Genomic DNA, 57,671 nt, shown 5'->3' with positions numbered 1-57,671 from the left:
ACGTTGGCGTCGACATTGACCCTCTTGGAGACCATGGCCGCGCCTTCGTTGACCTCGAACAGACCCATATCGGATCCGCCCGCGAAGCTGAGCAGCAAACCGGTGGCACCGTCGATGGTCGATTCCAGAAGCGGGGAATTGATGGCTTTTTCCACCGCGTCAGCCACCCGGTTGTCCCCGGAGGCTGTCCCCACACCCATCAGCGCGGAACCAGCTTCCGCCATCACGGAACGCACATCGGCGAAGTCGACGTTGATCAGGCCCGGGGTGACGATCAGGTCGGTGATCCCCTGCACACCGGAGTAGAGCACATCGTCGGCGCGGCGGAAAGCCTCCACCATGGTGATTGACTGATCGCCGAGTTCCAGCAGCCGGTCGTTGGGGATGACGATCAGCGTGTCACAGCAGTCCTGCAGGGTTTTGATGCCTTCCAGGGCCTGGCTCATGCGGCGTTTGCCCTCGAACATGAACGGCTTGGTGACCACACCGACAGTCAGGGCACCGGCCTTGTGGGCGATACCGGCGACCACCGGGGCAGCGCCGGTACCGGTGCCACCACCTTCCCCGGCTGTGACGAACACCATATCGGCGCCGCGCAGCGCCTCCTCGATGGCGTCTTTGGAATCCTCGGCCGATTTTTTACCGACCTCCGGGTCCGCGCCGGCGCCCAGGCCGCGGGTTTTTTCGTGCCCGATGTTCAGGCTGACATCGGCGTCGGTCATAAACAGTGCCTGTGAGTCGGTGTTGACGGCGATGAACTCCACGCCCTGCAGGCCGGCGTCAATCATGCGGTTGATGGCGTTGACACCGCCGCCGCCGACACCGACGACCTTAATGACGGCCATCTGCTGGTCACTGTCGATGCAGCTGCCGGAGTCCGGGAGCTCGTGATCGTTGGTCATAGCGAAAATTTGTCTTTCTTCAGCGGCTTGTACAGGTGGTGCACCCCGGGTTTGTTCCCTGTCCGGACCCGGGGGGCGAGGGGCATAAAGCGGGGGCGGGGATGTTTTTTCCGCGGCCTTTGGTGGAAAAAACTGCAAGGCCGGGAAAAACAGCGCCCGCCCGGCGCCACGGTTGTGCGGCCGGCATATAAAAATTCGGGGCCAGCGGTGTATCACCAATCATGCGGCATGAAGCAAACAAAACGGCGGACATTCGCGCGGCGTGTCGGCACCCTCAACCACAGGTTCAAGGTTTCTGACGTGGTCTTTTCCCGCCCCGCGACAGCCCGGCGCGGACCGTCTCAACAGCAGTGATCAACCCGCTGCTCCCCCGGCCGGGTGCGGGCTGGCCGGGGGCGGGGAGTCCGCGCCGGCGGGTGCCCCCGCCGGCGGTGGCGGGGCGGGGAATCCGCGGCGCCGGGTGTGGGGGATGTGTCTTAGTCGCGCACCGCCATCTGCGACGGGTCGGAGATATTGATCACTGTGCCTTCCTGGTCGACGGCAATACCCAGGGCCACGGCTTTGGCGGCGGCGTTGTCGGTGCTGCCCCAGACAATTGTTTTCCCGTCGGTGGTTGCAAGGGTGATGCTGAACCGGTCCGGGGCGTCAATGGAGGCGATACGCGGGCGCAGATGCTCCGGGACACGCTCGATCACCCCGGCGACGGCGGCAAGGACTTTCCCGTCCCCGTCAGGTGTTCCGGTCACCGGCACCAGGCCCGGCCCGGGTTCGGCGATGATGAACGGGACACCGTCCTGGTCGACCAGATGCGGGCCGTCGGGACGGTCAACAACCATCACCGGCACCCGCTCGGTGACCTCAACAATGATCGTCGACGGCAGCCGCCGTTTGACGGTGGCCTGTTTGATCCACGGCAGTCCGGCCACCGCCGCCGAAGCCGACTTCAGATCGGCGCGGGCGATATTGTCCCCGTCGGTGATACCGGTGGCGGTGCGGATCTCCGCGGCGGGGGTGTGCTGGTTGCCGGTGATCTGCCAGTCGGACACGGTCATTACCGGTGCCGCCCAAACGACACCGACGGCAACGGCCAGCACACCGGCCAGCAGCGCAAGGGTGAGGGTGATTTTCTTTTTCACGGTTTTCTTCCCGACGGGTGGTGCATTCTATGGTCGTTTGGCATAACCCTTTCCCCACGACCCCGCCCCCCGCCGGGTGGCGCGGAGCGGAAAAAAAGGGGCGGTGGCCTGCCGGGGCGGTCAGATCCCGCTGCGGCGGCTTAACGCGGTGATGATTTCCTCACCCAGCATGGTCACCGTACCCGCCCCGATGGTGAGAATCAGTGAGTTTTTCCCGGCAATGGCGGCCACTTCCTGCGGCACCCGGGAAAAATCGTCGACATAGTGCACGGGTTTGGTGACTTTGTCGGCGATGATCCGGCCGTCGACACCTTCCACGGGTGCTTCCCGGGCGGGGAATATATCGAGGACCACCACTTCGTCGGCCAGCGACAGCGCCGCGGCGAATTCGTGGGCGAAATTGATGGTGCGGGAGTAAAGATGCGGCTGGAACACGGCGATCAGCGGGCCGGGGCTGTCCCCGCGGTCAAGTTCCCCGCAGGCGCCGACCACGGCCGCGACCTCTGTGGGATGGTGGGCGTAGTCGTCGAAGACCCGGGTGCCGTCGTAGCGCCCGCCGGTGACCGTTCCTTTCAGCTCGAAGCGCCGCCGCACCCCGGTGAAACCGGAGATACCCTCAATCAGTTTGTCCGGGTCGGCCCCCACCTGGCAGCCGGCGGTGATTGCCGCGGCCGCATTGTGCACCATGTGGTCGCCGGGGATGGCCACCACCAGTTCCCTGCGCTGCCCGTCGGGCAGTGTCACCACCGCCCGGGAACGGAAATCGGTGTGGTCGATTGTTTCGATGACCACCGCCGCCTCAATCGACGGGTGGGCCGCGGCCGCCCGCCGGGTGCCGTAGCCGATGACCCGGATCCCGCGCCCGGCCGCCCGCAGCCCCACCTGTGCCGCCGCATCATCGTCCAGGCACACCACCAGCACCCCGTCGTCGGTGACGGTGTCGGCGAAGGAGTCGAACACTTCGCGGTATTTCTCCGGGGTTTTGAAATAATCCAGGTGGTCGGGTTCCACATTGGTGATCACCGCCACCGTCGGCCGGTAGCGCAGCAGGGAGGCATCCGATTCGTCGGCTTCGGCGACAAAGCAGTCCCCGGTGCCGTGGTGGGCGTTGGTGCCCGCTTTGTTCAACTGTCCGCCGATGGCGAACGACGGATCACATCCAGCGGTTTGCAGCGCCGCCACGGTCATCGACGTGGTGGAGGTTTTTCCGTGGGTTCCGGCGATGAGCACCTGGGTGTCATCGCGCATCAGCTCGGCGAGAAGATCACTGCGCCTGATCACCGGAATGTTGTTGTCCCTGGCGGCGGCGAGCTCCGGGTTGCTCTCGGGGATCGCCGCGAAGCTGGTCACCACCACGCTGGGGGCGTGACCGGCAAGGAAAAGATTGTCTTTGTCATGTCCGACGGCGACATGGGCGCCGGCGGAACGCAGCGCCAGAAGAATCCGGGAATCACGCATGTCCGATCCGGTTACGGTACTGCCCCGGGCCAGAAGAATCCGGGCCAGTCCGCTCATCCCGGAGCCGCCGATACCGACCATGTGCACCCGGGAAATGTCGTGTGTTGTCTCGCCTGTCACTTCGCTTGTCACTCCAGCAGTTGTCGTTGTTTTTTATCCGAAAAAAGTGTGTTGGCTTCCCGTAGTGTCCCCGCCCCCGGGGCAGGGCACCACAGACGTGCACCCGGCCGGGTGTCCTAGGACCTGCTGCCGGTGGCCACCATCCGGGCGATGTCCTCGGCGGCCGATCCCGCCGCACAGCCTCCGGCTGCCCTGGACATCGCCGCCAGACCGGCGGGATTACGCAGATGCCCGATGACGGTATCGGCCAGCACCCCGCCGTTCATGGAGGCATTGTCGATGATCTCCGCGGCACCGGCGGCAATAACCGCGGCCGCGTTTTGGGCCTGTTCCCCGTTGCCGTGCGGCAGCGGCACATACACCGCCGGTGTCGCCGAGGCGGTCACCTCCGCCACCGTCATCGCCCCGGAGCGGCACACCACCAGATCGGCTGCCGCATACGCCATGTCCATCCGGTCGATGAACGGCAGCGCCACCCAGCCGCCGATGGTGGCCGGGGCCGGGTTTTTCTTGCCGTAGGCGTGCAGAATCTGGAACCCGGCGTCCACCACCGCCGGGGCAGCGCCGGCCACCGCCTCGTTGAGTGTGGCCGCCCCCTGCGATCCACCGGTGACCAGCACCGTTTTTTTGTCCGGGTCGAGCCCGAACATCTCGATTGCCTCGCTGCGCCGGAGGGCCGCCGCGGGGCTGTCCGGCGGGACCGCCGACAGTTCAGGGCGCACCGGCATGCCGACGAACTGTCCTTTCAGCCCGCAGTCGGGGTAGGCGACCAGACCGGTTCCGCCCAGCCAGGTGCCCAACTTGTTGGCCAGACCGGCCCGGGCATTGGCTTCATGAACGAAAAACGGTGTGCGGGTCACCGCCGCCGCCAGATACGCCGGGGCCGCCACATAGCCGCCGAATCCGATGACCCGGTCCAGGTTGTTGTTTCTGATCACCCGCACTGTCTGGGCCACCGCCTTGACCACGCGGAAGGGAAGTTTGACCAGATCCATCGACAGTGTGCGGGGCACCGGCACCGGGTCGATCAGTTCAAGAACATGGCCGCGGGCGGGAACCAGATCGGTTTCCAGTCCCCGGGCGGTTCCCAGGCAGATGACCTGCGCGCCGAAATGACCGGTCAACGCATCGGCGACGGCCAGGGCCGGTTCAATATGCCCGGCGGTGCCGCCCCCGGCCACAAGAACCCGAATCTGTGTTGTGCGGTTGCTGGTGGACATGATGGTGGAAAAACCGGCCTTTCACAAAGACGTGTGGATAAATGGTGCAGGATCAACGCCGGGGCCCGGGGGCAACGGGACAGCCGACAACAGTGGACGAAGCCGCGGGTGCCACACCCGGCTCAGCTGGAGCGCCGGCCGCGGCCACGGTGCCCGGAACCACCGGCCGCCGCGCCGCCGGGATGTGCCCGCGAGGTGGTGGTTTCCCTGACCCGCCGCGGGGTGTCGGCTGCCGACCGGTTTTTCGTGGCCTGCCGGCGCTGGCGGGGTGTCGGCCCCAGGCTGCTGACTTTCTGCCGGGGCGACGAAGTGGTGTCTCCGCTGCGCCGCGGCGCCCCGGCGAGCGGCTCGGCGGTGCGTTCGCCGCGGCTGCGCCGGGCACGGCCCACCGGCGGGGCGGCCCACGGTTCGGGCAGCAGCAGGACACGGTCCAGCGCCGGGCGTCCACCCGACTGCATGGCGGCAATGGCTTCCGGTTCGTGGCGTGCACAGTTGGCCAACAGCCCCATCGCCCCGAGGGTGATCACCGTCGAGGATCCGCCGGAGGAAATCAACGGCAGCTGCAGACCGGTCACCGGCAGCAGACCAACCACATAGGCCATGTTGATGTAGGCCTGGCTGACCACCCCAAGGGTCAACGCCCCGGCCAGCAGGGCTTTGTAGCGGTCATTTTGCCGCAGCGCGCAGCGCAGCCCGAAGATGAGCAGCAGGGTGTAGACCACCGCCACCACCCCGGCGCCGACCAGCCCGGTTTCTTCCCCGATGATGGCGAAGATGAAGTCGTTCTGGGCTTCCGGCAGATAGAACCATTTCGCCCGGGACTGGCCGATGCCGACCCCGGTCACCCCGCCTTCGGCCAGGGAAAGATATCCCTGGTAGGACTGGAAGGCCGTGGAGCGGGTTTCCGAGAAGTTGCCCGACAACGCCTGCACGTAGACGGTCAGGCGATCCGAACGAAACCCCCCGGAGATGGTGTAGGCGGCCACCACGGCCACCACCATGCCCCCCAGACCGATGATCCACCGCCAGCCAATACCGGCCAGAAGCAGCACGAACACCACCATGGTGATGAACACCACCGCCATACCGACGTCTTTTTGGGCGATGATGAGCACAAACACCAGCAAGGAGGCGAAAGCGAAACGCAGATAGCGCTGCGCGGCGGAATGCTCATCCGGTTGTTTTTTCGCCAAATAGCTCGCCCCCCACACGGCGATGGCGATTTTCGCCACCTCCGAGGCCTGCAGCCGAAACGGCCCGAAAGTCAGCCACGACTGGGAGCCGACTTCCTGCCCGCCGATGCCTTTGACCAGGGTGGCAAGCAGCAGCGCCACGGCAATGAGCAGGAACGGAAGCGACATGCGCCGGATAAATCCCGGGCGCAGTTTCAGGCCGATCCACATCACCACCAGCCCCAGCCCCACCAGGGCGGCCTGTTTGAGGGCCAGGGACCACACGCTGCCCTGCGCCCCGGCGCGGGCGATGGTGGCCGCGGCCACCATCACCAAACCGAAGAAGGTCAAAAACATCACGCAGGTCAGGATCATGAAATAGTCGGTCAGCGGGCGCGACAGAATATCTCCGGCACGCTGGCCGGGTCCGCGTGATGTGGGCGGCGCGGGACGGGGACTGGGGGCGGTCCTGGTGGTCATGGGCTCCTCGGATGGCCTCTTCCGACGCAACACAATCTGCGACAGCTGTTAACGACTGTGACTGAAGCGGCGGAATTTACTTGTGCGTACCGCAAGTATAGGCACGCGCGTGGGCCGCGAAGAGATCGCCGCGCTGACCCATGCCCTCATACATGTCCAGACTTGCCGCCGCCGGGGCCAGCATGACCGTGTCACCGGCGCGGGCGTAGCCGATCGCGGCAGCAACGCACTGCCGCATCGCCTCATCCGGGTCGGTGGAATCAATCACCGTCACCGGCACATCGGGGGCCAGCCTGCCCAGGCAGTCGGCGATGATCATCCGGTCCACCCCCAGCAGCACCGCCGCGGTGATGTGGTGGGCGTGCGCTTTGACCAACGCATCGATGTCGGCGCCCTTGAGCTGGCCGCCGGCAATCCAGATAAACGGGTCGGCCCCGGCCATCGCCGCGTCGGCCGCATGCGGGTTGGTGGCTTTGGAGTTGTCGATGAAACGGATATCCCCCGTGTTGTCGACGACCTGCCCGCGGTGGGCGGAGACGGTGAAGGTGGCCAGTGCTTTTTTCACCGCTGCCGGCTCCACCCCCTGGCTGCGGGCCAGCGCAGCAGCGGCCAGGGCATCGAGCCGGCCTGCGGCACCGGCCGGGGAAATACCGTCGGCTGCGGCAAGCACCACCCCGTCGGGGTTGCCGTCACCGCCGCAGGCCCGGTCGAGCAGGTATCCGTCGTGGATTCCCAGTTCACCGTCGGTCGGTTCGTTGAGGGTGAATCCGATCAGCCGGGTTGACGCCAGCACCCCGTCGCTTTCGAGCTGTTTGACCTGCTCGGCCACGTGCGGGTCGTCGGCGCCGATCACCGCGACCGGGCCGGTCAGTGCCCGGGCTTTGGCTGCCGCATAGGCGGCGAAACTTCCGTGCCAGTCGAGATGGTCATCGGCCAGGTTCAGCAGTGCCCCGGCGTCGGGCCGGAACCGGCTGGTCCAGTGCAGCTGGAAGCTGGACAATTCGGCGACCAGGATGTCGATGCGGGTCGCCGCCGTCAGCGCATCGCCGACAGCGACCCCGATATTGCCGACCGCGGCGGCTTTTTTCCCGCCCGCAACCAGCATGGCCGCACACATGGCGGTGGTGGTTGTTTTCCCGTTGGTTCCGGTGATGACCACCCAGGTGTGGGGGGCACCGAATGCCCCCGCCATATCCAGCCGCCAGGCCAGTTCGATGTCACCGATGACCTCACAGCCGGCGTCGGCGGCAGCGGTGAGAAGCGCGGTGTCCGGCCGCCACCCGGGAGAGGTGACAACCAGCGCAAACTCGGCCAGACGCGTCATGGCGCAGGCCACAGAGATATCGGTCGCGCCGGTCAGCTCGTGCACTTTCTGCCGGGCGATCTCATTGTCGTCGGCCACCACGACCGGCACCCCCAGGTCGCAGAGCATGCGCACGCATCCGGCACCGGATACCCCGGCACCGGCAACCAGAACGGGACCCTGGATGTCGCATCCATCCGGAAGTGGCCGACGCTGGCCGGTGTCGCTGACAGTCACGAAAGGCTCTTTTCTTGCTGGGTGAAATAATCTGCCGGACCCGCGGCGGCCCGCTGTGGGTAAAAGATTACCCGCCCTGCTCCCGCACCGGAACCGGGGCACGGCGGGGCGGAGGGAAAAGCACGGCGGGCGGCACCCGGTGCGGCGCGGCGGCCGCCGGCTAGGACACGGTCAGCCATTCCGAGTAAAACAGCGCCAGTCCGGCAATACACGCCATGGCCGACAGCAGCCAGAAACGGATGACCACCGTCGTTTCCGCCCAGCCGCCATTTTCGAAGTGGTGGTGGAAGGGGGCCATGCGGAAAAACCGCTTGCGCCGGGTTTTGAACACCGCCACCTGGATGACCACCGAGGCGGCCTCGATGACAAACAGCGAACCGATGACGATCATCAACAGCTCGGTGCGCGAGCACACCGACACCCCGGCGATCAGCCCGCCGAGCGCCAGGGAGCCGGTATCGCCCATGAATATTTTCGCCGGGGCGCAGTTCCACCACAGAAATCCCAGGCAGGCGCCCAGTCCGGCGGCGCAGATAATCGCCAGTGACAGCGGGTCACGGACCTCGTAGCAGGCCGGACCGGTGTTGGTGGTGCAGGAGTTGCGGAACTGCCAGAAAGTCATCACCGTGTAGGTGCCCAGCACCATCGACACTGACCCGGCGGCCAGGCCGTCCAGTCCGTCGGTGAGGTTGACCGCATTGGTCCAGGCCGAGACCAGAATGTACATGAACAGCAAAAACAGCCCCATCCCGAGGATGCCGCCGCCCAGCGACAGGTCATAGATCGTGATGTCGCGGATAAAGCTCAGGTGCGCCGAACCGGGGGTGAGTCCGGCATGGTTTTTGAACTGCAGGATCCCCCAGGCGAAAATCAGGGCGGCGACCAGCTGGCCGACGAGTTTGCCGGTTTTGTTCAACCCCAGGTTCCGGCCCTTGGCCAGTTTGATGTAGTCGTCGGCAAACCCGAGCGCCCCCATCGCCAGGGTCAAAAACATCACCAGCATCCCGGAGGCGGTGAAACCGCCTTTCCCGGAGAACAGTCCCGCCAGGTTTCCCACCAGATAACCGGCGATGATTCCGGCGATGATCGCGATCCCGCCCATTGTCGGGGTGCCGCGTTTTCTCAAGTGACTGGCCGGGCCGTCGGAACGGATTTCCTGGCCCAGCCCTTCGGCGGAGAAACGCCGGATGAGTACCGGGGTGAAAAAGATGGCGACCAGGAAGCCGACCGCACCACTCAAGATGATCTGTGCCATGGGGTTTTAACTCACGCTCTTTCGATGTCCATGTGGGGTTAGCTTAACGGTTGCTTCCGCCGGCGCGGCCCGGGGGCTTACAGCACCCGGCGGCTGCGGTCCCGTTCGATCAGCAGTTCCGCGACTTCCCACAGGCGTTCCACTTGGGAGGCTTTGACCAGCACCACATCTCCTTTGGTCAGGTGCTGGTCGACGATGTTGGCTGCCGCGCCGGTCGACTGGGCCCGGTCGACGGCCAGGCCCAACTCACCGGCCCGGTTGGCCATCGCCCGGGTGGCGACATCGTTTCCGACAGCCACCACACGGTCGATGTGGTGCTCGGCGAGATAGTCGGCGATCGCCTCGTGCTGGGCCACCGCATCATCACCCAGCTCCCCCATCTGGCCGATGACCGCCCAGCTGGTGGCGTTGCCGCGGGCGGCCGCCATCGACGCCAACGCATCGATGCCCGCTTTCATCGAGTCGGGGTTGGCGTTGTAGGAATCGTTGATGATGGTCACCCGGTCACGCCGGGTGGTGACATCCATCCGGTTGGCCGATGCCGCCACATGCTCCGACAGTGCCGCAGCCACCTGCGCCACATCCATCCCGGCTTCCAGGCCGACAGCTGCCGCGGCCAGGGCATTGGGCACCTGGTGCGCGCCGAAAACCTTCAGCGACACCGGGGCGCTGTCGCCTGAGGCGTGGAGGACAAACCGTGCCCTGGACAATTCATCGAGTTCAATGCCGGTGGCGGTGACGTCAGCACCGGTGTCACGGGTGGAAAAGGTGATCACTGTGGCCCGGGTGCGCTGCGCCATGGCGGCCACCCGCGGATCATCGGCGTTGAGCACCGCCACACCGGTGGGCGGCAGGGCCTCCACCAGTTCCCCTTTGGCTTCGGCGATGGTGTCCACGCTTCCGAATTCACCCAGGTGCGCGGTACCGACGTTGAGAACCACCCCGATATCCGGTGGGGTGATCTCGGTCAGCTGCCGGATGTGGTCGACCCCGCGGGCTGACATTTCCGCCACCAGCCACCGGGTGCCGGCAGTGGCTTTCAGCGCCGTGTAGGGCAGCCCGATTTCATTGTTGAAGCTTCCCGGGGGAGCCACCACCGCCGCCGGATCATCACTTCCCGCCGCAGCTGTGAGCACGGTGGCGATCATGTCTTTGGTGGAGGTTTTTCCCGCCGACCCGGTGACCGCGGCAACCTTCATTCCTCCGGCGGCCAGCCGGTCAACGACACTGCGGGCCAGCAGCGACAGGGCTTTGACCACACTGACCCCGTCACCGCCGGGATCATTGTCGTAGATGTAGGCGTTGGTCATCGGTTTGTCGGTGTGCGGGACAATCACCCCCGGCACCCCGGTGTCGCGGGCACACAGCACCCCGGCGGCGCCGTTGCCGATGACTTCGGCGGCGAAATCATGGCCGTCCACCCGGGCACCGGGCAGGCAGATAAACAGCGATCCGGCGCCCACGGCACGGGAATCGAATTCCACTGTGCCGGCCACCGGGGTGTCCCCGTCGGTGTGCGGCGCAAGCTTCCCGCCGGTAATCTGCGCGATCTCAGCGAGAGTCATCTCGATCATGGGTGCTCCTGGAAAAAACCGATAACGGACAAACCGGTAAGACACACCAGCATGGTTGTCCCCGGGGCGAATTGTAGCCGCTTGCCCGCCGGGAAAAACACACTGCCGGATCCGGCGTGGCCGACGACGGGAAACGGCCGACCCCACCGGCCGTTTACCCGGCCACAGGGCCGTCGACGCCGTCGGGTGTGTCGCTCGCCGCAGCAGACAGGCGCCGCCGGATGCACCGCTCGAGCACTTCGCGGTCGTCGAAGGGATGGATTTCGCCGCCGATTTTCTGGCCGGTTTCGTGTCCTTTGCCGGCCACCACAATCGCGTCGCCTTCGTCGGCCCAGTCGACGGCCGCCTGAATGGCCTGCGCCCGGTCACCGATCTCCCGGTACTCGGCCACCCGGGTGATTTTGGTTTTCTTGCCTTTTTGTTTTTTGGCGGCGGCCTGTTTCTCCTTGGTGATCTCGGTGATCCCGGCAATGATCTGCGCCCGGATGGCCGCCGGATCCTCATCCCGCGGATTGTCATCGGTGACAATCACCAGATCGGCCCGTTGGCAGGCGTTTTTACCCATCAGGGGGCGCTTGCCGGTGTCCCGGTTTCCCCCGGCCCCGACAACCACCGCGGTGCGGCCGGTCCGCTGCTGGTTCAAGGTGTCCAACACCGCGGCCAGGGCGGCCGGTTTGTGGGCGTAGTCGACCACGGCGGTGAAATTCTGTCCCACGTCAATGGACTGCATGCGCCCGGGGACCACGGCATCTTTCATACCTGCGGCGGCAGTGGCCCCGTCAACACCGGCGGCCACCGCCAACGACAGCGCCAGCGCCGCGTTGGTGATGTTGAACTGGCCGGGCATGGAAATCGAGACCGGATACTTGCATCCGGCCAGGTGAACGGTGAAGTTTTTGTGCCCGTCGTCGCCGTCGGCGATATCGGTGACGGTGATCGTCGCCGGTGCGCCCTCCACCGACAGGGTGTCGGCGGACGGCCCCGCCACCACCGCCATCTTTTTGCCCCAGTCACCGTCGACACAGATGACCTGCCGGGCCGCCCTGACCGGTGAACCGGGGCGGAAGAAGGCGGCTTTCGCCTCGAAATACTCCTCCATTGTGTGGTGGAAGTCGAGATGGTCCTGGGAGAGGTTGGTAAACCCGCCGACAGCAAAACGGGTACCGTTGACCCGCCCGAGCACCAGCGCGTGGGAGGAGACCTCCATCACGACATGGGTGACCCCCTCATCGTTCATCTGCCGGTAGAGTTCCTGCAGAACCGGCGCCTCCGGGGTGGTCAGCTCCGTTTCCACGGCCTGCCCGTTGATCCGGGTGCCGTTGGTGCCGATCATGCCGACTTTGTACCCGGCCGATAGCAGCGACTGCTCGATCAGGTGCGCAACAGTGGTTTTACCGCTGGTGCCGGTCACCCCGATGACGGTCAGTTTCTCCGACGGGTGCCCGTAGACGTCGGCTGCGACTTCGCCCAGCACCGCCCGCACATCATCGACGACGATGATCGGCCGGATCTCGCCCGACTCCTGCAGTATTTTCTGCCCCTCAGGGTCGGTGAGGATCGCCGGACCGGCCGATTTCGCGGCGAACTGCGCGCCGTGCGCCCGGGTTCCGGGAACCGCGGCAAAAAGACCCAGTTTGCCGACCGACTGGGCGTTGATGCCGACGGAGTCGACACGCAATTTCTCGGCGTGCTCATGACTGCCGCCGATCAGTTTACCCCCGGAGATCCGGGTCAGGTTTGCAAGTGAACTGCCCATGGCGTTCCACCTTCACATCGGTTGTTGTTCAGCGCATGTCTTGTCACACACATGCTGCGGCAGCCTTTTTCCGCCGCCGGTCACATGGCCTGTCAGCCAACGATACGCCCCGCGGGAATGATTTTTTCCACTATGCGTGCGAAACCACAGGCAGATCATGCCCGCACGGAAAAAAGGCCACTCACCGCCGCTGCGCCGCGGCGTGCCGGGAAACTAACACCCTAACCGCCCGCCGGTGTCCCCCGCACACCGGGGCTCACCGCCAACGCACAGCCGCCGCCACAGCGGACTGCCCAACCCCGGTGCCCGGACTTTTTTGCCGCCTTACCGCGCAGCATCGCACTCCCCGGATCATCCGGTCGGCGCGGTGAAGGCCCCACCCGGGCTCCGCCGCGCCACAACGCAGCACAGCCCCTGTGCTTTTCACGGAAGGCACACCGGCGGGCATGGCGTGTGCCCGCCGGTTGCCGGAGCCGGCGGTGCCCGGGGCACGATTGTCGACGATTGTCAGGGAATATGCAGTGTCAGCTGCTCCGGGCCTTCCCGCGGCGGGGACAGTGCAACGTTGTAGTGGTTGAGCAGCCAGGCGGCGATGTCGTGGAACAGCGGGGCGGCGGACTGCCCTCCCTCCCCGTGGGGGCCGCGCTGCGGCTTATCCATCATGATGGCGATCACGAACCGCGGATCATCGGCCGGGGCGATGCCGGCGAACGTGATCCAGTACATCGAATTCGAGTAGCAGTTGCAGTTCGGGTCAACCTGTTGGGCGGTGCCGGTTTTACCGGCGATCTGGTAGCCGTCGACGGCTGCCGCCGGACCGGTGCCCCGGTTGATGCCGGTGGGATCATTTTGGGTGACCGCCTGGAAGATGGTGCGCACCGTCTGTGCGGTCTGCCCGGATACCACCCGGGTCTGCGGGGCGGGATCGGCGGGGATCACCGTCCCGTCGGGGGTGGTGATTTTTTCCACGATCCGCGGTTCTATGCGTACCCCGTCATTGGCGATGGCCTGGTAGACACCGGCCATCTGCAGCAGGGTCAACGACATGCCCTGGCCGATCGGCAGGTTGGCGAAGGTGCCGCCGGACCATTGGGAGCGGTCGGGAAGAAGACCCTGGGATTCACCGGGCAGTTCAATGTGGGTGGGTTGCCCGATGCCGAAACGGGTGAGCATGTCGGCGAATCGGTCCTCGCCGACCCGCTGGGCCAGAAGAAGTGTTCCCACGTTGGAGGATTTACCGAACACCCCGGTGGTGGTGTAGTTGACCAGCCCGTGGTTCCAGGCATCATGCACGGTCACCCCGGCCATGCGGATACTTCCCGGGACCTCCAGCACCTCGTCGGGGGTGGTTTTGCCGTCTTCGATGGCGGCTGCGGCGGTAATGATTTTCGCCACTGACCCGGGTTCGAAAGGATCGCTGATCGCCGGGTTGCCGAAGGATTTGCCCCGTTTGCGCTGCGCGATGATATCGCCGGTCGGATCGATGGTGCCGGTGTTGGCCATGGCCACGACTTTGGCTGTTTTCGCATCCAGCACCACCGCCGAGACATGCTCGGCACCGGAGTTGGCTTTGGCCTGCTCAATCTGCTGCTGGACGAAGGTCTGCACATCCAGGTCGATGGTCAAAGTCGCATCCGAGCCGTTGATCACCGGGATGCGGTCGCGCAGCGTACCGGGAATGGTCTGCCCGTCGGCGGACACTTCTTCGGTCACCGACCCATCAGAGCCGGACAGGGTTGAGTCAGCCCACGCCTCGTAGCCGAACTGGCCGTCACCGTCGGCGGAGGTTTTGCCGATGATGTTCTCCCCGATCGCGCCGTTGGGGTAGACGCGCACATCCTGCCGGTCGGCGGCAATGCCTTGGAATTGGGCGGCGATCGCCGCGGCAATATCCGGGTCGACATTGCGCACCAGCACCTCGTAGCCGGAGTCTTTGTTCAGTTTGTCCAGAATTTCCTCCGGATCAACATCCCGGGCCGACGCCCCGGAGCCGGCGATTTTCTCGCTGATGGTGTGGGCGATGGTTGAGAGGTACTCCTCGGGTGGCGGATTGACTTTCGGATTCCACGTATGCCGCTCGGCGGCTTCCGCCCGCAGCACATTGGGTGAGGTGGTCAACGACCGGGAGCGCATGGTGTAGGCCAGAACCCGGCCGTCGGTGTCCTCGATTGATCCGCGGCGGGCGAACTCATCGTAGACCCGGGTGCGCTGCTGCTGCGCCAGAGCGGCAAGCTCCGGGCCTTTCACCGTCTGCAGCCAGGCCAACCGGGAGACAAGCACCACCACAAAGACGACCGACAGGGCGACGATCGCCCGGGAGCGGGTTCCCAGCTTTCCGGATCCGGCCTGCCCGGACGGGCCGATGATACTGGTACCGGGGATACGGAAACGTCCCCGGTCACCGGCGTATTTTCCACCCGCCGACGGTGTCGGCCGGGTGGGTTTCGGTTCCCGCTTCGCCCGTCCGGCGCGCGAATAGTCCTTCGAGGCCGAAGACTCACCGCGGCGCCGTCGGCCACGGTAATGTCCGGTCACTGGCCGTTACCGCCCGCGCCCGCGGAGCGGATGTTCGGGCTGTAGGGGGCGACAGCGGGAATGGCGGCGGCACCGGGAGTGGCGTTACCGGGGATGGCCTGCAGATTATCAATCAAGGCGGCGGTCTCTTCGGGATCGGAAGTGGCGGGCAGCGGACGGACACGATTGCCGTTGACATCAATAATAGGGCGTGTTTTCGACGCGTCAGGTTGCCGCACCGTGACCGGTTGGTCATCGACGCCGACAGCAATGATGCCGGGCTGGTCGGCCACCACCATGCCCATGTCCGAGGCCCGCCGGGCCATGTCGGCGGCGGACCGGGCCGCCTCATGGTCGCGGTGGAGGGTTTCCAGCTGGTTGTCCAGCTGTGCGTCAAGCCCCTGCAGGTGGGCGATCTGATAGGACTGATGGGTGGTCACCCCCGCCAGGCTGAGGGTGCCGACGATCCCGCCGATGAGCACGCCGATGACCAACACCGTGAAACGGATGTAGCGCGGATCGGCTTTCGGCGCCACCACCCGGCGGCCCCTGATGGAGGTCACCTGCTTGGAACCGGTACGCCTGGGCAGCGGCTGATGGCCGGGAAGATAACCGGTGCCGCGTTTAAGCCCGGTGGGTGCCCCGGCGCCTCTGGTGGCCCGGGTGGGGCTGGTGGCGCGGGTGAGCGAAGCCTTCGGGCGGCTGGTCCGGGTCTGGGTGCTGGTCATGAACGTCGGCCTCACGGTGGGAATCGGTGCAACTGCTGGCGCGGTGGGAGGAAAAATTCTGTTGTTCGGGGGTAAAACACGTGTCGTGGCCGCTTTTCAACGAAGCCACGGCTTCCGGCGGCAAGCAACAACCGGTGCGGTGGAAAACGAGCGGCGGTGTCCACCTTGGCGTTTGCGGGCCGGAATGAAGTTGTGGTTGTCGTGCCGGGGACAGTCGGCTCGCCGTCACGTGTCGGGAAGTTTCTCAATGGCCCTCACCCGGGCGGGTTTCGCCCGCGGATTGGCCGCTATTTCTTTCTCGGTGGCGGTGTCCGCACCGCGGGTCAGCAGCCGGAATTCCGGGGCCAGGCCGGGCAGGTCGACCGGCAGTCCGGCCGGCTGCCGACTGGCGGTGGCCTGGCGGAACAGCTTTTTGACCAGACGATCCTCGTGGGACTGGTAGCTCATCACCACAATGCGGCCGCCGGGGGCGAGCATGTCCATTGCGGCGGGCAGCGCCCGGGCGATGCTGTCGAGTTCACTGTTGACCGCCACCCGCAGAGCCTGGAATGTGCGTTTGGCGGGATGCCCGCCGGTGCGCCGGGCCGGGGCGGGAATCGCCCGGTAGATGATCTCCACCAGAGTTTCGGTGTCCCGGATCGGCTCCTGTGTCCGCTGCTGGACAATCAGTGAGGCAATTTTCCCGGCGAAACGCTCATCCCCGTAATCTTTCAGGATTTTCGCGATTTCCCCGTGAGAGAACGTGTTAACGATATCGGCCGCGGTGAACTCCTGGGTGGTGTCCATGCGCATATCCAACGGGGCGTTGACCGCATAGGAAAACCCCCGTTCCGGCTGGTCCAGCTGCATGGAGGACACACCCAGATCAAACAGGAATGCACTCACTCCGCAGCTGTCGGCCAAGCGGACGGGTTCCGGGATATCGCCCCCGTCGGCGAGCAGCGCGGCAAGGCAGTCGCCGACTTCATCGAAGCGGGTGGCCACGCCGGTGAAGCGGGAACCGAAACCAGTGAGCCTGGCGCGTGCGGCATCCAGGGCGCGGGTATCCCGGTCGACCCCGATGAGTCTGGTTTCCGGGAAAACGGAGAGGAAGTGTTCACTGTGCCCCCCGGCCCCGAGGGTGCAGTCGACGATGACCGCTTTGTCGCCCCGCGATTCCACAGCCGGGCGGAGCAGCTCGGTGACGCGGTCCATCATCACCGGCTGATGGCCGAAGCGGCCGTGCTGGTCGGTGCCGGTTATTGTCACCCTCGCCCCCCTTTCGGTGTGAGAATCGTTCGGTTTTTTCTGTGCGGGAATTTTTCCCTTCCCGGCCACACCCGCCCCAACTGCCGCAGAAAGCATGTGAGCTGGGCAAATTCTTTTTCCGGGCGGTAAAAGATGTGCTGTGTTTGTCGTCCCGGAACACGAAATCCCACCGTGTGGCGGTGGGAACGTGCCGTGTGGGCGACCCCACCGTGTCGGTAAACCGTGGTCTTTTTACCGCTCCCGGCACCGGTTGGGCCCTGCCCGGCGGGAAACAGTTCTGATGTTGGGGAAGTACACCAGAAGCCGTTTGCCATCCGCCGGACAGAGTCCAAGCCGGTACCCGGTTGTCCAAGCCTTTGAAAAACACCGCGGCCGATCGGATGGAAGGGCCGAATAGTCGATTCAGTTGTTTTCTTCAGTCAACCCGCACTAGAGCAGGTCACCCAGAATGTCGTTTTCGGCGACGGAGAAAACTTCCTCCGTCTCCTGTTGGTAGTTGGCCCAGGACTGCGCATCCCAGATCTCCAGAAAATCCATGGAACCGATGACGACGCATTCTTTTGTCAGCCCCGCATAGTCGCGGTGCTGCGCCGATAAGGTGATCCGGCCTGAACCATCCGGACGCTGCTCATCGGCACTCGCTGCGAGATGCCGGATAAAAGCCCGCGCCTCAGCGTTGGTTCTCGACACTGCCGCCGCCTTCCGGGCGCGTTCGGTGAACACGTCTTTCGGGTAGACGGCCAGTGAATGATCCTGGCCTTTGGTGACCATGAGGCCTCCCGCGAGTTCATCGCGGAATTTGGCCGGCAGGGTCAGCCGTCCCTTGTCGTCGAGTTTCGGGGTGTAGGTACCGAGGAACAACTCCGGCACCTCCTTGTCCCGAATGCACGTCGATCGGTCGTTGTCGCTTATTCGGTTGTTCGTGGAGGTTGGGCCGACAAGTACCGGTGTGCCACATAGTCACTGGATACCTCTCGTCAACCGCTGCGCCCCACTTTACCCCACTTTCCCCCACAAAAACCATAAGCCACCCCGAACACCATTAATGTAATTTATATTTTCGCAGTTCAAAGCAGATAAACCACGGTGGGGCGCGACACGCCGACAATCCCCCTCACCAGTCACTGGCGTCTGTTTCCACACCATTTTCACCATGAGGCAAGCCGGCGGCGACATCTGCGGCGATCACCGCCGCCCACCTTTCACCGTCACCGGACACACGTCTTCTACCTGCTTTTTCACCTACTTTCCCCGGAGGGTTGAACCGGCCGCGGCAGGCCGGCGCCCCACCGTCATCCTCGCCAGGTGGGGGAAAGTGGGGCATCACAGTGGGACACAGTGGGGTGCCGGGTGGACTCCCCTCCCGGGCCGGGTTGCCGCCGACAGAAAAAGTGGAAAGGGGGCGCCGCAGAAAAAAGAAATGAAGACGGCCCCCGGGCGGGATGGACAGAATGTGTCCGCTCATCCCGGCCCCGGGGGCCTGAAAGTGCATATTCTTTTTTTACCTGCCCGCCGGCAAGACGCGGCTACCTAGTACTGCGGTCCGTCGAAGCGGCGGCGGAAGCTGTCTTCCATACGATCACCGAGGCCGCCGGCTTTCTTGTTTTTCCCGTCGGCACCGCCGGTGGATTCCCCGAACCCCCCGAGAGTCTTGCTGGGGGGAGTTGATGATGCCGGGGAGCTGTCGCTTCCCTTGAGCATCCAGATACCGGCGCCGAACATCACCAAAAAGCCCACCACACTCAGTGCGACGAACCAGATGTTGTTTTGGCTCAGGGCCACGCCACCGACAAGCATGCACAGACCGACAACAGCAACGGCAATGCCGCGCAAGCTGATGGACGGACGAGCGCCGGAGCTGACGAAACCGGATCCGAAATCCGGATCGTCGGCGATCAGTGCCTTTTCCATCTCTTCGAGCGCCTTTTGTTCGTGCTCGGATAAAGCCACGGTACCTCCCTGTGACTGCGAATGCGGTGGTCAGATATCACGGTGAACGATCACGCCGACTGGTGGACGGATGTTTTTGTTGCTCACCGTCATGTGCACATCCCCGCGGGTGAACGGGGGTGGCGGAGTGGTCCGACCGGGTCGCCCCAGTGTTCCATGCCACAGGTTGCGTCCGCCACTTACCGCCGAATGGGTCACACCCGCCGGAAAGCCACCGGTTGGCAACCTCTGTACACGTCCAACGTCCAGGGTATTCCAATTGTTCCCGGCGGTAGGGAAAACCGGGGCAAGGGGTGGGCCGGCAACCCTAGGCCGCCGCCGGCAGCCACGCGGCCTCACGCTCGACCTCGGTGATGAAAAGCTCGACCTGCGCCATCAGCTCCTCGGCCAGATCCCGGTCGACGGAGGCGAGTCCGGTGATCACTTTTTCGCGCACCGGCATCCAGCGGCTGAATTCCGCGGCCTGCCGCCGCCCCTCGGCATCCACCCGGGCCAATTTCTCCCAGGCGCAGCTCGGCTGCCGTCTTTTCAGGGCCACATCACTTGATGCAACCCGCGCCCCGGCGGTGCGCAGCCCGGCCCGGTAGGCGCTTTCGAAGGCATCATCAACATCCCCGGAACGCAACTGCCTGCGAGACAAAGCCAGCAGAGCGTTGGCTTTGGCGAGAAACTCGCCCCTGGCATCAAGCATTGCCGAGCGCACTGATGCTGTCCCTACCGTCATGGCCGCCGCCTTCCTTATCCTGCACCGGTTGTCGCCGATAGTCCCGGCGGACAATCCGCCGTTCGGGAAAAAATCGGAACCGGATGATTTTTCCCGGTTGATGCCCCAACTGTAGAAAACGCCCCCGAGAACAACTCCGCGCCCAGCATCCCAATTGTTCAAACATTCTTTCTACTAAACTTCACCCCTGTCCCGCCCCGGCGCCACCGCACCCCTCCCCCGCCTGCGGTGGCCGGCAACACACTCCCGACTATCCGCACATTTGCAGCCAGTTGGGCGTGGTTTGCTGTTCTACGTGTTGTATTCCATTCACCGGGTTACTCCGGCAACCTACCGCAGTCTTGTGCCGCGGCTTGTCGACATTTATCTGGCGGCCATGGAATACAACCCGGCCATCCGCCCGGCCCGCATTGCCGCCTGGCGGCTCATGGCCGATGAAGCGGGGTTTTGCTGCATGGTCGCCCGGTCCAACACCTCGGGACAACCGATTGGTCTGGCGTTCGGACGCCCCGGACGCCCCCACCACTGGTGGTGGCAGCAGGTCCGGCAGGGACTGGATGATGCCGTTGCACCACGTTGCGACCGCACTGTCCTCGACGACTATTTCGAAATCGCCGAAGTCCATGTGGCCCCCTCCTGGCAGGGCCACGGTATCGGCCGCAGGCTTGTCACGAACCTGCTCGATGGGGTTGACTGCCCCCGGGCGCTGCTGTCCACTCCGGAGGTCGACCGGGAAGCCAACCTGGCATTCGGCCTATACCGGTCGCTGGGTTTTTCCGATGTGCTGCGCAACTTCCACTTTCCCGGCGACCACCGCGCATTCGCGGTGCTGTGCCGCCAGCTGCCGCTTACGGCATCGGGAACACGCTGAAGCACCCCGGCCTGCCGGGGTTCAGTTGGGCGGGCGTTTAGCCGACCACGTCCGCAGCCGGAGCCGGAGCCAGCCCGAGATTGTGCAGCACCTCATGGACGGAGCGTTCCCGGTTCAGTGTCATAAAGTGCAGGCCGGGAACCCCTTCGGCAATGAGCCTTTCGGCAATCGAGGTCGATATCTCGATCCCCGCCTCCCTGACGGCGGCAGCGTTGGCCTTCTCATCCCCGCCGGCGGCGGCGGTGAGTTTATCCATGACATGGTCTGGCACATGGGCACCCGACAGCTCCACCTGGCGGGTGATCGACCGCAGGGAGGTCACCGGCATAATCCCGGGAATGATCGGTTTGGCGCCCTGCTCCGGGTCGGCCTCGACCAGCCGGTCGCGCAGCCGCAGATAGTACTCGGGGTCGAAAAACATCTGGGTGATTGAATAGTCGGCACCGGCCCGCAGTTTCGCCAGGGTCCACAAAGTGTCGTCGTCGACCGAGGCAGCACGGATGTGCCCTTCCGGAAACGAGGCGATACCGATTTCGAAATGGGAGGTTTCCGGAAGCCTGCGCACCAGTTTGATCAGGTCCAGGGCATAATTCAGCCCACCTTCGGTCGGCTGCCAGCGGCCCCGGGGATTACCCGGCGGATCACCCCTCAGGGCCAGCAGGTTGGTCAACCCCAGCCCGGCGTAAATCCACAAAATGTCCTCCAGCTCCTCGACCGTGTGATTGACCAGGGTCAGGTGCACCAGGGTCGGGATCGGGCGGCGGGCGAACTCGCGGGCAATACGGCTGGTGCGTCCCCGGGTTGAGCCACCGGCGCCGTAGGTCACCGACGCAAATGCCGCCCCCAGATCGTGGAAAGCATCGACGGCCTCCCACATCTGCTGTTCAGCAGCTTCCGTGCGCGGGGGCATGAATTCAACCGAGAACGGCACCCGTCCGGGGTGCGGACGGGCAATGGCTTCGGTGATGGGAAGCTGATTGATCGCTTGATGTTCGGGCGGTGCCATGAGCGTCATCATAGGCGGGCCATACCGGAGGTTTTCAAGACGAAAAACAAGAAAATGAACAAAGCGGTCTATTTTGCCTAGACGCACCCACCCCCTTTCCCCACCCCCGCTCCCGGCCCCGGATGGGCTGCCGGGCGACGGGTAAGGTTTCTGATGCACGTGCCCACCGGTGGCCGCGGCTGCGCCGTCGGCCGGTGGTGGGTCCGCTGACGATGAGACCCGCCCACCGATAGTTCAGGTACCCCGCCATGACTTCCCACCCCCTTGATCCGGCCACCGTCAAAGCCATGGTCGACGAGCATTTGGCCGGATTTTTCCGGTCCACACGCGCCGAGCTTGATCCGATTGATCCTTTTATCGCTGAACTGAATGCCGAGATCGAGGATTTTGTTCTCGGCGGGGGGAAACGGGTCCGCCCGTTGTTTGCCTGGGCCGGTTATGTCGGTGCCGTCACCTCCCCCGGCGCGGATCCGGCCGGGGCCGAGGAAGATCCGTCGGCGGTCATCGAGGCGGTCAGTGCCCTGGAGCTGATCCAGGCTTGTGCCCTGATTCACGACGACATCATTGACTTCTCCGACACCCGGCGCGGTTACCCGACCATGCACCGCCGCATCGAATCCGCCCACCGCGCGCGCGGCTGGTCCGGCGACGGGGAACGTTTCGGCACTTCAGTGGCGATTTTGGCCGGGGATCTGGCGCTGGCGTGGGCCGACGATATTCTCGCCCGCTCATCAATCAGTCCCGCCGCCCTGTCGCGGGCGTGGACGGCCTGGGCGCCGATGCGCTCCGAGGTCATCGCGGGACAGATTCTGGATATCTCCATTGAGGCGGCCCGCGATGAGCGTCCCGAGTCGGCGCGCAGGACGATCCTGCTCAAAACCGCCGCCTACACCATTGAGCGGCCGCTGCATTTCGGGGCGGCCATCGGCGGCGCCGATGACCGGCTGATCGCCGCCTACCGGCGTTTCGGACAATTGGTGGGCACCGCCTTCCAGTTGCGTGATGATCTGCTCGGGGTGTTCGGCGACCCGCAGGTCACCGGTAAACCGGCCGGTGATGATCTCCGGGAGGGAAAACGCACCGAGCTGCTGGCCCATGCGCTGGTGCACCTGGATGCCACCGACCCGGCGGCCGCCGCGCGGCTGCGCCGCGGTATCGGATCGGCCACCTCGGACGACGAGATCGCCGAACTATCCGGAATCATTGCCGCCACCCCGGCGGTGGCGGAAACCGAACAGGCCATCGCAGAGCTGACCCGCAGCGGAATCGAGGTGCTGTCCGCAGCCGAGCTGTCCCCCGCCGTCACCGGGGTGCTTGTTGATCTGGCGCATGCCGCCACCGACCGGCGGCACTGATCTTTTTTGCCCCGTCGACTGTTTTTTCCGCCCCCGGCCGCACCAGCTGCCGCACACGGTGCAAGCGCATTACCCCGGGTCGCAGGGTGTGTTTAAGATTGAGCAGTCCCCGCCCCCTGACAAACCCACGGTTTTTTGACACGAAAGCGACGGTGCACCAGCCATGCGCGTAGCCGGCCGAGAACTCCCCGCGGCATCGATTGTGGGGTTGTCAGCCACCGTGCTTTTGACCCTGTCGTCGTTCGGCGGGGGGGCGGTGCGGCAGCGGGGCGGACTGCTCGAAAAACTCGGGGCGGGTTTTCTCACCTACGGCCACGGGGCTGTGTTTTCCAATGTGGGCATGGCCGCAGGTCTGGTGGTGCTGCCCATGGCGTGGGTACTGCTCGGGGCGGAGGCTTTCCGGGCGCTGCGCACCGGCAGCCCGGTCGAGGTGGTCAACCGGGCGATGATCCGCACCATCGCGTTGTGGATCGCCCCGCTGATTCTTGCCGCACCGATGCTGTCGCGGGATGTCTATTCCTATCTCATCCAGGGCAAACTCATGGCAGAAGGCCTGGACCCCTATACGGTGGGGGCGGCCGCGGCACCGGGTCCGATCCTTCTGGAGGTCTCCCCCGACTGGCGGAACACCACCACCCCCTACGGCCCGGTGCATCTGTGGCTGGCCGAAGGTGTTGTCGGTATCACCGGCGACAGCATCACCGCCGGATGTCTGCTGTTGAAACTGATCAGCATTGCCGGCTACATCGCCATTGTGGCTTCTGTGGTGGGCATCGCCGGCCGCCTGGGGGGCAATACGGTGCTGGCTTTGTGGCTGGGTCCGGCCAACCCGGTGATGCTGCTGCATCTGGTGGCGGGCATGCACAACGAATCGGTGATGGTCGGGCTGGTCGGTATCGCGGTGTGGCTGGCACTGTGCCGGCGGTTCATCCCGGCGGCCCTTGTCATCGGACTTGCTGTCGCCATGAAAGCCACCGCTGTGATCGCCCTGCCGTTTATGGTGTGGATGTACGGCGCCCGGCTGACCAAAAGCGCCGCTGCGCGCGGCATCAGGAAAGCACAACAGCGGCGCGATCAAGAACTTGCCGACTGTGGGGTTGCATCCGACAATTCCCACGAACCGGCCCGGGCGATCAAACAACGCTACAAGCGGCGGAAGAAAGTACTGAAAAAACGCCAGGCGGGCCACCGGACTTCTCTTCCCGGTTTCCTTGCCGCCGGGGCCGTGATGACTGTGACCGCCGCCCTGCCGCTGACGCTGTGCGCCTGGGCTTCCGGCGCCGGGTGGGGGTGGCTGGGCCAGCTGTCCGGCAACACCAAAGTGGTCAACCCGCTGTCGCTTCCGACCGCGGCCGCCTCTGTTGTCACCCCGGTTGTCCAGATGGCGGGGTTTACGGTGGATTTCAATGATGTTGTGGCCGTCACCCGCCGGATCGGTGTTGTGCTGCTGCTGGTTGGCCTGATGTGGTGCTGGTGGTATTTCCGCCGCGGACTGCTGGCCAACACCCGCGGCATCACCGCCGCCTACCTGGTCGCGGTGACCTTGAACGCGGTGGCACTCCCCTGGTACTACGCATCAATTCTCGCGCTTGTGGGCACTGTCAGACCGGGACCGAAAACCCGCTGGTGGACCGTGTTTTTCTCGCTTGTTGTCGCCGTCAGTTTCTCCGGCTCGGGCAACCACCAGCTCTACAACCCGGTGTGGATGGTGCCCACCCTGCTGGCTGCCTGGGTGCTCACCGACTGGGTGACCCCGGTCATTGACGCGGGTTTGACGGGCCCGGATGAACCGGCCGCGGCCCACCCCGCCGCAGCCGGGGACGCAAGCCCGACGCTCCCGGCATAACGTTCGGCCACCAACACCGGGGAGCACACCCCGGTGACAAACAGCGGACAGACGACGGACCCGCCGGCCGCAGGGCCGGCGGGTCAACGGTCACGGGTGGGGTATGAATCAAGCAGGTGACAGCACGCGGCGGGGTGCCGGTGTGCTGTCGGCTACAGCGCCATGGCCTGCGCCCGGCGCATGACCTCCCGGGCCAGATGCCCGTGCAGGCAGTCAATGGGTCGGCCCGGCAGGGTGTCATCATTGTCAAACAGGTGCCGGATGATTTCCTCGTCGCTGTAGCCGCCGTCTTTGAGCAGCGCGGTGATACCGGGAACGAAGCGGTTCAGCCGTCCGTCGTCGTCGAGGTATCGGCCCGGGATGACCCGGCCCTCGGCTGATCTCAGGGCGATCAGTTTTCCGTCGCGCACCAGGTGCACGATTTTGCTGGCGGGCACGCCCATCATGTCGGCTGCTTTTTCCAGCGGGAGCATCGGCTCGTCGGGGCCGATGAGGGTTGCGGGGTCAAGATGTGAACTCACATGCCCCAGTTTATCGTGCCGGGTCCACCGCGGTGTCGGCGCGGACCGGAAAAAGCCGGGGTGTGTTGGCGCACGGGGTGTGCGATCGGCCATACTTGGTTCCATGGCTACCCTTCAACCGGGCGAGATTCTCGACGACAGATACCGGATCGACACCGTCATCGCGCGCGGCGGCATGTCGACGGTCTACCGCTGCATCGACATGCGGCTGGGCCGGACGGTCGCGGCGAAGGTTCTGCGCGATGAGTTCTCCCGCAACCCGGAGATCACCGGCCGGTTCAAACGGGAGGCACGCTCCATGGCGCAGCTGAACCACCCGAACCTGGTCAATGTCTACGACACCGGCTCCCAGGGCGAAACAGTCTTTTTGATCATGGAACTCATCGACGGCGGCACCCTGCGGGAACTGCTCAACGAACGCGGCCCCATGCCGCCGCATGCCGCGGTCTCCGTCATGAAATCAGTGTTGACCGGGTTGAATGTCGCCCACGAGGCGGGCCTGGTCCACCGGGACATTAAACCGGACAATATTCTGGTCACCACCGACGGCAGGGTGAAACTGGCCGATTTCGGGCTGGTGCGGGCCGCTGATGCGGCAGCTGAATCGGACGGCAAAATCCACGGCACCGTCAAATACCTCTCCCCCGAGCAGGTCACCGGTGAACCGGTGGGGCCGGAAGCCGATGTCTACCAGGCGGGTCTGGTCTTTTTCGAGATGCTCACCGGGGAAACCCCGTTTCACGGCGACACTGACCTCGATGTGGCCGAAGACCGGCTGCACCACAGTGTGCCCGCCCCGTCTTCCCGCATTGAAGGGGTGCCCGCGGCCATTGATCAGCTGGTCAAAATCGCCTGTGACCGCGACCGCTACTCCCGTTTCGAAAATGCCGCCGATTTTCTGACCACCCTGCAGCGCACGGCCAAGACACTGGAGCTTCCGGGCTTTACCGTCCCGGCGCCGAAAAAAGCCGCCGCCGCCCGGGCCGCATCCACCCCGCCGGGGGATCCGACAGCGGTGATGACCACCGCCGCACCCCTGACCCCGCCGCCGGGCATGCTGCTCGACGACGACGGTGCAGACTGCCCCACCGAGATCATTGCCCCCGGCCGGACGGACGACGAACCGGGCCGGGTCTATGACCGGCCCGCCCACGATCCGGATGAAACCAGCGTTATCGGTCTGGCCGATATCGGCGCCGACGACAGCGACGTGCCGGATGACACTGCACAAAAGCAGCTGCCCGCCGAACCGCAGCAGGCGGCCCGCATCCCGGAGAACATTCCGCCGCCGACCCGGCAGATCAACAACCGCTCGGGGGCGAAACTGTGGCTGTGGCTTGTTGTCGTGGCCGTCATGGTGGCGGCTATCGCCCTGGGCGGATGGTGGCTGGGATCCGGCCGCTACGGCGAAGTCCCGCAGGTCATTGGCATGTCGCAGGCGCAGGCCACCGAAGTTGTGCGTGACGCCGGATACGATGCGGCAGTCAACGAGGTGTGGGACAACCAGCACCCGGAAGGTGATGTGCTGGGCACTGCCCCGGCCGGCGGTGAACGCCTGCCCCACGGCCATGCGGTAGCTGTGATGGTCAGCAAAGGTCAGCCGACAGTACCTGAACCCCCGGCGGGCAGAAACCTGGAGGACTACGCCCAGGTGCTGGCCGACTATTCCCTGAACTGGACCAACGGTGAGGCCATCTTCAGCCGGGAAATCCCGGCCGGTGATGTGGTCAGCGTTGACCCGGAGCCGGGCACTTTGGTGGCGGCCGGTTCGAAAATCACCGTCCACCTGTCCAAAGGCCCCCGCCCGGAACTGGTTCCGATGATCCGCGGGATGTCAGAGCAGGACGCGGTGGAACGGCTCAAGCAGGCCACCTTCACTGTCGCCGCCGTGCGAGAAGAGTTCAACCCCGATATTCCCGGTGGCTCGGTGATCACCACCGAACCCGGACCGGGGGTCACCGCCCCGGCCGGATCCGATGTGACATTGGTGGTCTCCAACGCCATCGCCATGCCGGAGCTTGTGGGGCTGTCCCAGCAGCAGGCGGAAGACGAGCTGAGGGATTTGGGCATCACCGTTGACCGGGTGATGGTGTCAACCACCAGCGGCTCGGTCGAGCATGAAGTCCTAGATTCCACCCCGCAGCCCGGCCAGGCGCTCGACCCGCACAACAAAAAAGTCATGCTCATGGTCACCGATGAGCAACGGGTGCCGTCGGTGACCGGCATGACGGTCGCCGAAGCCAAAGAAGAACTGGAAAAAGCCCAGCTGTTCTGGGAAATCGAGACAGCCGCCGGCGATGAGGACACCGTCACGAAACAAAAACCGTCGGCCGGAGCATTGGCGCACGCCGCCGAGAAAGTCACCCTGACAACCACGAAAACAACAACCACGAAACGCGACTAGTTTTTCCTTTTCCCGCAGGCTGTGTCGATCGCGCACCGCCGCCCGATACCTGCCGCCGGTGTGGGGGACGTCCACCACGGCTCCCCACACCGGCGGCAGGGTTTGTGCTTTTTTTGCGTTGCCCGTCCCGGTGTGGGTGTCTTTTTCCGTCCCGTCGCCGGGGTTTTTCATCCGGCAGCGCCCGCGGCGGGGCCGGGGTTTATACACTGGTGTTTCATGGACACCGATGATCTCGTGCTCACCACCGCCGGGATGGCTGTCGTCGAGCTGGCCGGCCAGATTTCCCGGGACCAAGGCCGGGATGAACCGGACCTAGACACTGCTGCCCGGGTCATTCTCCAACCGGTGGCGGAGCTTTTTTTCGGCCCCCGCGCCAGGGTGTGCGACCCGGGGGATTGGCGGCGTTTCTCCCCCGCCACCCGCACCGGCGATATGGGATTGTTCTACGATTTTGTGCGCCGGCGTCTGGCCGGGTGCGGCGATGATCGGGCCGCGCGGCAGGATTTGTTCACTGTTGTTGTCGACCGTGTGGCCGCTGTCCTGCATGAGGATCCGGCAGTGGTCACCTTCACCCCTTCCTGTCTCGCCGACTGGATGATCCGTGCCACCGACACGCTGAGCCGGCGCCACTTCGGCCACGGTCTCGCCAGCCGTGGCATCGCCGTGGGTGACGCGTTTTCCGGGGCCGGGGTATTTCCCGGCAGGCTGATCGATTTTCTTCATACCGGGGATAACGAAGCTGTTGACCTCGCTCGCCTGGTGGCCAACGACATTGTGCCGCTGGCCCGGGATCTCACCGCCGCGGTGATCGCCGATGCCACCGGGCAGCTGCCGCCGCGGCGCCCGGCGTGCAACACGTTTACCTCCGGTGCACATGAGTTTTGGGGTGCCGCCTGTGACCTGCCGGTGAAAATACTTCTCGGCGCCCCTCCCCTGGGCGCGCCGCAGGGCGGTTTTTCACAACCCGCCGCCCACCACCCCGCGCCGGAAGTGGACAAGCGGATCACCGACACCTATGCCGCGGCGGCCGGTGGCAGTGATCCTGCCAGCCTCTACGACGATTCCGTGCGGGCGTTGCGGTGGGCCACTGACGCGGTGGGACAGACAGGTATTGTCGCCTTCCTGACCTCCAACAGCTGGTTGAGTTCACTGGCCGGACGGGGCATCCGAACAGTAGTCGAACAGGAATTCAGCGAGATCACGATCGTGAATCTGCGGGGAGACCGGGGCAAAGCCGGGCGGGCTGCCACAGCTGAAGGGGACAATATTGTGGGGGCCGAGATGGGCATCCACATTTTCCTCGGGGTGAAAAACCCTGCTGCGACCACCTGTGTCATCCGCTACGCGGAAACCCCCGAGGCCTTGTCGGCCAAAAGCAAGCTCGCCTATCTTGCCGACCATGACCTCGACAGCCTTGATACAGCCACCATCACCCCCGACAGCCGGGCGAACTGGCTGCCCCGGGACGCCGCCGATTTTTCCGGTTTTTTCCCGCTGGCCGCCGCCGGCGACGACACCGCCTTGGGGCTGCCTGCGGTATTTCTCAGCAGCAGCCAGGGGCTTGATACCGCCCGTGACCGGTGGTGCTGGAATTTCTCCCGGCGGGCGCTCATCCACAACGTCCAGTCCACCATCCGGATCTTCAACCAGGCGGTGGAGCTTTTCGACCCGGGTGAACTCACCCCCGGCCAGCGCCTGACGCGTGCGGAGGAATTTCTCCGCCGGCATCCGGAATTGACCGTTCGGGACAGTATCAGCTGGGACCGGTCGCTGCTGAGCCGGTTGGCGGAGGGGCAGCCGCTGCAGTTCGATCCGGCCAATATTCGCCGCGGCCTCTACCGGCCGACGTGCCGGCAGTGGGTGTATTTCGACCGGGGACTCAATGACATGCGCGGCCGACTGCCGGAGTTTTTCCCCACCGCCGCCAACGACAATCTTGGTTTTTTCACCACCGGCCCCTTCGACGACCGGAGCTTCGGGGTCTGTGCCGCCGACGGTATCGTCCACCGCCGGCTGTGGGAGTCACGCCCCGGGTATTTCTTCCCCCGCTGGCGCTGGCAGAAAGTGAGCCTGGAAGAAGAACTCGCCGCCGAAACAGACCCCGCGGCGGGCCCGGACTCACCGGCAGCCGCAGGCCAGGTGGTCGCGGGCTACAGGCGGGTCGACAATATCTCCGACGCGGTCGCCGAATACTATCGCCGCACCGTCGATCCGGCGGTGGGCAAGGACGATATTTTCTTCTATGTCTACGGCTGGCTGCACAACCCCCACTACAGGGAGCGCTACCGCCGCGAACTCAATGAATCACTGCCGCGTATCCCGGCACCGTCAGGTCCCGCACGATTTCGCGCCATCGCCGACCTGGGGCAAAAACTCATGGGCCTGCATCTGCGCTACGACCTTCTCAAGCCGTGGAACCTGTCGGTGTCGATGCACCCGGGCGGCAATGATTCAAAGTCGGGCTACGGGGTCATCGAGAACCTGTCGCATCCGGTCACCACCGAGCCTTCCACCGGTGGCCGGATCCCCGACCCCACAACCATCCGCATCACTGACGCGCTGAGCGTCGCCGGGATTCCCGAGTGCGCCGGGGACTTTCTGGTGGGCAGCCGGTCGCCGCTGCGCTGGCTGGTCCACGGGTGGGCCGTCACGCGGGACGAGACCGGCCGAATCATCAACGACCCCAACCGGGCGGAAGAAATCGACGGCAATCCCCGCGCCATGGTGACCATGATCGGCCAGTTGACCACCATGTCGGTGGTCTCCGCACAGCTGATCGACGAAGTGTTCGGCCCGGTTGCGCCCACCGGACGCTGACCGGCGGCGCCGGAATCCGTGCCGCGCAGATGATCGGGCCGGCGCCTGTCGGTGACAGGCGCCGGCCCGTGGCAAGGTGGTACCGGGTAAAGGACCGCGCAGCCGCTTAGTTCTTCTGGTTGCGCAGCATCTCCGCGACGAGGAAGGACAGCTCCAGCGACTGCTGGGTGTTCAACCGCGGGTCGCAGGCTGATTCGTAGCGGCCGGGAAGATCAACATCGGTGATGTCTTCGGCGCCGCCCAAACATTCGGTGACGTTTTCGCCGGTCAATTCGATGTGGATGCCGCCGGGGTGGGTGCCCAGTTCCCGGTGGACTTCGAAAAATCCCTGTACCTCGTCGATCACGTGGTCGAAGTGGCGGGTCTTGTAGCCGTTGGAGGACGTCTGGGTGTTGCCGTGCATCGGATCGGACTGCCAGATGACCCGGTGCCCGGATTTTTCGACTGCCTCAATAATGCCCGGCAGAACCCGCCGGATTTTGTCGTGCCCCATGCGGGCCACCAGGGTGAGCCTGCCGGGTTCAAAGTTCGGGTCGATGCGGTCGGCGTAGGCGACGGCTTGTTCCGGGGTGCAGCTGGGACCGATTTTCAGCCCCACCGGGTTGGCGATCATGGCCGCGAAGTTGACGTGGAAATCATCGATGCCCCGGGTGCGCTCACCGATCCACAGCTGGTGGGCCGACAGGTCGTAGAGTTCGGTGACCCCGTGCTCGTCTTCGGCCAGGCGCAGCATGGCGCGTTCGTAGTCGACCAGCAGAGCTTCGTGCGAACAGTAGATCGAGGCGCTGCGCAGCGAATGGTCATCCACCCCGCAGGCCTGCATGAAGTTCAGGCCGTTTTCAATCTCACTGGCCAAAGCCTGGTAGCGGGCACCGGCCGGTGAATTGGAGACGAACTCACGGTTCCACTCGTGCAGCCGGTGCAGGTCGGCGGTACCGGAATTGACCAGGGCACGCACCAGGTTCATCGCCGCTGAGCTGTTGGCGTAGGCGCGGATCATGCGGGCCGGATCATGTTTGCGGGAGGCCTCGGTTGCCTCCACCCCGTTGACAATGTCGCCGCGGTAGTTCGGCAAACCATTTTCATCCAGATCAGATGACCGTGGTTTCGCGTACTGCCCGGCGATACGGCTCATCTTCACCACCGGTGTCGAGGCACCGTAGGTGAGCACCACCGCCATCTGCAGCAGGGTTTTCACATTCGCCCGGATATGCGGCTCGGTGTTGGATTCGAAGGTTTCGGCGCAGTCGCCGCCCTGCAGAAGAAAAGCCTTGCCCAGGGCCACCTCGGCGAGCTGTTTCTTCAGGTTCCTGATTTCCGGCGCCACCACCACCGGCGGCACGGATTCAAGAACCTTACGCACCCCCAGGGCATAGTGGTTGTCCCAGGTGGGCTGCTGCTTGGCGTCGCGGGCCACGACGTCATCAAAGCGCTGCCGGATACCGTCGGGAAGCGGCGGCAGATCGGGCAGTTCGTCTACGGGGATGTCAATACTCCAACTCACCCGTTAATGTCTACCAGACCCGGTGGTGGCCGCGACAACAGTGGTGCTGGTTCACCGGCTGCGGGTGTGGCCGCACCAGCGGCCCAATCAACCGGAATTTCCTTCCCCGCACCGGCTGCGGGGTGGGCGTTGCCGGGGCACGGGTCCACCACTGCCCGCTGGCCACCGGCGGTATCTGCCACCCCCGAACGGGGAAGCGGCAGGGTGTGGTCTTTGCCCGGGATTCTAGCCTGGGGGTCATCCCCGTCAGGCGGGGCGGGCACACACAGCGCACGGTGTTTTTTAAAAAAACACCCCTACCGCCGCCGCAGCCGACGGGGAGGCAAGCCACCACCCGGCGCCGGGGCGTGCGGATGCCGCCCGCACCCGGCGCGGTATCCGCCCGACAAGGAGACCACTGGAAGTGAGGGTGACCACAGCCCGCCACGGAACCGCCACCCTGGTGACCTCGATCCACCGGGAGTGCTACCGCACGGCCCTGAAACACCGCGACGACCGCAGCTACTGGACCACCTGGTCCGCGCCGCTGGCCGGCGGGCCGCACGCCGACCGGCGATGGCCGGTGTTCGGGGTGTCGGGCAGTTTCCGCAAATCCGCGGTGGGACAGGACTGCCCGCTGGCCGGCGGCTGCTGCTATCTGCTGGGCGGCTCCCTGGTCACGGGTGCGGTCGCCGACCGGCATCTGTTGGTGGCCATCGGCTGCAATCCGAACACGGCGGGCCTTTTGCGCCGCGACGGCACCCTGTTCAGCGACACGGTGACCACTTCCCTGGTCGGGTGGGCCAGCAACAGCAACAATCCGCACGGCTTCACCGATTTCATGATGGGGTTCATGTGCCCGCTGCGGGGAATGAAGAAAACCAGACCGGAACAGTCCAATATTCCCCTGCTGCCCGGCGGCCGATGGATATCGGGGCTACGACCCGGGCTGCGTGACGCCACGGCCGTGCCCACCTACATCGATCCGGTGGAGCTGGACCGCACCCCGATCACCGACGAGATGCGCTGCACCATGCGGGTGCTGCTGAAAATTCTCGGTATTGCCGCCGCGCCCGCCGACTACGGCTACCGCCGGGCAACCGTGGTGCTCGGGTGCGGCGGAGTCGATCCGGACGACAGAAAGCTTCCCGCCCACCAGCGTCAGCTCGGCTCGGCGGGAATTGTGATGCTGCGCCGGTTGCTCGACACCGGCATCACGCAGGGGTACCCGTGGGCCGGACCGGCGGTGGAGGCGCTTTCCCACGCCCGGTGTTTCGGGGTGGGGAAACCCGTCACCGCCGCTGGCATCACCGCCCGCTACCCGATCTCTTTCGCCAGCCTGTCACCGCGGGGCATTGTGCTGCGCGATGCCCGCCACCCGGCCCCGCTGCTGCCGCTGGATGATTTCGCCGGCCTGACCGGCAGCTGAATGAATCCTTGGCACGGTGTCTTTTTTTCGTCACCATCTGTTCGAACCATCCCCGCCGGGCCGGGCGGGGAAAACACCACCTGCGGCTTTGTGATCCACCAGGGCGGTTCGGGCCGTGTGCTCGCCTAGCCTGTGACTGTTCCGGGCGCCGGTGTGCTGCGGGAACGGTTGACCAGTGCACCGCGTTTGTCCAGCGGGGCGACAGCGTGGATGGCGGCGAAACGCTCACGATTGTGGCGGGCGTCCACCAACGCGTCATGCTGCCCCTGGGGGGCGGCGGGAAGCTTCGGCCGACCGGCCATCTCCCAGTACTGTTTGATCTCCCGGGTAAAACGCGGCAGGTGCTGCGGCATGGATCCCATATCCCCGAACAGTTGGGCGTAGACGACATGGTCGTAGCAGCCGACCCAGGCCCACAGCTCCGGGCGCGAGCTGCGGCTGTGGCCTTCCAGCAGGAAAGCCGCCACCTCGTCACGGATCGTGGAACGCGGTTTCCAGCAGTCGCTGGCCGGACCGGGCAACTGGTTGAGCACATTGTCCCGCACCCAACTGTTGGCGGACCGGGGATTGAAATCCGTCGAGCAGGCGTAGTATTCGGCGCCCGTCTCGGAGACGATGCCGATGGACACCAGCTCCACAACGCTGCCGTCCTCGATGAATTCTGTGTCGTAGAAGAAACGCACGGGTCTGTATTGCACCAGCTTTATTCGTGGGGTGGTCCCCGGGGTCACCACCTCGCCGTCGGCGGGGTAAGGCTTATGTCGCATAAAACCCTATCCCATCCGGTGCTGCGGCCAGGCGGGGGTGGGATGACCCTATACTTTTGAGGCGTGAAATGTGCAGCAGACAATCAGCGTCGCACGATCAGTGTCCCCCCGCAGTGGCTGGCTGTCACCGGGGTGGTTTTCGGTTTGCTCTTCGTTGTCTTCCAGGTCTACAACCCCCTGGCCCTTGTTGACCGGACCGCTTCCCCCACCCATGATCTTTTCGCCGACACCGGCATCTACCGGGGTGGCGCACAGCTGCTGTTGGCCGGCGGCGACCTCTACGGGCACGTGTTCCACGGCCCCGACAACCAGACGCTGCCGTTTACCTACCCGCCTTTTGCGGCGGTGATGTTTGTCCCGATGGCCGGTGTGAGCATCCACACCGCAGCCCTTGTCACCAACACGCTCAGCGCGCTGATCGTGTGGTGTGTCACCGCGTATCTGTTGACCGCCTGCGGCAGCGTGCTTCCCGGGCAGCTGACCCGGGCCGGGGCGAGACGGTGGGCCTGCGTGATCTGGCCATTCGCCCTGACCTGCGATCCGGTGCTGGTGAATCTGAACTACGCGCAGATCAACATTATTTTGCTGGGCATGGTGATGCTGGATGTGTGCCGCACAGATGACCGGCGGCTGCTGCCGAGGGGAATCCTCACCGGCCTGGCCGCCGCCATCAAATTGACTCCCCTGGTGTTTTTCCTGTTTTTCGTCCTTGACCGGGATAAGACCGGCCTGCTGCGGGCGGCCGCCACCGCCGTGATTGCCACCGCAATCGGCTGGGCCGCCGCACCGGCGCAGGCGACAAACTATTTCGGCTCCGTGATGTGGAACATGGACACCCGGCTGCCGGTGGCCTCGGGAAGCAACGGCTCCGTGGCGGGAGTATTGGCCCGGGCCGGGCTGGATCACCCCGGCTGGTGGATCGCCGCGTGTGCCGTGGTGGTGCTGCTGACTGCGTGGGCTGTCTCCAGGCTGTTGGAGGCAGGTTCCCGGCCGGGCGCGGTGATCGTGTGCTCTTTCGTGGCGTTGGCCTGCAGCCCCGTCAGCTGGGTGCATCATTTCGTGTGGCTGCTGCCGCTGGTGGTACTGCTGGGAGCATCCCTGCGGTTCGGACCGGCCACCACCGGCGACACCGTGGCCGGGTGGGTGGCTTTTGTGGCCGCGGCCATCCCGCTGGTTGTTCCTGCCCACCGGCTCATTCCCGGTCTTCCCGCTCCCGGCGGGGGATACACCACGGTCGACCAGCTGCTGGGATCCATCCACGTCATGGCCATGGCAATCTGTGTGGTGGCGGTGATCACACGGCCGGGCATCTTAAGCCCGAAAGCCACCACCGGCCGCAGCTGGACTGTCACCGTGTAATCCACCACCCACCCGGCGGGTCCGCAGTCTCTCCCCCGGTGGCGTCACCGGGGATATCCACCAATACATACCGCACAACCCGGTCGCTGCCGCCGGTGATCGCCGCTGGGGTAATGAGGACACGGCGGCGCGGGGGACGACAGTGTTTTTCCAACTGTTTCCCGGGCGCTTGTGTGTGCTGCCCGCTAGGCGGGTTCGTCGGTCAAACGACGCAGATCAATATGCGCCGGATCGTGTTTGTCGGCATAAGCGCGGTCCTTGGTTTCCACACCCTGGTCGGGGTGCTCGGGAACCTTGGCCACAATGTTTTTCCGCGCCCGCCCGGCGCGCAGCTGATGCTCGACGCGTTCGGCGACCATGGTCAGGCCGTAGTTGATGATGATCATCACCACAGCAACCACCACCAGTGCCGGCAGGTAGTTGCGGTACACGGAGGCCGACTGCAACCCGGAGCGGACCACTTCGATGTAGCCGATCTGGTAGCCGAGTGCCGCGTCTTTGAGCGCGATGACCATCTGGGAGATCAGGGCCGGGAGCATGGCGGCCACCGCCTGCGGCAGGAGAATCGACCACATGGTCTGGCGGTGGGACAGGCCCAGCGCTTTGGCTGCTTCCACCTGTCCTTTGGGCAGCGACCGGATACCGGAGCGCAGCACCTCGGCGATCACCGATCCGTTGTACATGGTCAACCCGAACACCACCGCGGCAAACGCCAGCTGGGAGGAAGGCACCACATGGTAGACGGCGAACATCTGGTAGGCGAAAATCATCAGGATCAGCACCGGAATGGCCCGGAAAATTTCGATGACAACCGCACATATCCAGCTGACCGGTGTCACCGGTGACAATCTGCCCAACCCCAACAGTGTGCCGATGATCAGTGCCAGGGCGATGGACACAACGGCGGATTTCAGGGTGCCGACAAGCCCGGGTTTCAGATAGGTCGTCCACGTGGTGGGCGTGATGAAGGGGGTCCACATTTTACCCGCCAGCTGCCCGTTTCCGGCCAGGATGACCAGCACCCACGCGGATACGGAGAGGGCGAGCAGAATGGTCACGCCGGTCATGATCCGGTTGGTGCGCCGCCCTTTCGGCCCGGGGGCATCGTAGAGGACAGTTGCGCGTACAGAGGAACTCATCAGTTCTTCACCGCCATTTTCGTCGAGTAACGGCTGACGATGAGGCCCATCGGCAGGGTGAGAACCATGAATCCGGCCGCAAAGATTCCGAAGAGGACAAAACCCTGGGCGGCATGGTTTTCGATGGTGGATTTCATCAGCAGAGATGCCTCGGCCACACCGATCACGGAAGCGATGGTGGTGTTTTTCGTCAGGGCGATCAGGGTGTTGCCCAACGGCACAATGGCTGCCCTGAGCGCCTGGGGGAAAATAATGGAGCCGAAAACCTGGGGGAAACTCATTCCCAGGGAACGGGCCGCCTCCGCCTGCCCGAAATGGACGGTGTTGATGCCGGAGCGCAGGGACTCGGCAACGAACGCCGAGGTGTAGACCACAAATCCGAGGATTGCCAGGCGGATGTTGTTGGTCTCGATGAACGTGTCGTTTTCCGGGGCCAGTTTCAACCCGAGGTTGTTGTACAGGCCGATGGAACAGAACAACACGATCAGTGTCAGTGGGGTATTGCGCACGGTGTTGATGTAGAACACCGACAGTTTCCGCATCATCGACACCGGGGAGACACGCATGGCGGTCAACACGGTGCCGAGAGCGAAACTGCCCAGCGCAGAGGCCACGGTCAGTTTGATCGTGAGCCAGAAGGCCGGCCACAGGGCCGGGGACAGGTCCGTCCACATGTCGTGCATGACGGGATCACTCCTAGAAACATTGGGGCCGACCGGTGTAAAACGCAGCCGGCGCAACCGGTGCTGTCAACCGGTGCGGGTGGGGGACCTGCGGCGGTTGCCGGTCCGGGGGCGGGACGCGGCAGGTCATTGGCCACCGGCCGGATCGCCGGCACAGCCGGCGACAGCGGTCACACGCCGTCCGGGTGGCGGGGCACGGGCAGCTGCAGTGCGAAGCGCGGTGGAAAAAACAGCCGCTGCGCCTGAATAATTCGGGCGCAGTGCGCCGGGCGGTGGCGCCGGGTTGCCCTGGCCCACACCCGACCCCCAGATGGTCCCGGGTGGGCTACTTTTTCAGAAACGACAGGTCGCCCGGGGTGCCTTCTTCAACGACCTTCGCATCGGCGCCGAGGTTGTCGGCCATGATGGTGGCGAAGTCACCGGAGGAGTACATCTCGGTCAGGGCGGCGTTGACCGCGTCGGTGGCAGCCTGGTCGTCTTTTTTGACGCCGATGCCGTAGTACTCGTTGGTGAAGGGTTTGCCGTCGTCTTTGGTCATTTCCACGACGGTGAATTCGCCTTCGTACTGGGAGGCGTAGCCGTAGAGGATCGGCGCGTCAGTGGTGATGGCATCCACGCTGCCCTGGGACAGTGCTTCAACACAGGAGGCGTAGGTGTCGTATTCCTGCAGCTGAACACCGGGCAGGGCATCCTTGACCTTCTGCGCCGGAGTTGAGCCGGAGACCGAACACAGTTTTCCGCCCTTGTCGAGGTCTTTGAGGGATGTGATCTTGTCGTCGTTGTTGCGGATCAGCAGCGCCTGGTGGGTGATCAGGTAGGGGCCGGCGAAATTGACCGCCTCGGCGCGGGAGGAGTTGATCGAGTAAGTGGCGGCGATCATGTCGACCTCACCGTTTTTGATCATCGTTTCCCGCTGCGCGGAAGGCGATTCCTTCCATTCGATAGCCGGTGCATCCCAGCCGTTTTTCTCGGCGATCTCGTTGACCACGTAGGTGGCGACATCAACGTCGAGACCGGTCATGGACTTGTCGGGAGTGCGCAGTCCCAGACCGGGCTGGTCGAATTTGGTGCCGATGGTCACAGTGCCGGCCTCAATGTCGCCGAGCAGTCCGCCCCCGCCACCGCCGGCGGCTTCATCGGAAGCGCATGACGACAGGGTGATCGCAGCTGCGGCTGCTGCTGTGACGGCGAGCATGGTGGTGAAGTTCTTTTTCATGGTGGGGTCCTTAAAAAAATTGTGGGGTGTCTGTGCGCCGGGGGCGTCAACGGGGTGAAAAACCACCTGTTGATGTGGCCCCTGCACGGGATAACAATCGTCTGGTTTGGTCAGTGGCCCAGGATCTTGGAGAGGAAATCGCGGGCACGGTCGGACTGCGGGTTGGTAAAGAAGGTCTCCGGATCGGTGTCCTCGGGCACCGCCCCGTCAGCCATGAACAGCACCCGGTCGGCGGCCTTGCGGGCAAACCCCATCTCGTGGGTGACACAGACCATGGTCATGCCTTCGGCGGCCAGATCAGTCATGACGTCGAGGACTTCATTGACCATCTCCGGGTCGAGCGCCGAGGTCGGCTCATCGAAAAGCATGACTTTGGGATTCATGGCCAAAGCCCTGGCAATGGCCACCCGCTGCTGCTGGCCGCCGGACAACTGGGCCGGGTATTTGTCAGCCTGTTCGGCAATACCCACCCGTTCCAGAAGTTCCAGGGCCCGCCTGTCGACCTCAGCCTGCTTCAGCCCGCGGACCTTCATCGGCGCCAGGCTGACGTTGCGTCTGATGGTCAGATGGGGGAAAAGATTGAACGACTGGAAGCACATGCCGACATCGGCGCGGAGCTGAGCGAGTTTTTTGCCTTCTTCCGGCAAAAGCTCACCATCGATGTAGATTTCGCCGGATTCAATGGTTTCCAAGCGGTTGATGGTTCTGCACAGAGTGGACTTGCCGGAACCGGATGGTCCGAGCACAACAACATCCTGACCGCGGGGAACCTCAAGGTTGATGTCTTTGAGGGCGTGAAAATCGTCGAAGTACTTGTTGACGTTCCTAATCCGGATCATGGCCTGTGCTGCGTTATTCGCCATGGTGCCGCCATAAAGTAACCTGGGTTACACTTTCACCCTCCGGGGTGGGGGCGACACACGGTTCACGCCCGTGGGAACAGACATTACCCACCCCCGGGGGTGTGTCTATGTACCCCCGAACGCCATTAGGAATAGTCGCCTCAAAATAAATTTGCGGCCATGTAGGTCTTTCACTGATTGCCCGCTGCCCCATACAGGTGTACCAGAGCCTCTACACAGACTGCCGGAGCGGTATTCATGTGTTTTTCATTGTGTAACGCACTCTGCGGCGAGCACCCTGAATCCGCCGGAAAGTCCCCGCAGCACCCCCTGCAACAGCCGCCGGGGCACGACCGGAGCATCACCCACCACCACCCAATTGAGTCATACCTTTTAATATTTGTGCGGCCTGTATTTCCCGCCGCAGGGAACAACCCCCTGCCTGCCTTTTCCCTGTCCACGGGATATCCGGCGCCGGTGCGGTATGCGCATCACCGGGCGTGAAGACAATGCGGCAGGCGATGACAAAGCCCGCCACAGCCCCGGTGACGGTTGTCTCCCGGGATGGCGGGCGAAATCAAGGTGCGGTTTGTCCGTACCGCGGCGGCACAGACGGCTCAGCTGTGGCGGGGTTCGGTTCCCGGCGGGTAGCCGTTGCCCGCGGCCAGGGACTTTTTCACATCCGCGGCATAGGCGTCGACGAATTCCTGCCCGGAGATCGCCGCCAGCCGACGGGAGCATTCATCGGTGAGCGCCCGGGCTGATTCATAGCTGTCCGGATCAACCGGCAGCCCCTCCCCGTGAAGGAACTGCACCGGATCGATGGGTTCACCGATGGTCATGCCGACTGTGACCGGGCGCAGAATCCAACTGCCCACCGGATTGGCTTTCCGGGTGCCGAACATCGCCACCGGCACCAGCGGCGCGCCGGTGGCGATAGCCACACGGGCAGCACCGGTTTTGCCTTTGTACAGCCGCCCGTCGGGACTGCGGGTGCCTTCCGGGTAGATGGCCACGATTTCACCGTCGTTGACCAGCCGGGTGGCTGCTTCAATGGCCAGCTGCGCGGCATCGGGGTCGTTGCGGTCAACCGGCACCTGCCCGAGGACGGTGAAAAACCAGGCCTGGAAACGGCCGATCAGACCGGGGCTGGTGAAATACTCTTTTTTCGCCAGAAAGGTGATGCGGCGGGTGACCAGCAGCGGGAGGTAGAAGGAATCGAACACCGACAAATGGTTGCTGACCGCGATAGCCCCGCCGGTGGCGGGAACATTGTCCAGGCCTGCGGTTTTCGGCCGGTTCCAAATCCGCAGGAACGGGCCGATCAAAACATTTTTGAACAGCCAGTACCAGGTTTTTCTGTGCATGTGTCGGCTCCCGGCGGTCGGTGGGTTATATCGTCTAGCAAAACAGTGCACCACGCTGATGCGATCTCCGGCGGTGCGCAGGTTTCAGGCCCCCAGTTTACGCACCACCGCGGCCGGCAGGTGATGGTTTGCCCCGTTTTCAGGTTACGGTTTGTACACAGACGGCATTGCTCAAGCCATCAGGCCACGGGCCAGATCGGCTACCCCGATCATTCCGGCGTCCCCGCCCAGGCGGGTGGTTTCGATACGGGCCAGCGGGCGGTGCCCGGAGCCGGTCAGTTGCGCCGCATAGGCGTCCACCGCCCGGTCGTAGTAGAGGTCACTGGCAGCGGCCACTCCCCCGCCAATGACGATCAGCTCCGGATCGAGCACGTCGCCGACCAGGCTCAATCCACTGCCCAGCCATCCGGCGAAAGAGTCAAAGACCGCCAGGGCCACCGGGTCGCCGCGGCGGGCGCACTGCATGACCAGCCGTCCGGTGATCGTGTCCGAATCGGCGGCATGCCTGGTGGCCAGACAGGAATCCCCGACAGGGAATTCACCGGAGGCAATGATCTCTTTGGCGGTGGTCGCCAATGCCGTGCCCGAGCAGTAGCGTTCCAGGCAGCCGCGCTTGCCGCAGGGGCAGGGACGCCCCTCGGGAACAACGGTCACATGGCCGAATTCGGGTGCGGTGCCAAATGAACCGCGGTAGATGGTTCCGTTGATCATCAACGCCCCACCGATCCCGGTGCCGATGGCGAACAGGGTCCAGATTTTCGCTCCCTGGGCCGCGCCGAAACGGTATTCCCCCCAGGCCGCGGCATTCGCGTCGTGTTCCAGGCGCACCGGCAGGCCGAGCAAATCTTCCAGCCGGGTTTTCACTTCGACATTGCGCCACGGCAGGTGCGGCGCGAAACGGACCCGGTTGCAGGAGGGATCCAGGAAACCGGCAACCGCCAAACCGACGGCCCCGATGTTGTTGCGGCTGGCCAGCTTGTCGACGATCCGGGCGATCGCCCGGTCCATGGCTGTCAGCGAAGACGGGGTGGGAAGGTTTTCGGTGTCGATGACCGTGCCGTCGATGTCGACAACCGAACCCCGCAGGTTGGTTCCGCCGATATCGAAACCGACCGCCACCCGGCCGGTACCGCTGTGTGGACTGGCTGAATCTGTCACCGCTGCCCCTTCAAGAAGCAAAAAAGAAACTGTCGTCGTGCCCGGCCACCGGTTGCCGTGGGCAGGCGGAGGGACAGAACAATTTGGGGAAAACAAAAAACGTCCCCCCGACTATACCGGCACCTCCGGCGGCCGACCCAACCGACAATCACCGTGATCCGGCCCCGGACCAGATCACCGCCGGGTTTTCTGTGGGGCCAACAGTCACGGGGTTGAAAAACGGCGGGCTTTTCACATTCGCAGGAGTTCTTTCAGCCGCGCGCCCATCACATCCCAGGTCCAGGACGTTTCGACGTGCTCCCGGCCCGCGGCACCCATGTCCCGGGCTGTCTCCGGATCGGCCAGCAGCCGGTCCAAAGCCGCTGCAAGAGCCCGGGTGCTGCGGCCGTCAACGACCACACCGGTGGACTCCAGCACTGTTTCCGGTGCTCCGCCGGAATTCCCGGCGATGACAGGTATCCCACAGGCCTGGGCTTCCAGGTAGACGATGCCCAGGCCCTCAACGTCGAGTCCGCCCCATCTGGTACGGCAGGGAACCGCGGCGATGACAGCGGCAGCCAGAAGATCACGCATCTGCGGCAGATCCAGCCTGCCGGTAAACACCACCGGCCCGAAGGCCTGCCCGACACAGGCCGGTGCGGGCGGGAAATAGGTGGCCGCCAGCTTTTTCTGCCGCCGGGCATCCGGGCCTTCTCCGACAATGACGATCCGCATATCGGGGAACTTCCCCGCCAGGAGGTTCGCGGCCCGGATCAGCTGGTCCTGTCCCTTGCGCGGCACCAGGCGGGACACACACACCACCAGCCGGTCGGTGGGAGCAAAGCCGAAGCGTTTTTTTGTCCGCCGGATGTCGTCGTCGGTGGCGGGGCGGAAAAACCCGGTGTCCACCCCGGAGGGCAGATGCACGAAGTCGGGGCCGGAACCGGCCGACATCACGGGCTTGAGAATATTTTTGGTGTAGTCGGAAATGTAGGTCACCGTATCGCAGTGGGCGCCGATGCGCCGCAGGACAGCCCGTCCGGCGACGGATTTCGCCCACCCGGTTTCATGCCCGTGGGTGGAGGCGACAATGCTGCGGGCACCGGCCTGTGTCGCAGCCGGGGCCAGAAGCGCCAACGGGGCGGCCGCGGCAAACCACACCGTCGATATGTCATGGGAGACGACCAGATCCCGCATCATCCGCTTCACCCCGGCGGTGGGGAGGATCGGGTACTTCGGGATCCGCACCACCTCGTAGTCCAGGGTGCGGTCATAGTCGGTACAGGCGGCGCTGCCGGTCTGTGAGGACGCCAGCACCGTCACTTTTTCCGGCGGCAGTGTGGCGGCGAAATCCCGTACATAGGACTGGATGCCGCCCACGGCCGGCGGAAAATCGTTGGTGACGACTAGAACATGGCCCATGGCCGATTACCCTACCGGGTGCCGGGTGCAGGTCAGCGGTGACCGGGTCAGTAGCGGCGCGCTCCGTAGTAGGGCATGGATCCCAACGGAACCACCTGCAGCGGGATGCCGTAGTCGGAGGCGTGGATGACCATGCCGTTGCCGGCATAGAGGCCCACATGGGTGGCACCGGGGTAAAAACCAATCACATCACCGGGCTGCAGGTCTTTTTTCTCCACCGGGGTTCCGGCACGCATCTGCGCCTGGGAGGTGCGGGGCAGCCGCTTGCCGGTCTGCAAATAGGACCAGACCACCAGCCCGGAGCAGTCGAATTCGTCGGGGCCGGTGGCGCCCCAGACATAGGGCGCCCCCAGTTTCGTGAACGCGGCCTGCAGTGCTTTAAGCCCGTCGACGTTCTGGGATTGAAGTCCTTCGATGGAATAGTCCTGCGGATTCATCCGTGCCGCCCAGCGCATGCGCTGCTCAATACTGAGACTGTCGATGCGCTCGGTCACTTCCAGTTTCTGTTTGGCCAGCTGTTCGTTTTCCTTGACCAGCTGGTTGCGCCGGTGTGTCAGGGCACGTTCGGCGAAATCGGCTTCCGCTTTCTTGCGGGCAGCGGCATCCGACTTTTTGGCCGCTTCCCGGCTGGCCTGACCCAAATCCTGCACAGCGGATTTTGTGCGGGCCGACAACGAGGCCAGATACGCCGACCGGTCAATCGCCGACTGCGGGCCGTCGGCGCTCATCACCTCGGTAATCGGATCGGTTCCCGACTGCCGGTATTTCGCCTGCGCCAGTTTGCCCACCGTCTGCTTGGCGTGTTCTTCCCGGTCGCGGGCAATCATCGCAGCTTTACGGGCGGCGGCGGCCTGCCGCTGAAGGGACTCAATGGCGTCTTTCTGGCTGGCGATCTGCTCTTCCAGCCCCATGACTTCCTCGTTTTTCGCTTCCGCGTCACGGGAAATCTTTTCCAGCTGCGCGATCAGATCATCCATTTCGTCGGCCGCGGCCACCGGGGTGGGCACCCAGCCGCCGTGGGAATCCGGGGCATAGAGCGGATAAACCCCCACCGCACCAACAACAGCCACCGCCACCACGGTGCGCGCGACAACTGCACGTGTATCCGGAAGTCTCACCGGGACACCAGTCCTTTCGAAGACTTACACCCCACCGCACCACCGGTAACCGCACACCGATCCCGGAGCTTTTCCCCGGCAGCACCGGAGACAAAAGCACAGGCATCAGGCCGCGGCCCACAAGCACCGGGCGCAGGCGTAAGTGGCTTCACCACAATCGATCGACGGGGCGCCGGCTCCCAACCAGCCCCACCCGCCGTAAGACGAAAACGGAAACAATCGTCCACGCCAGTTATTTTATGACACTACGGTGCCGTATCGACACTGAGCCCCGGTTAAAAAGCGCTGCACAACCGACCACCACGGGTCGTTGTCCACACACGTGCCCCCGGTGGGGGTGCAACCGTTGTGGTACGCAACCGCTGACAGTCCCGGCCACTGACACCTGCCCGCGCGCCGGTGACCGCCACACAAGACATCCCCGGAAAAATGGGGCGTTGTTGACACAACTGCCGCATTTTTTTTCCGGGGATGGAAAAGCAGGTGGACGACGGCGCCGACTAGAAGCGCACCGCCGAATGGAAGGGCATGCGTGCCAGCGGGGTTTCGCTGAGCGGGGTGCCGTAGTCGACGGCGTTGATGACGGTGCCGTGTCCGGTGTAGATGCCGACATGGGAGGCACCGGCGTAGAAAGCGATGATGTCACCGGCCTGCAGGTCCTGGTAGGCAACCGGGATTCCCTGCGCAGCCTGGGCATACGAGGTGCGGGGAATGTGCTTGCCGACCTGTGCGTAGGCCCAGCTGGTCAACCCCGAGCAGTCGAAGGCGTTCGGGCCGGTGGCACCCCACTGGTAGGGGGCGCCGATTTTGGTGGCGGCGACATCGACAATGCGCTGCCCCTCGGCCGGAAGGTTGCGCACCGGGATTTCCGCGAAAGCGGAGTAGTTGGCATCCGAGGCCTGGCCGGCCAGGGAGGGAACCCACTCGGCGATACCGGGAACGGCACCGATGTTCGGCACGTTTTCCAGACCCTGGACCTCAAAACGGATGTCCGTGTTGGGAACCTGGACTTCGGCGGCCTGTGCGGCGGAAGCCAGTGCGGCGGAAGCCGACAGTGACAGAGCTGACACTGTAGCGGTGCGTTTTGCAACGTTGTTGCTCCGGCGGCTGTGTTTACCCACGGTAGAAAATCTCCAAATCGTCTGTGCCGAAAAAGGCGGTGCTGTAACATCGGCGCACCCCCTGCCGATGAACCGGCTGCCCGGAACTTTTCCGGACGGGATCTTTTTCGCGATGTTCGCCGCCGCACCCGTATTACGGCCGTGCCGTTTCCGGCCGACCCGGTGCGACTTCCACTTTTCAAGCGGCAGCACTTCCGGCGATCGTCATAGTTGAAGGCACACCAAACGCTGTGCCATTCGCAATGTCTCGATCAGGTTACGAAACCTTGGCGCCGTTGTCCATCGAACCGCCCCGGACACGACTGTAACCTTACCGTTATTTTTCCGCGATCGAGCGGTCACCTTCTCAGGAAACACCGCACCCCCTCCGTGCCGAACGATCCCGCCCGCACCCAAAACCTGCACGCTCACCTGCCACTTCACCACCCTAGCGACGCCCGCCGATAACGAACGCATCTCGGCTTGGTGACTACCGGGAAAACTCAGCGAACACCCAGGTGTGATACTGGACACAACTTGTCGATTGGGACGGTTTGGCGTCCCACTACCCGGCTCCAGGCGCACTGTCCGGCAAAAACTGCACGTTACTGCTGTGGAAAGCCGTGATGGGTGTGATTGAAGTGATTGGCGCCAGTCGGTGCCCAACACCGTGTTGTACCCGGCAGCGCCGGAGCGCTGCACCCCGCCCCGCCTGAGAGCCATTCCTTTATATATAAGAATCCTGATACAAAGCCCTTATTTTCGGTCGCACCCCACCCGCGCCATGGATTCACACAGTGCCCAGGGTCCCCGGGTCCGGTACGCGGCATGCGCAGTCGAACCCGCGACAGGACGGGAAACCACCACTGTCGTCCAAGGGCCACCAAGCACCAGAGACCACCACCCGGCCCCGGACGCTCCTGCACCCTGTCCTGCATTGGTCTATCCTGGCCGCATGCGTACCATTCGTAACACCACGCTCGCTCTTGCCACCACGGTCAGCCTGATAGGGGGTTCCGCCACCGTCGCCGTCGCCGATGAGGTCCCTGCCACCGCGGTCCGGGTCGCCGCCGAAAACACCGACACCCACAACGCCGCACCCCACGAGGATGAGGGAAGTGCCGGCGGCTATGAGAAGCCCCTTATTCTTGCCGGCGTATTCATTGTCTTAATCGGAGCCATCGTCACCATCGGCGACATGGTCAAAGAAGGCACCCTCGCCATTCCGGGCATCACCCCCGCCAGGTAGTTCCCGCCCGCGAGCCTCATCGTTTTATCCCACCCACGTTTGCGCGCCCCGCAACGTCGACCCGGAGACAACACTCCGGATCGGTTGCGGGGCGCTTGTGCTGCATGTCGTTTCAGACACTGCGGATCGGCCGTGGCCCGAATCGCGGCACACCCTTTATCCGGCGCACATCGACCAGCACCGGCCCCAGCGCCGCTGTCAGCGGCGCTGGGGCCGTGGGGACTTGGAGCAGGAGCCACTCCCCTGGCCCGGCCCGGTCAACGGCGCCTGACAGAGATGACAGGCCCCGGCGGTGTACCGGGTACCCGCGGTGCTTTCTGGCCCCCGGGTGTGCCCGCTTGCCTATGTCCGCCGGCTTGACGCCTCGGTGCCGCTGCTCGGTTGTTTTTTTCAGAACCCGCCATCAATGTTCCGCTTCGCCTGCCCCGTGGGTACCGCCGCTCACCGTGGCCGGGACGCCACAAAGCCCCGCTACCGTCTGCATCAGCAGAGGTGCGGGGCTTTGTGTGTTCGTGCAGTTGGTTTTTCGGACCCAAACTAAAGGGATCGTCGGGTCCCTCGAGGCTTCATCCCGGGCCTGGGGCCACCCACGGTGGCTGCGCGCCGACCGTGTCGGTGGTGGCCTTCGGCTGGTCCGGAACCGTCAGCGCTCTTTCGCGGCGTCCAGGGCCTTGTTGTGTTCCTGGAGTTCGCGGAGCATCCGAAGCTCTTCCTCGTGGTTTTCTTCTTCGATGCGGCGGGCCTGTTCGACAATGTCCGCCGGATCGGATTTCAGCCAGGCACCGCGGGCACCGTGGCCGGAGAAACCGAGCTCGTTCATCTGCTTCGGAACCTTGGCGCCGGCGTACTCCAGCGGAATCGGGTGGCCGTGCTCGTCCACCGGGCCGAGCGGTTGGTGGATTTCGAGGAAAGCACCCTCCGGGGTCTGGATGATATGCCCGGTTTCGACACCGTGTTCCAACACGTCGCGGTCGCTGCGCTGCAGGCCGAGACAGATCTTGTAGGTGATCCAGTAGGCGGCCGGCGGGACGATGATCAACCCGATACGACCCACCCAGGTCATGGCGTTGAGCGAGATGTCGAAGTGCATCGCAAACAGGTCGTTGCCACCGGAGAGGGTGAGCAGCGAGTAGAAGGCGAGTGCCATGACACCGAGGCTGGTGCGGACCGGAACGTCACGCGGGCGCTGCAGCAGGTTGTGGTGCTCGTCGTCGCCGGTCATCTTCTTCTCGATGAAGGGGTAGGCGAACAGCAGGACAACCACGATGCCGAGCATGATGGCGACCCAGAACACGGCCGGGATGGTGTAGTTGCCGAGGTAGAGCTCCCAGGCCGGCATGACACGGGCGGCACCGTCTGTCCACAGCATGTACATATCGGGCTGCGAACCGGCGGACACCTGGGCCGGGTTGTAGGGGCCGAGGTTCCAGATGGCGTTGATCTGGGTGACACCGGCAAACAGGGCCAGCATGCCCATGGTCAGGGCACCGAAGGCGATGGACTTGACGGCGAACACCGGCAGAATGCGGATACCGACAACATTGTTTTCGGTGCGTCCGGGACCGGGCCACTGGGTGTGCTTCTGGAACCACACCAACGCCAGGTGCATGGCGATCAGGGCGAGGATGATGCCCGGGATCAGCAGCACGTGCGCGATGTAGAAACGGTTGAGCATGATGTCCGACGGGAAGTCGCCGCCGAACATGGCCCAGTGCATCCAGGTGCCGATGATCGGCAGGGACAGGATGATCGCGGACATGATGCGGAGACCAACACCGGAGAGCAGGTCGTCCGGCAGGGAGTAACCGAAGAAACCTTCGGCGACACTCAGCAGCAGCAGGATGCAGCCGATGATCCAGTTGGCTTCACGCGGGCGGCGGAACGCACCGGTGAAGAAGATACGGACCATGTGGGCGATGATCGAGAAGGCGAACAGCAGGGCGGCCCAGTGGTGCATCTGCCTGATGAACAGGCCACCGCGGACCTCGAAGGAAAGGTCGAGGGCTGTCTTGTATGCGCGCGACATTTCCACACCGCGCAGCGGTGCGTAAGCGCCGTCGTAGATCACCTTGGTGATCGACGGGTCGAAGAACAGTGTCAAGTACACGCCGGTCAGAAGCAGCACCACAAAGCTGTAGAGCGCGATCTCGCCGAGCAGGAAGGACCAGTGGCTGGGGAACACCTTGTTGATGTTCGGCCGGACCAATCCCGCGACGTGCAGACGTGAGTCGAGGTTATTTCCTATTTTCGCGGCTTTGTTGCTCATGACTTACGCTCCCAGAAGGCCGGGCCAACCGGCTCGATGAAGTTTCCGGCGGCGATGAGGTAGCCCTCTTCGTCGACGGTGATCGGCAGCTGCGGCAGAGCGCGGGCAGCGGGGCCGAACATGGGCTTACAGAACTCGAGCACGTTGAACTGCGACTGGTGGCACGGGCACAGAATGCGGTTTTCCTGCGCCTCGTACAGCGATGTCGGACAACCGATGTGGGTGCAGATCTTCGAGTAGGCGTAGTAGTCGCCGTAGTGGAAGTCTTCCTGCCCCTTGCGCTCGATGACCTTGGCGGCGTCCGCGGAACGCAGCCTGATCAGCATCACGGCGTTGCGGGGGCCGTGAATGGAGTGCATGTGCTCTTCATAGACATCCGCATTCGGGTTGTACAGGTCGCCGTCGTTGACCATGTCCTCCGGCAACGGGAAGACGGTCTCCATACCGGCGGCGTCCAGATCGCCCGGGCGCATGCGCACCAGGCGGGAAATGCCCTGGGTGGTGAAGTGGCCGTGGTGTTCTTGGGCCATATTGCCGGTGTCGCGGCCGAGGTAAAGCTTGACGCCTTCCTCATGCAGGGTCCAACCCGAGGTCCACAGGGTGCCGTCACCCTGCACGCCGAGCTTACCGGCTTTCCACGGGTTTTTGATCATGCCGCCAAGCGGCAGAATGATCGACAGGCCGGCCAGGGCTGCGCCGGTGGCGGCCAGTCCCTTGATGACCTTGCGTCGGCCGATCATGGAGGTGTTCCAGGAATCGTCCAGCAGGGCCACCAGGGTGCGGCGGTCAACCTCGTCGGAGGGGCCGTCGTGGCGTTTCTGCACCGAAATTTCCTGCGGGATGAAACGCTTGACGTAGTTGACCATGCCGATACCGAGGAAAATGATCGACAAACCGATTGTCAGACCCAGCATCGGCGTGTAGAGGCTGTACATCCACAGACCCTCTTGGCCGAGGTACTTGTACTCCCAGGGCCAGAACAGGTAGACGAGGATGAAAGCCAGGGCCAGCACCACACCCAGGGTGAGGTAGATACCCACCATCACCGCGGCGCGTTTTTCGGCCGGATCATTCGGAATGGGGAAGCGCTCCTTGCGGAACGCCACCGTGACACCGTCAAGTTCGGTGCCCAGGCGCGCCAGCTCCTCGTTGCTCATCGCATCGAGTTCAGCGGTCGTGTACTTCTTTTTCTCGTCGTGGCTCATGACTTCGATCCAATCCACAGTGCGGCGGCGATCAGAATCGAGATGCCGACCAGCCACATGAACATGCCTTCAGTAACCGGGCCAATACCGCCCAGGCCGTAACCGCCGGGGTTAGGGGTGTACTGCGAGGACTTGATGAAGGCGATGATGTCCTTCTTCTCGTCCGGGGACAGCTGCCGGTCGGAGAACTTCGGCATGTTCTGCGGACCGGTGAGCATGGCCTGGTAAATCTCCTGCTCGTTGGCGGGAGCCAGCGGCGGAGCGAACTTACCGGAGGACAGCGCGCCGCCCTTACCGGTGAAGTTGTGGCAGGAGGCACAGTTCAGGCGGAACAAGTCGCCACCGCGGGCAACGTCAGCCGGATCAATGCCATCTGCTTCTGACCAGTTGGCGCCGCGGAGGTCCTCCATGGCCAAAACACCGTCTTTGTGACGGACCAGACCGGGACCGCCGCCGGCGGAGTTGATGTATGCGGCCAGAGCGAGCGTCTGCTGCTCGGTGTACCGCGGGGTCTTGCGGACAGCCTGTGCTTCGTTACGCAGCATCGGCATACGGCCGGAGTGCACCTGGAAGTACACGGCACCTTCGCCGACACCGATCAGTGAAGGACCGCGGTCTTTGACGCCCTGCAGGTTCTGCCCGTGGCAGGTCACGCAGGCGACGTCGTAGAGCTGCTTGCCTTCGGCGGCGAGGGCCGCCTGGCTCTGCTGAGCTGTCGCTTCTTGAACATCCGGTGTCAGAGCATTGGCCAGAAGGCCCGCGCCGGTGAGACCGAACGTGAGAGCGAGAGCACCACCAAGGGTGCGCTTCACCTTCTTGTTCCTTCTCACCTTGCGGGCGGCCTTCGCCTGCCCGGTCGTCTGTGGGTTGGTTTCCATCATTTCCCTTAAAACGTGGATCGGAAAATCGGGGTTTTGTCGCGTCAGAGTTCCGCCCCACCGCCTGCACCGCTGAGTGAAAACGGTGCCCCTACCGGCTGCGCTCCCCTGAATGTCAGGGAAACGGCTACCCGGCGGCGGATGAGACGTCTAGTGGAACATCTGCTTATGAAAGCCCCTGGGGCGTTATCGGATGAAGTAGATCGTGATGAACAGGCCGATCCAGACAAGGTCAACGAAGTGCCAGTAGTAGGACACCACCATTGCCGCTGTCGCCTGGGCGGGCGTGAACTTCGCGAACGTCACACGGAGCAGAACAATCACAAAGGCCAGAACGCCCGCGAGGACGTGGGCCGCGTGGAATCCGGTGGTGATGAAGAATGCCGACCCGTAAACGGAGTTCTGGATCGTCATGCCTTCGAGCACCAACTCGGTGTACTCACCGATCTGACCGCACAAAAACACCAGGCCCAGAAGGGCCGACAGTGCGTACCAGCGGCGGAGACCGAAGACGTCACCACGTTCTGCTGCGAAAACGCCGAACTGTGCTGTAAAGGAGCTCGAGATCAGAATGATCGTGAAGAAAAGGGCGTACGGAAAATTGAGATGATCCGCGCCATGCTCCCAGCTTCCTCCCTGGCCGTTCGCACGCGACACAAAGTACATCGCGAACAAACCAGCGAAGAACATTAACTCTTGAGACAGGAACACAACGGTTCCGACACTGACCATGTTCGGACGGTTCAGTGCCGCAACACGCTGTGGTGCTGCCATACCTGTGTTTCCAACTGCGCTCGTCACGTCTATCAGTATGGCGGCTCAAAGCACCTGAGTCATCTCAAGCCCCCCACACTTTTTTGATGTCCGTCTAAGGATTTGCGCGCCGAGGGCTGTGTCAGTTGCGCAAAAAAATTTTGAACTTTCTCGGAACTTTTTGCTCCCGCCAAACGACGGGCTGTTTCCGCTGGTCGCACACCCCGGCTCCTCCCCCCGCTGCCGGGGTGTGGAAAATAGCGCTTACCACCCCCGCCAAAAATGAACCTGACACCGGCGCGTCTCGGTTTTTCCATGAGAGTTATCTCACATTTTCCAAACCCCCCACAAGGGCAGTTTCCAACTTTAGTTTGACCCTATTTTTCAGGGGATTTTCCCCACCGGGACACTTTTCCCCTTACTCCGGCCGGGCCACCGAACCCGGTGCAGAACCCGCTCCCACAACCTCGCGACTGTGTCAGCTGACGCACACACCCTTCTCCCCTCCCCCACCCGGACACAACCGTTGCCCACTGCCGGTGATCTCCGCGAAATTGTCGTGTACAGGCAATCCGCGGGCGCAACGGGTGACAGCCTGAAATGACACGGTGGTGGCACAGCCCGGAGACTTCGCCGCAACCAGGCACCCCGCTCGGGGAGCAACGCCCAAGCCCGGCGGCCGGGTCGGCACCGCACTTTTCAGCACACGGGACTCCGGCTCCCGCACATCGCCCATTCGTCACATGTGACGGTTCCCGCTCCTTCCCGAATTTTTTGACACGCCCCTGACTCTCCCCCGATCAGGACCACCGGAACTCACACGTTGTGTCCGGGTCTGTAGGCATTTTCCACTCGACGGTATCCGTTTTGCCACTGTGGGAAATACTTCGCCGTTTCCACTACCCGGACAACAAGTGTGTGGTCTGTCCATCTGCCAAATGCGGGGTGACCGGCCCGCCGGGTCCGTGAAACAACCAGGGTGACCGTCGGTGAGAAAATCAAATCTCCCTGAGCGCCAGATGAAAGTCTTCTCATCGGCTTCGGTAGCTTTCGGAGACACTGAAATACACGACAACCCCGCACCTGTTGTCCGAGAAGGACAACAGTGCGGGGTTGTGTTCAGGAAGTGTGGCAGCTGGGGGCTGTTTTTCCGGGACGGTGTGTTGACCGCCCGAGCTTTCCGGCTGCGGCAGACGCTACATTCGCGGCCTAGTGCTTCTCGCGCGGAAGGCCGTACTGCAGGTTGAGCATGGTGCCGAAGAAGATCAGCATCACTGCACCCATAATCAGCAGCCAGTACATCATGAACGCGATGGCAATACCCATCAGGGCGATGGCCATCGACATGGCGAAGGGCCAGATGGATGACGGCCCGAAGAAACCGTAAAGACCGGCATTATCGGCGACCTCGGCCTCTTCCCAGTCCTGCGGAAGGATATCCATGCGACGCTCGGTCAGGTGGAAGTAGCTGCCGAGCATGGCAGTCAGTCCCATGGCAAGCACCAGGCCGGTGGTGCCGGCCCATTCAAGACCGTGAATGTAGCCCGCATCCTCAACGTAGATCGTTCCGATGATGTAGACGACCGTGCAGATGAACAGGAAGACTGTCAGACCATAAAAGATCTTGGCCGTAGATTTCATTGTGTTTTCCTTCCCTGCTTACTGTGCAGTCTTGTTCAGGTCGACCGTGTTGCCATCCGACTCGATGGAACGGGTGCCGGTGCGGTCGGTCAGGAACGGGGAGGTGGAGGTGGCGTAGGGGGCTTCGCCAATGAACTTCAGGGCTTCAGAGTTCGGAGCCTTCGGGTTCTCTGCGCGGTAGGTGATGTACTTTTCGAACTTTTCGGGGCTGACAGCTCGAACCTCGAAGTTCATCATGGCGTGGTAGGTACCGCACATCTCGGCGCAGCGGCCAACGAAAGCGCCTTCCCGCTCGATCTTGGTGATCTGGAAGCGACGCTGGGAGTGGTTGGCTTCCGGGTGCGGGTAGGCATCCCGCTTGAACAGGAACTCCGGAACCCAGAATGAGTGGTTGACGTCAGCCGAGGCGAGATCAAACTCGATGGCGGTGTCGGTCGGGACGACGAGAACCGGAACCTCTTCGGAGGTGCCGAGGGTCTCGATCTTGTCGAAGTGGAGGAAGGAGATGTCCGACTTCGACTTGCCGTGAATCGGGCCGTCCTCGATCAGGTCGCCTTCTTCGTGGGCGTACTTGGCCATCTTCGCGCGGTAGACCTCGTCGACGACCGACGCTTCGGCAGCTTTCTGGCGGTCCTCGTCGGTGCCGTCCCAGTAGCCCTTCTCGCTGTTGGTGACCGGAAGACCGAAGCCCTTGACCCAGCCGTAACCGAACTTCCAGTTCCACTGGTAGGCGGTGACGTCAACATGGACCTGCGGATCCTTGTCGAGGGCATCCACCCGGTCCTGTGTCTGCACTGTGAAGAAGAACAGAACCATCACGATGACAACCGGGACGGTGGTTAAGACCAATTCCAGCGGAATGTTGTACTGCAGCTGCTTCGGGATGGGATCTTTGCCCTGCTTGGCCGCCTTCTTGGCGGAGAAGAAGAAGATCGAGTAGATCATCAGGCCCCACATAATGATGCCGATGGTCCACGCTGCGACCCAGACCCATTCCCAGAAATTCTCCATGGCGTGGGCCTCAGGGGTGATGCCGTCGGGCCAGCCAAGCTGGAAAATAGCCCAGCCCGGACCCTTGACGTCACAACCGGTGAGCGTCAGGGCTGCGAGAGCCAGGCCACCGAGACCGGCGGCCTTGCGCTTGAAGCCCGTGAAAATGCGGTGTTGCACGTGTGTCTGCCTTCCTGTCCACACTTCATTAAGTTTCGTATGGTCTTCGGGTTTTCCTTGAATCATGACGCTACAGCACATAGCGGGTGAGCCAGCATGTTTTCGCGCCATAGATACGGGTGAACCCGCGGTCCCTGATAAACCAATGAGGATTTTATCTCATTGACATGCACGCGAACCAATGCGCAAGTTCCCCCGCATCTGCGATTTTCCGACATATCAACCATAGGTTTGCCCCCATGTGGGCGGATACTGCAGGGGCAACGACTCCGTCGGGTGATGCTTCCGGACCCGGTACCAGTTCACCCCCGCCCGAATCGGGGCAGTGTGCACGGTGTTTTCATGGGGCGCACAATAACGGAAAGTCCTATCACACGTGTCGGGGCGATAACTTTCAATTTCGGAGCCGCATCCAAAATGTGCGCTTTGCCACTTTTCGCTTCCCCGACCGCCCTTTTGGGGGGATGCGCCCCACCCCCGGCACATGCGGAAGCTGACGGCACGCTCCCCACCTGCTGTTTTAGCCGCTGTCGCGGAAAATCCGGGAATAGTTCCCGGATACGTCAGTCGTGGTGTGCCGCCCTGTCCGCAGCCGGGCAACGGCGGATCTGCTCACTGGTGACGGGGATGGTGTTTGGGCCTGCACCAAACGCCGGCGGGACGCCGCTGACCGATGCCCCGGGGAGCAGGCGGTAGGCTGACACTCCGTTGGTCAGCACACCGGTGCTGCACCAGTTAGCCCCTGACGTTTATTGTTGCCGACGGCTGAGGGCACCGCGGGATTGTGTGGCGCACCCACCTGTCTTGTTGTTGTCGTTGACAGCGAAGGTGGTGTTGCTTTTAACCACAACGCCCCGCGGTGCGGCCGGGAGGAAGGTTGTCCGAAAACCATGTGTGGTCTACTCGGAATGCTGTGTGCCCATGACGATGCACAGCGGTTTGTTCCCGCCATTGAACAGGCTCTGCCCTGTATGAGACACCGCGGTCCGGATGATTCGGGTACCTGGCACGACGAGACCGCCGTATTCGGTTTCAACCGCCTGTCGATCATTGATATCGCCCATTCCCACCAGCCGTTGAGCTGGGGGCCGGAAGGCCAGGCGGACCGTTACGTGATGACGTTCAACGGCGAGATCTACAACTATGTGGAGCTGCGGGAAGAACTCGAGGAACTCGGGTACCAGTTCACCACCACCGGTGACGGCGAGCCGATCATTGTCGGCTACCACCATTTCGGCGCCGCGATTGTTGAGAAGCTGCGCGGCATGTTTGCCGTGGCCATCTGGGACACCCGCGAGCGCCGGCTTTTCATGGCCCGCGACCGTTTCGGCATCAAACCGCTTTTTTACGCCACCACCCCGGACGGGACCGTGTTCGCCAGCGAGAAAAAGTCGATTCTTTCCATGGCCGAGACAATCGGGCTGGACAAAGAAATAGATGTCCGCGCCCTCGAGCACTACATTGACCTGCAGTATGTTCCGGAGCCGGAAACGTTGCACTGCGGTATCCGCCGTCTGGAGTCTGGCTGCACCGCCACGGTGCGTCCCGGCGGACAGCTGGAGATCACCCGCTACTTCGAGCCGAAGTTCGAAACCGTTCCGGTGCCGGTCGATGAGCAGCAGGATCTCTACGACCGGATCGCGGCGGCCATGGAGGATTCCGTGGCCAAGCACATGCGCGCCGATGTCACGGTCGGTTCCTTTTTGTCCGGTGGCATTGATTCGACGGCCATTGCCGCCCTGGCCAAACGCCACAACCCGAATCTGTTGACCTTCACCACCGGCTTTGAGCGGGAGGGCTATTCGGAGATCGATGTGGCAGCGGAATCGGCCGCAGCCATTGGTGCGGAACATATTGTCAAGGTCGTCTCCCCGGAGGAATACGCCGACGCGATTCCGAAGATTATGTGGTACCTGGATGATCCGGTGGCTGACCCGTCACTGGTCCCGCTGTACTTCGTGGCCGCCGAAGCCCGCAAACACGTCAAGGTGGTGTTGTCCGGGGAAGGCGCCGACGAATTGTTCGGCGGGTACACCATCTACCGGGAGCCGCTGAGTCTGGCCCCCTTCGAGAAAATCCCGTCCCCCCTGAAAAAGGGTCTGCGCCGCATCGGTGCCCTGCTGCCCGACGGGGTCAAGGGCAAGTCATTGATTGACCGGGGCACCATGCCGATGGAGGAGCGCTACTACGGCAATGCGCGTTCCTTCAATTTTGAGCAGCTTAAACGGGTGATGCCCGCCGCCCGGCCGGAGTGGAACCACACCGATGTCACCGCCCCCATCTACGCCAGGTCGCAGGAGATGGATCCGGTTGCCCGCATGCAGCATCTTGATTTGTTCACCTGGCTGCGCGGCGACATTCTGGTCAAGGCGGACAAAATCACCATGGCCAATTCGCTGGAGCTGCGGGTTCCCTTCCTCGACAAGGAAGTCTTCGCGGTCGCCGAGCATATTCCCTACAACGAGAAAATCGCCCACGGCACCACCAAGTACGCGCTGCGCAAAGCCATGGAACAGATTGTTCCGGCCCACGTCCTGCACCGGAAGAAGCTGGGGTTCCCGGTGCCGATGAAACACTGGCTCAAAGGCGACGAGCTGCACGGCTGGGCGCAGGACGTCATCCGTGATTCGCAAGCCGATGACCTGATCGACAAGAAAGCCTGCCTGGAGATGCTGGCCGAACACCGCCGCGGGGAAACAGATCATTCCCGCCGGTTGTGGACGGTGCTCACCTTCATGGTCTGGCACGGAATTTTCGTCGAACAGCGCATCGACCCCCGAATCGAGCAGCGCGACTACCCCGTGGAGTTGTAGCGCTATCCCGGCCCACCCGTCCCGGTGGAGCCGGAGG

General features: G+C 63.7%; 43 protein-coding genes (1 of these 43 cut by a window edge). 9 read left to right on the top strand and 34 right to left on the bottom strand.

Annotation, left to right across the window (positions count from 1 at the left end; all coding sequences use genetic code 11):
- From ftsZ to JZY06_RS00375, 15 genes are all read right to left on the bottom strand, one after another.
- Positions 1-902, bottom strand: the 5' portion of a protein-coding gene (gene ftsZ / locus JZY06_RS00445; protein ID WP_242516413.1) for a cell division protein FtsZ. 403 nt of this gene lie to the left of the window's left edge; the window shows 902 of its 1,305 coding nt (coding positions 1-902); its start codon is at positions 900-902; its stop codon lies beyond the left edge, outside the window.
- 476 nt (positions 903-1,378) lie between these two features.
- A complete protein-coding gene (locus JZY06_RS00440; RefSeq protein ID WP_207117515.1) occupies positions 1,379-2,038 on the bottom strand; it encodes a cell division protein FtsQ/DivIB in 660 nt (219 codons plus the stop codon).
- Between the two features lie 120 nt (positions 2,039-2,158).
- Complete coding sequence (gene murC / locus JZY06_RS00435; protein ID WP_207118284.1) at positions 2,159-3,577, bottom strand: UDP-N-acetylmuramate--L-alanine ligase; 1,419 nt, start codon at positions 3,575-3,577, stop codon at positions 2,159-2,161.
- 155 nt (positions 3,578-3,732) lie between these two features.
- On the bottom strand, positions 3,733-4,836 hold the full coding sequence (locus JZY06_RS00430) for a UDP-N-acetylglucosamine--N-acetylmuramyl-(pentapeptide) pyrophosphoryl-undecaprenol N-acetylglucosamine transferase (protein WP_207117514.1): 1,104 nt from the start codon (positions 4,834-4,836) through the stop codon (positions 3,733-3,735).
- A gap of 122 nt (positions 4,837-4,958) precedes the next feature.
- Positions 4,959-6,488, bottom strand: a complete 1,530-nt coding sequence (locus JZY06_RS00425) for a peptidoglycan glycosyltransferase FtsW (protein WP_207117513.1) — start codon at positions 6,486-6,488, stop codon at positions 4,959-4,961.
- Positions 6,489-6,564: 76 nt separating this feature from the next.
- A complete protein-coding gene (gene murD / locus JZY06_RS00420; protein ID WP_207117512.1) occupies positions 6,565-8,028 on the bottom strand; it encodes a UDP-N-acetylmuramoyl-L-alanine--D-glutamate ligase in 1,464 nt (487 codons plus the stop codon).
- A gap of 160 nt (positions 8,029-8,188) precedes the next feature.
- Positions 8,189-9,283 (bottom strand): phospho-N-acetylmuramoyl-pentapeptide-transferase, encoded by a 1,095-nt coding sequence (gene mraY, locus JZY06_RS00415; RefSeq protein WP_207117511.1) that lies wholly within the window; start codon positions 9,281-9,283, stop codon positions 8,189-8,191.
- Between the two features lie 77 nt (positions 9,284-9,360).
- A complete protein-coding gene (locus JZY06_RS00410; protein WP_207117510.1) occupies positions 9,361-10,857 on the bottom strand; it encodes a UDP-N-acetylmuramoyl-tripeptide--D-alanyl-D-alanine ligase in 1,497 nt (498 codons plus the stop codon).
- A gap of 154 nt (positions 10,858-11,011) precedes the next feature.
- Positions 11,012-12,613, bottom strand: a complete 1,602-nt coding sequence (locus tag JZY06_RS00405) for a UDP-N-acetylmuramoyl-L-alanyl-D-glutamate--2,6-diaminopimelate ligase (RefSeq protein ID WP_207117509.1) — start codon at positions 12,611-12,613, stop codon at positions 11,012-11,014.
- 507 nt (positions 12,614-13,120) lie between these two features.
- On the bottom strand, positions 13,121-14,995 hold the full coding sequence (locus JZY06_RS00400) for a peptidoglycan D,D-transpeptidase FtsI family protein (protein ID WP_377769017.1): 1,875 nt from the start codon (positions 14,993-14,995) through the stop codon (positions 13,121-13,123).
- Positions 14,996-15,144: 149 nt separating this feature from the next.
- Complete coding sequence (locus JZY06_RS00395; RefSeq protein WP_207117508.1) at positions 15,145-15,855, bottom strand: hypothetical protein; 711 nt, start codon at positions 15,853-15,855, stop codon at positions 15,145-15,147.
- Between the two features lie 225 nt (positions 15,856-16,080).
- The gene (gene rsmH / locus JZY06_RS00390; protein WP_377768982.1) at positions 16,081-17,103 is read right to left on the bottom strand and encodes a 16S rRNA (cytosine(1402)-N(4))-methyltransferase RsmH; all 1,023 of its coding nucleotides are present in this window, start codon (positions 17,101-17,103) and stop codon (positions 16,081-16,083) included.
- A 429-nt stretch (positions 17,104-17,532) separates the two neighbouring features.
- Positions 17,533-17,964: a division/cell wall cluster transcriptional repressor MraZ gene (gene mraZ, locus JZY06_RS00385; RefSeq protein ID WP_207118282.1), complete on the bottom strand. Its 432-nt coding sequence runs from the start codon at positions 17,962-17,964 to the stop codon at positions 17,533-17,535.
- Between the two features lie 669 nt (positions 17,965-18,633).
- On the bottom strand, positions 18,634-19,053 hold the full coding sequence (locus JZY06_RS00380; protein WP_207117506.1) for a DUF3040 domain-containing protein: 420 nt from the start codon (positions 19,051-19,053) through the stop codon (positions 18,634-18,636).
- A 307-nt stretch (positions 19,054-19,360) separates the two neighbouring features.
- Positions 19,361-19,777, bottom strand: coding sequence for an SAV_6107 family HEPN domain-containing protein (locus tag JZY06_RS00375; RefSeq protein ID WP_207117505.1), 417 nt, complete (start codon positions 19,775-19,777; stop codon positions 19,361-19,363).
- A 295-nt stretch (positions 19,778-20,072) separates the two neighbouring features.
- On the opposite strand from JZY06_RS00375, the gene JZY06_RS00370 reads away from it, so the two are divergent.
- Positions 20,073-20,648, top strand: coding sequence for a GNAT family N-acetyltransferase (locus tag JZY06_RS00370; RefSeq protein WP_330616989.1), 576 nt, complete (start codon positions 20,073-20,075; stop codon positions 20,646-20,648).
- A gap of 37 nt (positions 20,649-20,685) precedes the next feature.
- Here the strand turns inward: JZY06_RS00370 and JZY06_RS00365 are convergent, their stop codons facing one another.
- A complete protein-coding gene (locus tag JZY06_RS00365) occupies positions 20,686-21,654 on the bottom strand; it encodes a methylenetetrahydrofolate reductase (RefSeq protein ID WP_207117504.1) in 969 nt (322 codons plus the stop codon).
- A 248-nt stretch (positions 21,655-21,902) separates the two neighbouring features.
- On the opposite strand from JZY06_RS00365, the gene JZY06_RS00360 reads away from it, so the two are divergent.
- Positions 21,903-23,009, top strand: a complete 1,107-nt coding sequence (locus JZY06_RS00360; protein WP_207117503.1) for a polyprenyl synthetase family protein — start codon at positions 21,903-21,905, stop codon at positions 23,007-23,009.
- A gap of 163 nt (positions 23,010-23,172) precedes the next feature.
- Positions 23,173-24,855, top strand: coding sequence for an alpha-(1->6)-mannopyranosyltransferase A (locus JZY06_RS00355; RefSeq protein ID WP_207117502.1), 1,683 nt, complete (start codon positions 23,173-23,175; stop codon positions 24,853-24,855).
- Between the two features lie 152 nt (positions 24,856-25,007).
- Here JZY06_RS00355 and JZY06_RS00350 read toward each other — a convergent pair whose 3' ends face one another.
- Entirely contained in the window at positions 25,008-25,376 is a 369-nt protein-coding gene (locus JZY06_RS00350) for an Rv2175c family DNA-binding protein (protein ID WP_330616987.1), read from the bottom strand.
- A gap of 103 nt (positions 25,377-25,479) precedes the next feature.
- Here JZY06_RS00350 and JZY06_RS00345 point away from each other — a divergent pair, with 103 nt between their 5' ends.
- Together JZY06_RS00345 and JZY06_RS00340 are read left to right on the top strand one after the other, a co-directional pair.
- Positions 25,480-27,780: a PASTA domain-containing protein gene (locus tag JZY06_RS00345; RefSeq protein ID WP_207117501.1), complete on the top strand. Its 2,301-nt coding sequence runs from the start codon at positions 25,480-25,482 to the stop codon at positions 27,778-27,780.
- A gap of 216 nt (positions 27,781-27,996) precedes the next feature.
- Positions 27,997-30,597, top strand: a complete 2,601-nt coding sequence (locus JZY06_RS00340; protein WP_207117500.1) for a type ISP restriction/modification enzyme — start codon at positions 27,997-27,999, stop codon at positions 30,595-30,597.
- A 106-nt stretch (positions 30,598-30,703) separates the two neighbouring features.
- Here the strand turns inward: JZY06_RS00340 and JZY06_RS00335 are convergent, their stop codons facing one another.
- A complete protein-coding gene (locus JZY06_RS00335; RefSeq protein WP_207117499.1) occupies positions 30,704-32,101 on the bottom strand; it encodes a class II 3-deoxy-7-phosphoheptulonate synthase in 1,398 nt (465 codons plus the stop codon).
- 403 nt (positions 32,102-32,504) lie between these two features.
- Between JZY06_RS00335 and JZY06_RS00330 the strand changes: the two genes are divergently transcribed.
- Positions 32,505-33,509, top strand: coding sequence for a hypothetical protein (locus tag JZY06_RS00330; RefSeq protein WP_207117498.1), 1,005 nt, complete (start codon positions 32,505-32,507; stop codon positions 33,507-33,509).
- Between the two features lie 125 nt (positions 33,510-33,634).
- Here JZY06_RS00330 and JZY06_RS00325 read toward each other — a convergent pair whose 3' ends face one another.
- Positions 33,635-34,192, bottom strand: a complete 558-nt coding sequence (locus JZY06_RS00325; protein ID WP_207118279.1) for a polyadenylate-specific 3'-exoribonuclease AS — start codon at positions 34,190-34,192, stop codon at positions 33,635-33,637.
- A 147-nt stretch (positions 34,193-34,339) separates the two neighbouring features.
- Between JZY06_RS00325 and JZY06_RS00320 the strand changes: the two genes are divergently transcribed.
- A complete protein-coding gene (locus JZY06_RS00320) occupies positions 34,340-35,635 on the top strand; it encodes a glycosyltransferase 87 family protein (RefSeq protein WP_207117497.1) in 1,296 nt (431 codons plus the stop codon).
- A 185-nt stretch (positions 35,636-35,820) separates the two neighbouring features.
- Here JZY06_RS00320 and JZY06_RS00315 read toward each other — a convergent pair whose 3' ends face one another.
- The 9 genes from JZY06_RS00315 to JZY06_RS00275 all read right to left on the bottom strand — a co-directional run bounded on the left by JZY06_RS00315 (position 35,821) and on the right by JZY06_RS00275 (position 45,680).
- Entirely contained in the window at positions 35,821-36,774 is a 954-nt protein-coding gene (locus JZY06_RS00315) for an amino acid ABC transporter permease (protein ID WP_207117496.1), read from the bottom strand.
- Positions 36,774-37,457 (bottom strand): amino acid ABC transporter permease, encoded by a 684-nt coding sequence (locus tag JZY06_RS00310; RefSeq protein ID WP_207117495.1) that lies wholly within the window; start codon positions 37,455-37,457, stop codon positions 36,774-36,776. Before JZY06_RS00310 ends, JZY06_RS00315 begins: the two co-directional genes overlap by 1 nt.
- Positions 37,458-37,782: 325 nt before the next feature.
- A complete protein-coding gene (locus JZY06_RS00305) occupies positions 37,783-38,673 on the bottom strand; it encodes a glutamate ABC transporter substrate-binding protein (RefSeq protein WP_207117494.1) in 891 nt (296 codons plus the stop codon).
- Between the two features lie 110 nt (positions 38,674-38,783).
- Entirely contained in the window at positions 38,784-39,512 is a 729-nt protein-coding gene (gluA, locus tag JZY06_RS00300) for a glutamate ABC transporter ATP-binding protein GluA (protein WP_207118278.1), read from the bottom strand.
- A 620-nt stretch (positions 39,513-40,132) separates the two neighbouring features.
- A complete protein-coding gene (locus JZY06_RS00295) occupies positions 40,133-40,882 on the bottom strand; it encodes a lysophospholipid acyltransferase family protein (RefSeq protein ID WP_207117493.1) in 750 nt (249 codons plus the stop codon).
- A 171-nt stretch (positions 40,883-41,053) separates the two neighbouring features.
- Positions 41,054-42,040, bottom strand: coding sequence for an ROK family protein (locus JZY06_RS00290; RefSeq protein ID WP_330616984.1), 987 nt, complete (start codon positions 42,038-42,040; stop codon positions 41,054-41,056).
- Positions 42,041-42,271: 231 nt separating this feature from the next.
- Positions 42,272-43,441: a glycosyltransferase family 4 protein gene (locus JZY06_RS00285; protein WP_207117492.1), complete on the bottom strand. Its 1,170-nt coding sequence runs from the start codon at positions 43,439-43,441 to the stop codon at positions 42,272-42,274.
- 47 nt (positions 43,442-43,488) lie between these two features.
- Positions 43,489-44,559, bottom strand: a complete 1,071-nt coding sequence (locus JZY06_RS12510; protein WP_207117491.1) for a C40 family peptidase — start codon at positions 44,557-44,559, stop codon at positions 43,489-43,491.
- 500 nt (positions 44,560-45,059) lie between these two features.
- A complete protein-coding gene (locus JZY06_RS00275) occupies positions 45,060-45,680 on the bottom strand; it encodes a C40 family peptidase (protein WP_207117490.1) in 621 nt (206 codons plus the stop codon).
- Between the two features lie 934 nt (positions 45,681-46,614).
- Here JZY06_RS00275 and JZY06_RS00270 point away from each other — a divergent pair.
- Positions 46,615-46,908: a hypothetical protein gene (locus tag JZY06_RS00270; protein ID WP_207117489.1), complete on the top strand. Its 294-nt coding sequence runs from the start codon at positions 46,615-46,617 to the stop codon at positions 46,906-46,908.
- Between the two features lie 643 nt (positions 46,909-47,551).
- On the opposite strand, the gene qcrB is transcribed toward JZY06_RS00270, so the two are convergent.
- The 6 genes from qcrB to ctaC form a co-directional block, all read right to left on the bottom strand.
- Positions 47,552-49,174, bottom strand: coding sequence for a cytochrome bc1 complex cytochrome b subunit (gene qcrB, locus JZY06_RS00265; protein ID WP_207117488.1), 1,623 nt, complete (start codon positions 49,172-49,174; stop codon positions 47,552-47,554).
- A complete protein-coding gene (gene qcrA, locus JZY06_RS00260) occupies positions 49,171-50,379 on the bottom strand; it encodes a cytochrome bc1 complex Rieske iron-sulfur subunit (protein WP_207117487.1) in 1,209 nt (402 codons plus the stop codon). The genes qcrB and qcrA overlap by 4 nt, the downstream gene beginning before the upstream one ends.
- On the bottom strand, positions 50,376-51,260 hold the full coding sequence (qcrC, locus tag JZY06_RS00255) for a cytochrome bc1 complex diheme cytochrome c subunit (RefSeq protein WP_207117486.1): 885 nt from the start codon (positions 51,258-51,260) through the stop codon (positions 50,376-50,378). The genes qcrA and qcrC overlap by 4 nt, the downstream gene beginning before the upstream one ends.
- A 183-nt stretch (positions 51,261-51,443) precedes the next feature.
- Positions 51,444-52,058 (bottom strand): aa3-type cytochrome oxidase subunit III, encoded by a 615-nt coding sequence (gene ctaE / locus JZY06_RS00250; protein ID WP_207117485.1) that lies wholly within the window; start codon positions 52,056-52,058, stop codon positions 51,444-51,446.
- 1,161 nt (positions 52,059-53,219) lie between these two features.
- Positions 53,220-53,651: an aa3-type cytochrome oxidase subunit IV gene (gene ctaF / locus JZY06_RS00245; RefSeq protein WP_207117484.1), complete on the bottom strand. Its 432-nt coding sequence runs from the start codon at positions 53,649-53,651 to the stop codon at positions 53,220-53,222.
- Between the two features lie 18 nt (positions 53,652-53,669).
- Positions 53,670-54,821 carry an aa3-type cytochrome oxidase subunit II gene (ctaC, locus tag JZY06_RS00240; protein WP_377768991.1) on the bottom strand — a complete coding sequence of 384 codons (1,152 nt, stop codon included), beginning with the start codon at positions 54,819-54,821 and terminating at the stop codon, positions 53,670-53,672.
- An 890-nt stretch (positions 54,822-55,711) separates the two neighbouring features.
- Between ctaC and asnB the strand changes: the two genes are divergently transcribed.
- The gene (gene asnB / locus JZY06_RS00235) at positions 55,712-57,634 is read left to right on the top strand and encodes an asparagine synthase (glutamine-hydrolyzing) (RefSeq protein WP_207117482.1); all 1,923 of its coding nucleotides are present in this window, start codon (positions 55,712-55,714) and stop codon (positions 57,632-57,634) included.
- Positions 57,635-57,671 lie beyond the last annotated feature (37 nt).

This window comes from Corynebacterium mendelii (assembly GCF_017307055.1).
Lineage (GTDB): Bacteria > Actinomycetota > Actinomycetes > Mycobacteriales > Mycobacteriaceae > Corynebacterium > Corynebacterium mendelii.
This window is presented reverse-complemented; position numbering and strand designations above follow the sequence as displayed.

Excerpts from the sequence above, each read along its gene's own strand:
- murC (WP_207118284.1), bottom strand. The coding sequence starts at position 3,577 with ATGGTCGGTATCGGCGGCTCCGGGATGAGCGGACTGGCCCGGATTCTT.
- JZY06_RS00430 (WP_207117514.1), bottom strand. The coding sequence starts at position 4,836 with ATGTCCACCAGCAACCGCACAACACAGATTCGGGTTCTTGTGGCCGGG.
- JZY06_RS00425 (WP_207117513.1), bottom strand. The coding sequence starts at position 6,488 with ATGACCACCAGGACCGCCCCCAGTCCCCGTCCCGCGCCGCCCACATCA.
- mraY (WP_207117511.1), bottom strand. The coding sequence starts at position 9,283 with ATGGCACAGATCATCTTGAGTGGTGCGGTCGGCTTCCTGGTCGCCATC.
- JZY06_RS00410 (WP_207117510.1), bottom strand. The coding sequence starts at position 10,857 with ATGATCGAGATGACTCTCGCTGAGATCGCGCAGATTACCGGCGGGAAG.
- JZY06_RS00405 (WP_207117509.1), bottom strand. The coding sequence starts at position 12,613 with ATGGGCAGTTCACTTGCAAACCTGACCCGGATCTCCGGGGGTAAACTG.
- JZY06_RS00395 (WP_207117508.1), bottom strand. The coding sequence starts at position 15,855 with ATGACCAGCACCCAGACCCGGACCAGCCGCCCGAAGGCTTCGCTCACC.
- JZY06_RS00375 (WP_207117505.1), bottom strand. The coding sequence starts at position 19,777 with ATGACGGTAGGGACAGCATCAGTGCGCTCGGCAATGCTTGATGCCAGG.
- JZY06_RS00365 (WP_207117504.1), bottom strand. The coding sequence starts at position 21,654 with ATGGCACCGCCCGAACATCAAGCGATCAATCAGCTTCCCATCACCGAA.
- JZY06_RS00360 (WP_207117503.1), top strand. The coding sequence starts at position 21,903 with ATGACTTCCCACCCCCTTGATCCGGCCACCGTCAAAGCCATGGTCGAC.
- JZY06_RS00355 (WP_207117502.1), top strand. The coding sequence starts at position 23,173 with ATGCGCGTAGCCGGCCGAGAACTCCCCGCGGCATCGATTGTGGGGTTG.
- JZY06_RS00345 (WP_207117501.1), top strand. The coding sequence starts at position 25,480 with ATGGCTACCCTTCAACCGGGCGAGATTCTCGACGACAGATACCGGATC.
- JZY06_RS00340 (WP_207117500.1), top strand. The coding sequence starts at position 27,997 with ATGGACACCGATGATCTCGTGCTCACCACCGCCGGGATGGCTGTCGTC.
- JZY06_RS00315 (WP_207117496.1), bottom strand. The coding sequence starts at position 36,774 with ATGAGTTCCTCTGTACGCGCAACTGTCCTCTACGATGCCCCCGGGCCG.
- JZY06_RS00310 (WP_207117495.1), bottom strand. The coding sequence starts at position 37,457 with ATGCACGACATGTGGACGGACCTGTCCCCGGCCCTGTGGCCGGCCTTC.
- JZY06_RS00305 (WP_207117494.1), bottom strand. The coding sequence starts at position 38,673 with ATGAAAAAGAACTTCACCACCATGCTCGCCGTCACAGCAGCAGCCGCA.
- gluA (WP_207118278.1), bottom strand. The coding sequence starts at position 39,512 with ATGATCCGGATTAGGAACGTCAACAAGTACTTCGACGATTTTCACGCC.
- JZY06_RS00295 (WP_207117493.1), bottom strand. The coding sequence starts at position 40,882 with ATGCACAGAAAAACCTGGTACTGGCTGTTCAAAAATGTTTTGATCGGC.
- JZY06_RS00285 (WP_207117492.1), bottom strand. The coding sequence starts at position 43,441 with ATGGGCCATGTTCTAGTCGTCACCAACGATTTTCCGCCGGCCGTGGGC.
- JZY06_RS00270 (WP_207117489.1), top strand. The coding sequence starts at position 46,615 with ATGCGTACCATTCGTAACACCACGCTCGCTCTTGCCACCACGGTCAGC.
- qcrB (WP_207117488.1), bottom strand. The coding sequence starts at position 49,174 with ATGAGCAACAAAGCCGCGAAAATAGGAAATAACCTCGACTCACGTCTG.
- qcrA (WP_207117487.1), bottom strand. The coding sequence starts at position 50,379 with ATGAGCCACGACGAGAAAAAGAAGTACACGACCGCTGAACTCGATGCG.
- qcrC (WP_207117486.1), bottom strand. The coding sequence starts at position 51,260 with ATGATGGAAACCAACCCACAGACGACCGGGCAGGCGAAGGCCGCCCGC.
- ctaF (WP_207117484.1), bottom strand. The coding sequence starts at position 53,651 with ATGAAATCTACGGCCAAGATCTTTTATGGTCTGACAGTCTTCCTGTTC.
- asnB (WP_207117482.1), top strand. The coding sequence starts at position 55,712 with ATGTGTGGTCTACTCGGAATGCTGTGTGCCCATGACGATGCACAGCGG.